This is a genomic window from Streptomyces sp. NPDC018026, assembly GCF_044327745.1.
In the GTDB taxonomy this organism is placed as follows: domain Bacteria; phylum Actinomycetota; class Actinomycetes; order Streptomycetales; family Streptomycetaceae; genus Streptomyces; species Streptomyces rubrogriseus.
This window is the reverse complement of the sequence record NZ_JBIRFY010000001.1, coordinates 1209639-1267309: the sequence shown is the minus strand read 5'-3', so window position 1 is coordinate 1267309 and position 57671 is coordinate 1209639. Positions and strand designations below refer to the sequence as shown.

The following is a 57671-nucleotide window of genomic DNA, read 5'->3' as shown; positions in this document are numbered from 1 at the left end:
GCCGAGGGGGTGCCCGACACGGCGGCGCCGACCGTCCCCGCCGGGGTGAGCGCCCGGGCCGACGGCGTGTCCGTCGTGCTGACCTGGGAGCCGTCCACCGACGACACGGGGGTCGCCAAGTACCAGGTGACCCGCAGCGGCGGCACCGGGGGCGAGGTCGTGAGCGACGTCGGCTCCACCGTCTTCTCCGACACCGGCCTGGAGGAGCGGACCACCTACACCTACACCGTCAGGGCGACGGACGCCGCGGGCAACGTCTCCGCCGCCTCGGCCGCCGCGATCGCCACCACCGGCACGAAACCGCCGTCGCCCGCGACGGGCAAGCCGCTGGCCACCGATCCCCGCAAGGACCCGATCTACTTCGTCCTCACCGCCCGCTTCAACGACGGCGACAGCTCCAACAACCGCGGCGGCAGCCAGCACGAGAGGTCCGGCAACGCGGCGAACGACGACCCCATGTTCCGGGGCGACTTCAAGGGCCTGGTGAACAAGCTCGACTACATCAAGGGCCTCGGCTTCTCCGCCGTGTGGATCACGCCCGTGGTCCTCAACCGCTCGGACTACGACTACCACGGCTACCACGGCTACGACTTCTACGAGGTCGACCCGCGCCTGGAGTCCGCCGGTGCCTCCTACCAGGACCTCATCGACGCCGCCCACGCCAAGGGCATGAAGATCTACCAGGACGTCGTCTACAACCACTCCTCGCGCTGGGGCGCCAAGGGCCTGTTCACCCCGACCGTCTACGGGGTGCGCGACTCCCAGTGGAGCTGGTACTACGACGAGGAGCAGCCCGGCTTCGAGTACGACGGCCTGACCGTCGAACCCAAGAGCGGCAAGTCGTACTACAACGGCGACCTGTGGTCCACCGCCGAGCCGACCGGCAACACCTGCGTGAACTGGGGCACACCCACCGGCGCCAAGAGCCCCGAGGGCTACACCATCCACAACTGCCAGTGGCCCAGCCCGACGTCCGGCATGTTCCCGGGGGCGCTCTACCACAACTGCTGGATCGGCAACTGGGAGGGTGAGGACTCCCGTTCCTGCTGGCTGCACGAGGACCTCGCCGACTTCAACACCGAGAACCCGCAGGTGCAGAACTACCTCATCGGCGCCTACGACAAGTACATCGACATGGGCGTCGACGGATTCCGCGTCGACACGGCCGTGCACATCCCGCGCACCACCTGGAACCGGCGCTTCCTGCCGGCGATCCAGGAGCGCGTCGCCCAGCAGCACGGCGCCGAGGCCGCGAAGAACTTCTTCGTCTTCGGCGAGGTCGCCGCCTTCGTCAACGACAAGTGGAACCGCGGCTCGGTGAACCACTCGGCGCAGTTCTACACGTGGAAGGAGCGCAGGGAGTACAGCGCCGACGACGCGAAGGCGGCCCTGGAGATGTACGAGTACGAACAGCAGCAGGGCACGGGCAACCAGCCCACGTCCACGAACGCCTTCCTGGACGGCAACAGCTACCACGCCCCGGACCACAGCCGGTTCTCCGGCATGAACGTCATCGACATGCGGATGCACATGAACTTCGGTGACGCGAGCAACGCCTTCCACAACGGCAAGGACTCCGACGACAGCTACAACGACGCCACGTACAACGTCGTCTACGTCGACAGCCACGACTACGGCCCGAACAAGAGCAGCGAGCGCTACACGGGCGGCACCGACGCCTGGGCCGAGAACATGTCCCTGATGTGGACCTTCCGCGGCATCCCCACCCTCTACTACGGCTCGGAGATCGAGTTCCAGAAGGGCAAGAAGATCGACTGCGGCCCCACCTGCCCCCTCGCCACGACGGGCCGCGCCTACTACGGCGACCATCTCGCCGGTGACGTGACGGCCTCCGACTTCTCCCGGGTCGACTCGGCCACCGGCGCCGTCGCCACGACACTGGCACAGCCCCTGGTCAAGCACGTACAGCGGCTCAACCGGATCCGCCGGGCCGTCCCCGCCCTCCAGATGGGCCAGTACTCCACGGAAGGCATCACCGGCGACATGGCCTTCAAACGGCGCTACACCGACGGCGGCACGGACAGCTTCGCCCTCGTCACCGTCTCGGGCGGCGCCACCTACGGCGGCATCCCCAACGGCACGTACCGGGACGCGGTCACCGGAGACACCCGCTCCGTCACCGACGGCCGGCTCACCGTCGCCGCACCCGGCAAGGGCAATCTGCGGGTGTACGTCCTGAACGGTCCCGGGAAGATCGGAGCGGACGGCCCGTACCTGAAGTAGGCGGCCGGAACTCGCACCGCCCCTCCCTCGTCCTGACTGGTGAAACCGCCGGTGAGGACGAGGGAACGGGTGCGATGACGGACTGGACGGCCTGGACGCGCGGGCGTGGACGGCTGCTCGCCGGGGTGGCGGTGTGCACCGCTCTCCTGCTCTCGTTCCACCGTTCGGTGCCGAACGGCGTGGGCGGGCTGGGGAGTCTGCTGGAGTCCTTCCTGCCGTGGCTCGGCGTGGTCGTGGTGGTGCTGCTCGTCCTGGCACTGGTGCGCCGCTCGGCGCTCGCCCTGGTGGCGCTGCTGCTGCCGGTGGCCGCCTGGACGCACCTTTTCGGCGGGCTGCTCCTGCCCGCGCCGGAGCCGGGCGCCGACGACCTGGTGGTGGTGCAGCACAACGTCAGCGACGAGAACACCGACCCCGAGGGGACGGCGCGTGCTCTGGTCCGTGCCGAGCCCGACCTCGTCGCGCTCGAGGAACTGGTGCCGCCGGCGCTGGAGGTCTACGCGAGGACGCTGGCCCCCGACTATCCGTACCGGACGGTCCGGGGCACCGTCGGGCTCTGGTCGAAGTACCCGCTCTCCGGTTCGCGTCCCCTCGACATCAAGCCGCGGGGCATCGACGAGGAGTGGGAGCGCGGGCTGCGGACCGTGGCGCACACGCCGCGCGGCGAAGTCGCCCTCTATGTCGCGCACCTGCCGTCGGTCCGGGTGGGCGCGGGCGGCCTCGCGTCGTCCTGGCGGGACGAGAGCGCCGGTCTGCTGGGGGACGCCCTCGCCGCCGAGGGGCTGCGCAGGGTGGTACTGCTGGGCGACCTCAACGGCACGGTCGACGACCGGGCGCTGGATCCGTTGACGACCCGGCTGAACACGGCCGGGCGGGGCCTCGCCTTCAGCTTTCCCGCGGGTCTGCCGCTGGCCCGGATCGACCAGGTGATGGCCCGCGCCGGGACCGTCGGCGCCCTGCGCACCCTGCCCGCCACCGGCAGCGATCACCTTCCCGTCGTCGCCCACGTCTCCTGGGACTGAAGCAAGCCGCTTGCGGTGTTTGCGTTAGCCTTGCGTGTGTGACGCGACGACTTGCTCAGGTGGCGAAGAAGGTTGGGGTCAGCGAGGCCACGGTCAGCCGGGTGCTCAACGGCAAACCGGGGGTGTCCGAGACGACCCGGCAGTCCGTACTGAGCGCGCTGGACGTCCTGGGCTACGAGCGGCCCACCCAGCTGCGGGGCGAGCGCGCCCGCCTGGTCGGCCTGGTCCTGCCCGAGCTGCAGAACCCGATCTTCCCCGCGTTCGCCGAGGTCATCGGCGGCGCCCTCGCCCAGCAGGGGCTGACCCCGGTGCTGTGCACCCAGACCAAGGGCGGCGTCTCCGAGGCCGACTACGTCGAGCTGCTGCTGCAACAGCAGGTCTCCGGGGTGGTGTTCGCGGGCGGTCTGTTCGCGCAGGCGGACGCCCCGCACGACCACTACCGGCTGCTCGCCGAGCGCAACATCCCCGTGGTGCTCATCAACGCGTCGATCGAGAACCTCGACTTTCCGTGCATCGCCTGCGACGACGCCGTCGCCGTCGAGCAGTCCTGGCGGCACCTGGCGTCGCTGGGTCATGAGCGCATCGGCCTGGTGCTGGGTCCCTCCGACCACATCCCCTCCCGCCGGAAGCTGGCCGCCGCCCGTGAGGCGGCCCGGGCCGCCGGCGGGGAACTGCCCGAGGAGTTCGTCGAGCGGGCCATGTTCTCCCTGGAAGGCGGTCAGGCCGCCGCCACCCGCCTCCTGGACCGCGGCGTCACCGGCATCATCTGCGCCAGCGACCCCCTCGCCCTCGGCGCCGTCCGCGCCGCCCGCCGCCGCGGACACCACGTACCCCACGACGTCTCCGTCGTCGGCTACGACGACTCCGCCTTCATGACCTGCACCGAACCACCCCTCACCACCGTCCGCCAACCCATCGAAGCCATGGGACGCGCCGCCGTCGACCTCCTCTGCGCACAGATCCAAGGCACCGAAGTCCCCCACGGCGAGCTGCTCTTCGAACCGGAACTCGTGGTCCGCGGCTCCACCGCCCAGCCGGCCGCCCGCTGACGGCTCCCCGTTCTCCTTCTTGACCGCAAGTTCCTTGCGGGAACTGGCAGTGGCTTGCGGCTACCCGACGTAGCTCGTGAAAGCCGCTGATCCGAGGCATGCCCCGACGCCTCTGCGGCCCTCACCGACACCACCGGGCGCTGCCGCACGGCCACTTCAGGCTGCTCATCCTGTAGACGACTCAACATTTCTCTGCAACTCTGCGAGCGCTCCGCGTAAATGTCAGAGAACATTGAGTGTCTACCTGATGTGGGGACAGATGAGAAACCGGAACTGGAGATCGCGGGCCCTGTGCACCGTGGTCGCGACCAGTCTCCTGGCGCTGGGAGGACCGCTGCTGTCGGCCACGGCAGCCGGTGGCCCCAACATCGCCGTGGGGGACGCCACCGCGGCGAGCAGCTCGCTCGGTGAGTACGGCGCCGCCAACATCACCGACGGCAACCAGGGCACGTACTGGCAGAGCGGCGGCGGCAGCCTGCCCCAGTGGGTCCAGACCGACCTCGGTGCCACCGAGCGGATCGACGAGGTCGTCCTGAGACTGCCCGCCGGCTGGGAGAGCCGTGACCAGACGCTCTCCGTCCAGGGCAGCGCCGACGGCACAAGCTTCAGCACGCTCAAGACGTCCGCCACCTACGCCTTCGACCCGGGGTCGGGCAACACGGTCACCATCGCCTTCCCCGCCGCTCAGACCCGGTTCGTGCGGGTGAACATCACGGCGAACACCGGGTGGCAGGCGGCCCAGCTCTCCGAGCTGGAGGTGCACGCGGCCGGGGAGTCGTCCGTGAACCTGGCCGCCGGCCGACGGCTGACGGCGAGCAGTTCCACGGGCGCGTACACCCCGGGCAACGGCAACGACGGCAACAGGGCCACCTACTGGGAGAGCGCCAACAACGCCCTGCCGCAGTGGCTCCAGGCCGACCTCGGGTCCTCGCGCCGGGTGAACCGCGTAGTCCTGCGGCTGCCGGACGGCTGGCCGGACCGCAGCCAGACCCTGAAGATCCAGGCCAGTGAGAACGGTTCGGACTTCACCGACCTGACGGCGGACAAGGCGTACACCTTCGACGCGGCGGGCGGTCAGTCGGCCACGATCGGCTTCGACGCGGCCACCGCGCGCTACGTGCGGGTCCTGGTGAGCGCCAACACCGGTCAGCCCGCCGCCCAGGTGTCCGAGCTGGAGGTCTACGGTCCGGAGACGGGCGACACCCAGGCCCCGACCACCCCCGCGAACCTGGCGTTCACCGAGCCGGCCACCGGGCAGATCAGGCTGACCTGGAACGAGTCCTCGGACGACACCGCCGTCACGGGGTACGACATCTACGCCAACGGCGACCTGCTGACCTCCGTCGCCGGTGACGTCACCACGTACACCGACACCAGGCCGGCCGGCACGACGGTCACCTACTACGTGCGCGCCAAGGACGCGGCCGGCAACCAGTCGGGCGACAGCAACTCGGTCACCCGTCGCGCCGACACCGGCGACACGCAGGCACCCACCGCGCCCTCGAACCTCGCCCTCACCGAACCGGCCGCCGGGCAGGTCAAGCTGACGTGGACCGCCTCCACCGACGACAAGGGCGTCACCGGGTACGACGTCTACGCCAACAACCAGCTCCGCAAGAGCGTCGCCGGTGACGTCACCACCTACACCGACACACAGCCGGCCTCGGCGAACGTGACCTACTTCGTGCGGGCGAAGGACGCGGCGGGCAACGAGTCGGGCGACAGCAACTCCGTGATCCGGGGCGGAACCAAGGACGGCTCGAACCTGGCCGTCGGCAAGCCGATCGGCGCCTCGTCCCACATCCACACCTACGTCGCCGAGAACGCCAACGACAACAGCACCTCGACCTACTGGGAGGGGGCGGCGGGCAGCTACCCGAACACGCTGACCCTGAAGCTGGGCGCGAACGCGGACGTCGACAGCGTCGTCCTCAAGCTCAATCCCGACGCCGGCTGGTCCAGGCGCACCCAGAACATCCAGGTGCTCGGCCGCGCGCAGGACGCGTCCGGCTTCACCTCGCTGGTGGCCGCGAAGGACTACGTCTTCGACCCGGCGAGCGGCGGCAACAGCGTGTCCATACCCGTCGGTGAGCGGGCCGCCGACGTCCAGCTGAAGTTCACCGCCAACAGCGGGGCGACGGCCGGGCAGGTCGCCGAGTTCCAGGTGATCGGCACCCCGGCACCCAACCCGGACCTCGAGGTGACCGGGCTGACCACGTCGCCCGACTCCCCCGTCGAGTCGGACGAGATCACCGTGTCCGCCACCGTCCGCAACAGCGGCGCCGCGGACGCGCCGGCCGGCAAGGTCGCCCTGCGGCTGGGCGACACCAAGGTCGCCACCGCCGACGTCCCCGCCCTGAAGGCGGGTGCGCAGAGCACGGTCAGCGCGTCGCTCGGGGCCCGCGAGGCCGGTTCGTACGAACTGAGCGCGGTCGCCGACGAGGCGAACGAGATCATCGAGCAGAACGAGACCAACAACACCTACACCCGGCCCGACCCGCTGGTCGTCAAGCCGGTGCAGAGCTCCGACCTGGTCGCCGCCGCCGTCACCACCTCGCCGTCCAGTCCGGCCGCCGGTGACGACGTGACCTTCAAGGTCGCCCTGAAGAACCAGGGCACCCAGGACTCGGCGGACGGCAGCCACGCGGTGACGCTCGCCCTGCTCGACGCCAAGGGCGACACGGTCAAGACCCTGACCGGCGCGCACTCCGGCGTCATCGCCGCGGGCAAGACCGCCCCCGCCGTGAACCTCGGCACCTGGAAGGCGGCCAACGGCTCGTACTCCCTCAAGGTCACGGTCGCCGACGACGCCAACGAACTGCCGGTCAAGCGGGAGAACAACACCTCCACGCAGCCGCTGTTCGTGGGGCGCGGCGCGAACATGCCCTACGACATGTACGAGGCGGAGGACGGCACGGTCGGCGGCGGTGCCACCGTGGTCGGGCCCAACCGCACCATCGGCGACATCGCGGGCGAGGCGTCCGGCCGCAGGGCCGTCCACCTCGACAAGACCGGCGAGTACGTCGAGTTCACCACCAAGGCGGACACCAACACCCTGGTGACCCGCTTCTCCATCCCGGACGCGCCGGGCGGCGGCGGCATCGACGCCACGCTGAACGTGTACGTCGACGGCGTCATGAGGAAGGCGCTGCCGCTGACGTCGAAGTACGCCTGGCTGTACGGCGCCGAGGCGTCGCCGGGCAACTCCCCCGGTGCGGGCGCCCCGCGGCACATCTACGACGAGGCGCACATCATGCTGGGCGAGACCGTCCCGGCGGGCAGCACGATCCGGCTGCAGAAGGACGCGGCGAACACGTCCGACTACGCGATCGACTTCGTCAACCTGGAGCAGGTCTCGGCGGTGCCGAACCCCGACCCGGCGGCGTACGCGGTACCGGCCGGGTTCACGCACCAGGACGTGCAGAACGCGCTCGACAAGGTCCGCATGGACACCTCCGGCAAGCTGGTCGGTGTGTACCTGCCGGCCGGCGACTACCAGACGTCGAGCAAGTTCCAGGTGTACGGCAAGGCGGTGAAGGTGGTCGGCGCCGGTCCCTGGTTCACGAGGTTCCACGCGCCGACGACGCAGGACAACACCGACATCGGGTTCCGTGCCGAGGCGAGTTCGAAGGGCTCGACGTTCGCGAACTTCGCCTACTTCGGCAACTACACGACCCGCATCGACGGGCCGGGCAAGGTGTTCGACTTCTCCAACACCTCGGACATCGTGATCGACAACATCTGGAACGAGCACATGGTGTGCCTGTACTGGGGCGCCAACACCGACCGGATGACGATCAAGAACTCCCGGATCCGGAACATGTTCGCCGACGGCATCAACATGACCAACGGCTCGACCGACAACCTGGTGTCCAACAACGACGCCCGGGCGACCGGTGACGACAGCTTCGCGCTCTTCTCGGCGATCGACGCGGGCGGCGCGGACATGAAGAACAACCTGTACGAGAACCTCACGACGACGCTGACCTGGCGTGCGGCGGGTCTGGCCGTCTACGGCGGCTACGACAACACCTTCCGGAACATCCACATCGCGGACACCCTGGTCTACTCGGGCATCACCATCAGCTCGCTGGACTTCGGCTACCCGATGAACGGGTTCGGCACCGATCCGACCACTTTCGAGAACGTCTCGATCGTCCGGGCCGGCGGGCACTTCTGGGGCGGGCAGACCTTCCCGGGCATCTGGGTGTTCTCGGCGTCCAAGGTGTTCCAGGGGATCAGGGTCGACAACGTCGACATCGTCGACCCGACCTACAGCGGCATCATGTTCCAGACGAACTACGTGGGAGGCCAGCCGCAGTACCCGATCAAGGACACGGTCTTCACCGACGTCTCCGTCACGGGCGCCCACAAGAGCGGCGACGAGTTCGACGCCAAGTCCGGTTTCGGCCTGTGGGCCAACGAGATGCCCGAGGCCGGGCAGGGGCCCGCGGTCGGTGAGGTCACCTTCAACGGGCTGAAGCTCAGCGACAACGCCGTGGACATCCGCAACACGACGTCCACCTTCAAGATCATTCGCAATCCGTAGTCTCGTAGGGCACTGACTGGCGCAAGTCTCTTGCGGAGACTTGCGCTAGTCTTGCGTTTGTGACGCGACGACTTGCTCAGGTGGCGAAAAAGGTTGGGGTCAGCGAGGCCACGGTCAGCCGGGTGCTCAACGGCAAGCCGGGGGTCTCGGCGGCGACCCGGCAGTCCGTGCTCAGCGCGCTGGACGTGCTCGGTTACGAGCGGCCCACCCAGCTGCGGGGCGAGCGCGCCCGCCTGGTCGGCCTGGTCCTGCCCGAGCTGCAGAACCCCATCTTCCCCGCGTTCGCCGAGGTCATCGGCGGCGCCCTCGCCCAGCAGGGGCTGACCCCGGTGCTGTGCACCCAGACCAAGGGCGGCGTCTCCGAGGCCGACTACGTCGAGCTGCTGCTCCAACAGCAGGTCTCCGGGGTCGTCTTCGCCGGCGGCGGCCTGTTCGCGCAGGCGGACGCCCCGCACGACCACTACCGGCTGCTCGCCGAGCGCAACATCCCCGTGGTGCTCGTCAACGCCTCCATCCCCGACCTCGGCTTTCCCTGCGTCGCCTGCGACGACGCCGTGGCCGTAGGGCAGTCCTGGCGGCACCTGACGTCACTGGGGCACGAGCGGATCGGTCTCGTCCTCGGCCCCTCCGACCACATCCCGTCCCGGCGGAAGCTGACGGCCGCCCGCGAGGCCGCACAGGCCTCCAACGGCACCCTGCCCGACGTCCACGTGGAACGGGCCATGTTCTCCCTGGAAGGCGGTCAGGCCGCCGCCACCCGCCTCCTGGACCGCGGCGTCACCGGCATCATCTGCGCCAGCGACCCCCTCGCCCTCGGCGCCGTCCGCGCCGCCCGCCGCCGCGGACACCACGTACCCCACGACGTCTCCGTCGTCGGCTACGACGACTCCGCCTTCATGACCTGCACCGAACCACCCCTCACCACCGTCCGCCAACCCATCGAAGCCATGGGACGCGCCGCCGTCGACCTCCTCTGCGCACAGATCCAAGGCACCGAAGTCCCCCACAGGGAGCTGCTCTTCGAACCGGAACTGGTCGTCCGCGGCTCCACCGCCCAGGTTTCCACCCGGTAGCGGGAACCCGGCATCTTCAACGCCCTGTCAAACATTTACGAAATCAGCGCGAGATATTGCGTTCACTTGTTCACGGTGGTTGAGTGAGCGGCGCCCCACAACGCATCGGCGGTGGGGCGCCTTCCACGTTCATGCCCGAAGGGGACCACCCATGAGAAGTGCTCGGTTCCGCCGTACTCGCCGTGCCGGCGCCATCACGCTCGTCTCCGCCCTCACCCTGACCGCTCTCGCCGCCTGCGGCACGAGCAGCAGTGACGACGGCGGCGGTTCCGAAGGCGGCAGCGGGTCCTCCGACCCGGCCGCTCCGCTGGACCCGAAGACCAAGGTGACGATCACCATCGACTGCATGCCGCCGAAGGCGAAGGCGGCCGAGCTGAAGGAATGGCAGGAGGACGTCAAGGAGTTCAACAAGACCTACCCCAACGTCACCATCGAGGGGCGCTCCACCCCGGGCCAGTGTCTGGAGCCGCCGCGCTTCACCGCGATGCTCAAGGCCAAGTCCCAGCCCGACGTCTTCTACACGTACTTCACCGACCTGCCCCAGGTGCTGGACAACGACGGCGCCGAGGACATCACGGCCTACGTCAACGACAAGACCGTCCCGGCCCTGGGGGACATCGACCCGAACGTCCTCGGCTCGCTCAAGCACGAGAACAAGCTCTACGGCCTGCCCACGAGCAACTACACCATGGGCCTGCTGATCAACCGCAAGCTCTTCGAGAAGGCCGGACTCGACCCGGACACCCCGCCGCGCACCTGGGACGAGGTCCGCACCGCCGCCAAGAAGATCGCAGACCTGGGCGTCGGCATCGCCGGCTTCGGCGAGTACAGCGCGGGCAACACCGGCGGCTGGCACTTCACCGCCCAGATGTACAGCCGCGGCGCCGACGTCGTGGACGAGAGCGGCAAGAAGGCGACCTTCAACAACGAGGTGGGCAAGGAGGTCGCCGAGAACCTCCACGCCATGCGCTGGGAGGACGAGAGCATGGGCAAGACCCAGCTGCTCAAGTGGGGCGACCTGCAGAAGCAGATCGCCACCGACAAGCTCGGCATGTTCCTGGCCGCGCCCGACGACATCACCTACATGGTGCAGCAACTCGGCGCCGACTACGAGAACTTCGGCATGGGCCCGATCCCGGGCGCGAAGAACACCCTGGCCGGCGGCAACAACTACATGATCAAGAAGGGCATCTCCCCCGACAAGATCAAGGCCGGCGTCGCCTGGCTGAACTTCCAGAACCTCACCGTCGGCGAGGGGCAGTTCAACTGGGCCCGCAAGAAGACCGACAAGCTGCCAGTGGGCCTCCCGCAGCCCAACTTCTGGCTGAACGAGTCGAAGAAGAAGGACGACGCGGCCCGCCTCGAACACGCCACCATGCCGGTGGAGAACTTCAAGGCGTTCATGGACAACCCGGTCCCGGGCATGGCCGAGCCGCCGAAGGCCCAGGAGGTCTACAAGGTCCTGGACAACGTGATGTCCGGCCTCCTCACCAACGAGGACGCCGACATCGACAAGCTGCTCTCCACCGCGGAGCAGCAGGTCAACCAGGTTCTGGCCACGCAGTGACCGGCTCCCTCGGGGGGCGGGCCGCACCGCCCCCCGGGGCCCATGAGACCAGCCCCAAGGAGCGACGATGTCGGCCCCCAGCCTGACCCCGAGCAAGGCGGCCAGAGCCCGCCACGCCCAGCCGCCGGTGGACGGCCCGCCCCGGCGCGGCGGGGCGTTCGGCAGGAGCCTGAAGCGCAACCTCACCGCGCACGGCTTCCTGATCGGAGCGGTTCTCTGCTTCGCGTTCTTCTCCTGGTACCCGATGGTCCGGGAGTTCTTCCTCGCCTTCCAGAAGACGGACCAGGGCGAGGTCTCCTGGGTCGGTCTGGAGAACCTGGAGACGGTCTTCAACGACCCGGCCTTCTGGCAGGCGTGGCGCAACACCGCGCTGTTCACCGTGCTGGCCCTGGTACTCGGCTTCGCGGTGCCGTTCGTCGTCGCGATCGTCATCAACGAACTGAGGCACGGCAAGGGCTACCTCCGGCTGCTCGTCTACCTGCCGGTGATGCTGCCCCCGGTCGCCTCGGTGCTGCTGTTCAAGTACCTGTACGACCCCGGCTACGGCCTGCTCAACGAGGTGTTCGGGTTCTTCGGACTGCCCGAGCAGCAGTGGCTGCAGGACCCCGACCTCTCCATGCTCTCGGTGGTCATCGCGTCGACGTGGATGAACATGGGCGGCGCCGCCCTCATCTACCTGGCCGCGCTCCAGGGCATCCCGGGCGAGCTGTACGAGGCGGCTGAGCTGGACGGAGCCGGGCTGCTGCGCAAGATCTGGCACGTCACCATTCCGCAGACGCGGCTCATCCTGTCGCTGATGCTGCTGATGCAGATCATCGCCACGATGCAGGTCTTCGTGGAGCCCTTCCTGCTCACCGGCGGCGCCGGCCCCGAGGGTTCGACGACCACGGTCGTCTACCTCATCTACCAGTACGCCTTCAACTTCAACAACTACGGTGCCGCGGCGGCCCTCGGCCTGCTGCTCCTCGTACTGCTGGCCGGCTTCTCGGCGGCGTACGTGAAGCTCAGCCGCGCCGAGGACGAGTAGGGCCGGGGGAATCCACAGATGTCCACACGCACACTCATCTCACCGGCCCAGCTCGCCCGCCCGCGCGGCAAGGCGCTGTACTGGGTGGTCTTCGGCCTCGTCGTCGCCCTGTTCACCGTGGTCTTCCTGGGCCCGATGTACTGGATGGTCTCCAGCGGCTTCAAGGACACCCAGGAGGTCGTGCAGACCCCGCCGACGCTGGTGCCCGAGTCCTTCGAGCCCGACAACTACTCGCAGGCCTGGAACGTCATGGACCTGGCGAGCCTGCTGGGGAACACGCTGTTCTACGCGTTCGGCGCGCTCGCCTTCCAGCTGGTGTTCGACGTGGCGGCGGCCTACTCGCTGTCCAAGCTCCGGCCGGTCCTCGGCAAGGCCATCCTCGGTCTGATGCTGGCGACGCTGATGATCCCGGCGACCGTGCTGGTGGTGCCCCAGTACCTGACGGTGCTGGACGTGCCGATCTTCGAGCGCAACCTGCTGAACACGCCGTGGGCGATCTGGCTGCCCTCGGTGACCAACGCCTTCAACATCTTCCTGCTGAAGCGGTTCTTCGACTCGATCCCCCGGGAGCTGCTCGACGCCGCCTCCATCGACGGTGCCTCGCCGATGCGCACCCTCTGGTCGATCGTGCTGCCGATCTCGCGGCCGATCCTCGGCGTGGTGTCGATCTTCGCGATCGTGGGCGTCTGGAAGGACTTCCTCTGGCCCATGCTGACCCTGCCGGACCCCGCGAAGCAGACCCTGAACGTCGGGATCTACTCCCTGTCGAACGGGGTGCCCGTGAACGTGCTGATCGCGGCTCTCACCATGGCCTCACTGCCGACGCTCATCATCTTCCTGATCTTCCAGCGCAACATCATGAGCGGACTCACCGCCGGAGGGCTCAAGGGCTGAGGGGCCCGGGGCCGGGGCGCCTGCCGCCCGTCCTGCCTCCCCTTCCTCCCCTCCCTCCCGGCTCGTCCCGTCAACCTTCGCCGCCGGCCTGTCCGACGCCCCGCTCTGTCCGGGCCGGCGGCGAAGATCCACCCTGCCCGAAAGGACCGTCACGTGGCAGCCCCCAACTCGCACCGCACCGAAGACTGGTGGCGCGACGCCGTCATCTACCAGGTGTACCCCCGCAGTTTCGCCGACGGCGACGGCGACGGCACCGGTGACCTCGCGGGCGTGAGGGCGAGACTGCCCTACCTCGCCGAACTCGGCGTGGACGCCGTCTGGTTCACCCCCTGGTACGTCTCCCCGCTCGTGGACGGCGGCTACGACGTCGCCGACTACCGCACCATCGACCCCGCCTTCGGCACCCTGGGCGAGGCCGAGAAGCTGATCGCCGAGGCCCGGGAGCTGGGCATCCGCACCATCGTCGACATCGTGCCCAACCACGTCTCCGACCGGCACGCCTGGTTCCGGGCGGCGCTGGAGGCCGGGCCGGGCAGCGCGGAGCGGGAGCGGTTCCACTTCCGCCCCGGCCGCGGTGCCGACGGCGAACTGCCGCCCAACGACTGGCCCTCCCAGTTCTCCGGCCGCACCTGGACCCGGGTCCCGGACGGCGAGTGGTACCTGCACCTGTTCACCCCGGAGCAGCCCGACCTCAACTGGGCCCACCCCGAGGTGCGCCGGGAGCACGAGGACGTGCTGCGCTTCTGGTTCGAGCGCGGGGTGGCGGGCGTACGCATCGACTCCGCCGCGCTGCTCGCCAAGGACCCGGCGCTGGCGGACTTCGTGGAGGGCGTCGACCCGCACCCGTACATCGACCAGGACGAGCTGCACGACATCTACCGCTCCTGGCGCAAGGTCGCCGACGCGTACGGGGGTGTCTTCGTCGGTGAGGTGTGGCTGCCCGACGCCGAGCGCTTCGCGCGCTATCTGCGGCCCGACGAACTGCACACCGCTTTCAACTTCAACTTCCTGTCCTGCCCGTGGGAGGCGGACCGGCTGCGCCGCACCATCGACGACACCCTGGCCGAGCACGCCCCGGTCGGCGCCCCGGCCACCTGGGTGCTCTGCAACCACGACGTGACCCGCACGGTGACCCGGTACGGCCGTGCGGACACCGGCTTCGACTTCGCGAAGAAGGCCTTCGGCACCCCGACCGACCTCGCCCTGGGCACCCGGCGCGCACGGGCCGCCGCGCTGCTGACGCTGGCGCTGCCCGGCTCCGTCTACCTCTACCAGGGAGAGGAACTCGGCCTGCCCGAGGCGGACATCCCGCGCGAGCGGATACAGGACCCGATGCACTTCCGCTCCGGAGGCGTCGATCCGGGCCGGGACGGCTGCCGGGTACCGCTTCCGTGGGCCGCCGACGCGCCGTACTGCGGGTTCGGCTCGGAGACAGAGCCCTGGCTGCCGCAGCCGGAGGGCTGGTCGGCGTACGCGGCGGACCGCCAGGCCGCCGACCCGGAGTCGATGCTCTCGCTCTACCGCCGGGCCCTCGGCCTGCGACGGTCCACGCCGGGGTTCGGCGACGGCGGCCTGGACTGGCTGCCCGCGCCGGACGGTGTCCTCGCGTTCCGGCGCGCGGGCGGCCCGGTGTGCGTCGTCAACCTGTCCGCGGCGCCGGTCGAGCTGCCCGCGCACAGCGCCGTCCTGCTCGTCAGCGGGCCGCTGGACGAGGCTGGCCGGCTGCCCACGGACACGGCGGTGTGGCTGCGCGCCTGAGCCGTCGCCGGGCGGACCCCCTGCCGGCTCGGACGCCGAAGGGGGGTCCGCCGTCGCCGGTCGCCCCGTGGCAGGGCAGAATCAGGACAGGAGGCCGTGGGAGGAGGCGACGCGTGCGGGAACGAGCGTGGCTGGGCGGGCTGCGCCGCCCCCCGAATCCCCTGGTGAGCGGGCACCGGGCGGCACGGGGCGCGCTGCGGTCGATGTCGGAGGCGCTCGGCGCCCGCCGCCGCCTGGCCTGGCTGAACGCCGCGGACCTGAGCATCGGCACCACGCTGGACGTGCGGCGCACGGCGGAGGAGCTGGCCGACTTCACCGTGCCCGGGCTGGCCGACGGTGCCGCCGTGGACCTGCTGGACTCGGTGCTGCGGTTCCAGGAGGGCGACCGGGTCACGGGAGGCGAGGCACCGCGGCTCAGGGCGATGGCGGTGTCGGAGGTCGAGGGCCTGAACCTGGCGCCCGATCCCGTCGGCGAGCTGTCGGTGCACACCGCCGACCGGCTGGGGCAGCGGTGCCTCACCACCCGCAGGCCGGTGCTGGTGTCCCGGATGACGCGCGCCGACTTCGCCGTGATCGCCCCCTCGCGCGAGTCGTCGGACATCATGCGCCGGGCGGGCGTCCACTCCTACCTGGCGGTGCCGCTGATCGCCCGCGGGGTGCTGCTGGGGCTCGCCGACTTCGTCCGGGCCGGGCATCGGGCGCCGTTCAACCGGACCGACGTGGCCCTGGCCATGGAGCTGGCGTCCAAGGCCGCCGTCTGCATCGACAACGCCCGCCTCTACGGGCGCGAGCGCGACCACGTGGTGACTCTCCAGCGGGCGCTGCTCCCCCGGTCCAGTCCGAGCACCCCGGGTCTGGACGTGACCTCGTGCTACGACCCGGCCGCCGATCCGGCCGCGGTGGGCGGCGACTGGTTCGACGTGGTCGCGCTGCCCAGCGGCCGCACCGCGCTGATGGTGGGCGACGTGATGGGGCGCGGGCTGGCCGCCGCCGCGACCATGGGGCGGCTGCGCACGGTGGCCCGGACCCTGATGGCGCTGGACATCGCGCCCGAGCGGCTGCTGGCCCGGCTCGACCTGGCCGCCCGCGACCTGGAGGAGGACCAGGTCGCCACCTGTCTGTGCGCGGTCTACGACCCGTACGGCAGCACCTACCGCATCGCCAGCGCCGGGCACCCGCCGCCGCTGCTGACCGGGCCGGACGGCGCGGTGTCGTTCCTGGACGTGCCCGCGGGGGCGCCGCTGGGGACGGGGGTGATCCCGTACGACCCGGTCGAGCGCCCGGTGCCCGAACGGAGCCGGCTGACGCTGTACACGGACGGGCTGATCAGGTCGCGCACGGCCGACCTGGGCACCCAGCTGGAGCGGCTGCGCGAGGCGGTGGGCGGCGGCGTGCCCGAGGACGGCACCGAGTGCCGGGCGGTGGCCGAGCGGGTCGGCGGCGACCGGTCGGACGACGCGATCGTCCTGGCCGCGTTCGCCCGGCCGCTCGGTCCGGACTGCGACGTGTACGTGCGGGCGCTGCCGCCGGACGGCAAGGCCGCCGGGCAGGCCCGTACGGCGGTGCGCGAGCAGTTGGAGCGGTGGGGCCTGGACGAACTGGTCGACACCACGGAGCTGGTGGTCAGCGAGCTGGTCGGCAACGCCCTGCGGTACGGGAACGCCCCCGGGGAGCTGCGGCTGCTGCGGCACGAGCGGCTGTCCGTGGAGGTCTCCGACTCCGGCCCCGACCTGCCGCAGATCCAGCACGCGGACGTGAGCGACGAGAGCGGGCGCGGTCTCCAGCTGATCAACATGATGTGCCGGCGCTGGGGGTCGTGCCGCACGCCCGACGGGAAGGTGGTCTGGGCGGAGCAGGACCTGCCGGTGCGGGCCGGGGCGCCCGGCCCGCAGTAGCGTCCCCGCGGCCGGCCTAGGCGGCCTTGTCGAGGGCCGGGCGCTCGAACTGGGTGCGGTGCAGTTGGGCGTAGCGGCCGTCGACCGCGAGGAGTTCCTCGTGGGTGCCGCTCTCGACGATGCGGCCGGCTTCGACGACCAGGATGCGGTCGGCGGCCCGGACCGTGGACAGCCGGTGCGCGATCACCACGGCCGTCCGGCCCTGGAGGGCTTCGGTGAGGGCTTCCTGGACGGCCGCCTCGGAGGTGTTGTCGAGGTGGGCGGTGGCCTCGTCGAGGATGACGACGCGCTGGCGGGCCAGCAGCAGCCGGGCGATGGTCATGCGCTGGCGTTCGCCGCCGGAGAGCCGGTAGCCGCGCTCGCCGACCACGGTGTCGAGCCCGTCCGGCAGGGACCGTACGAGGTCGGCCAGGCGGGCCCGGCGCAGCGCCTCCCACAGCTCGCCCTCGGTGGCGTCCGGCCGGGCGAGGAGCAGGTTGGCCCGGACGGTGTCGTGGAAGAGGTGGCCGTCCTGGGTGACCATGCCGACGGTGTCGCGCAGCGACCGCGCGCTCAGCTCGCGCACGTCGACGCCGCCGACGCGGACGGTGCCGCCGTCGGTGTCGTACAGGCGCGGCAGCAGCTGGGCGATGGTGGACTTGCCGGCGCCGGACGAGCCGACGAGGGCGATCGTCTGGCCCGGTTCGGCGCGGAAGGAGAGGCCGTGCAGGACCTCTTCGCCGCCGCGGGTGTCCAGGGAGGCCACCTCTTCGAGGGAGGCCAGGGAGACCTTGTCGGCGGACGGGTAGCCGAAGCGGACGTCGTCGAACTCGACGGCTACCGGGCCGTCGGGGACCGGGCGGGCGTCGGTCTTCTCGTCGATGAGCGGGGTCAGGTCGAGGACCTCGAAGACCCGCTCGAAGCTGACGAGGGCGCTCATGACCTCGACGCGGGCCCCGGCGAGCGCGGTGAGCGGGGCGTACAGGCGGGTCAGCAGCAGGGCCAGCGCCACGACGGCTCCCGCGTCCAGGGTGCCGCGCAGGGCGAAGTAGCCGCCGAGGCCGTAGACGAGGGCGAGGGCGAGTGCGGAGACCAGGGTGAGCGCGGTGATGAAGGCGGCCTGGGCGGTGGCGGTGCGCACGCCGATGTCGGCGACGCGGCGGGCCCGGTCGGCGAACTCGGCGGACTCCTCCTCGGGGCGGCCGAACAGCTTGATCAGGGTGGCGCCGGGGGCCGAGAAGCGCTCGGTCATGCGGGTGCCCATGGCGGCGTTGAGGGCGGCGGCCTCGCGCTGCATGCGGGCCATGCGGCGGCCCATCCGGCGCGCCGGGAGCACGAACACCGGGAGCAGCACCAGGGCGAGCAGGGTGATCTGCCAGGACAGGGTCAGCATCACCGCGAGGGTGAGCAGCAGGGTGACCACGTTGCTGACCACGCCGGAGAGGGTGTTGCTGAAGGCGCGCTGGGCGCCGATGACGTCGTTGTTGAGACGGGAGACGAGTGCTCCCGTACGAGTACGTGTGAAGAACGCGACCGGCATGCGCTGCACATGATCGAACACGGCCGTCCGCAGATCGAGGATGAGTCCCTCCCCGAGCGTCGCAGAGAGCCTGCGGGAGAGGATGCCGAGCACCGCCTCCGCGACGGCGATGAGCGCGATGAGCAGGGCGAGGCGCACGACCGTGCCCTCGTCGCCGTCCGACACGATCGCGTCGACGACCTTTCCGGCCAGAACGGGGGTGGCGACGGCGAGCAGTGCGGTCGCCACCCCGAGCAGCACGAAGCGGACGATGCGGTGGCGGTGCGGGCGGGCGAACGCGCCGATGCGGCGCAGCGTGGCGCGGGCGAAGGGACGGCGCTCGTCTTTGGCGTTCATGACGCTGTACAGCTGCGTCCACGCCGTGGTCTCCATACTCATGCCGATGACCGTAGAACCTCGACCAACGTTGAGGTCAAGGCGGCACGGTCCGCGGTCCGTAAGCCGGAATCCGCGCGTCGGCCACCCGTAGTTGACGCGCCCGGGGGAATGTTCTGTGCTGTGACGACCGCGGTTCGAGTCTCCGAGAAGCCACTTCTGCACCGTGTCCCGGTGCGAAGGGTCCTGTGTGTGCTCCCGCTGCTCCTGGTGGGCGTGGTCGCGGTGCGGCACCGGTCCGTGCTGGCCGACGGCTTCGGCCAGCTCGCCACGGCCCGGTGGCCCTGGCTGCTGGCCGCGGCCGGCGCGACCTGTCTGACCTGGGTCGCCGCCGCCTGCACCCGGCAGGGCGCGGTGGTGGAGCGGCTGCCCGCGGGGCGGCTGCTGGCCACCCAGTTCGCGGCCGGCGCGGCCAACCACCTGCTGCCGACCGGGCTGGGTGCGAGCGCGGTGAACCTGCGGTTCATGACGGTGTGCGGGCTGCCGCTGGCCCGTTCCTCGGCCGCCCTCGCGCTCTACCTGCTGGCGGAGAGCGTCGGCCGCCTCGCCGTACTGGGCGCCCTGCTGATCGCGTTCCCCGGCGCACTGCGGCTGGGCGGCCTGCTGCCCGCGGGGGCCGTGGGGCCGCTGCTGGTGGTCGCCTGCGCGGTCCCGGTCGTGGCGGCGGTGGTGCTGGCGCTGCTGCCGCGGCTGCGCGGGGCGCTGCTCTCCTTCCTGCGGACGGCACTGGGCGAGGCCCGGTCGGTGCACGCCCGGCCGGCTCGCGCGCTGGCGCTGTGGGGCGGCGCGCTGGCGTTCCCCGCGTTGCAGGCCTCGGCACTGGTGCTGGTGGGCCGGTCGCTGGGACTGACGCTGCCCGCCGGGCACATGGCCGTGGCGTACCTCGCGGCGACGGTCGCGGTGGCGCTGGTGCCCACGCCGGGCGGCCTCGGTTCGGTCGAGGCGGCGCTGGTCGTGGCGCTGGTGGCGGCGGGCGGGCCGGCGGCCGTGGCCACGGCGGTGGTCCTGGCGTTCAGGCTGCTGACGGTGTGGCTGCCGCTGCTGCCGGGGGCGCTGACGCTGGCGGCGCTGGTGCGGATGCGGGTCATCTGAGCGGCGGTCCGGCGGGTCGTCCCGGGTGCGGTCGGGCGACGGTGACGTGGACCGGCCCGCCCCGGGGGTCGACCCGGTGCGTCCAGCGTGCCGTCAGCTTCAGCGGGCGGTGCGGGACGGCGGTGGTGAGGGGGAACCGCTCGCGGTGCAGGGGGCGGCCGTCCTGGGTGACGTACAGGGTGGGGCGGGGCAGCGGGACCGCGGTGCGCAGGAGGTAGGGGAGGCGGTCGTCGGGGGTGACGCGGTTGGGGGTGATGCGGAGCAGGGGCGGGCCGGCGAGGAGGGGGACGCCGCCGGGCCAGTTCGGGTCCGCCGGGCCCGTGCCGTCCTGGAGCCACTCGCGTACGGCGGTCGCGGCGTGCGCGCCCTCGCGGGCCGCCGTGGCCGCGCTCTCGACGGCGTGCAGCACGCTGCCGACCGCGAAGACGCCGGGCCGTGAGGTGCGCAGGGCACCGTCCACGGCGGGGCCGCGGGTGCCGGGGTCCAGGGTCAGCGCGGCGCGCCGGGCGAGTTCGTGGTCAGGGACGAAGTCGCCGGTGAACACGACGGTGTCGCAGGGCAGCACGGTGGTACGGCCGTCGCGGTGGCGTACCCGCACGCCCGACAGGCGCCCGCGGCCGAGGAGTTCGGTGACCGTGGTGCCGGTGAGCACGGGGGTGCGGTGCCGCAGCCGGGCCGGCCGGGCCCACCAGGGGGCGGCGGGGGCCCGGGGCAGCTCCGTGACCAGCGCGAGGACCTCCGCTCCGGCGGTCCGTACGGTGTCGGCGGCGGCGTGGGAGACGCCCTCGGCGCCGACGATCACCGCGCGGGTGCCGATGTGCTGCCCGTACAGGTGGACCGCCTGCTGGAGTTCGCCGGTGGTGTACACGCCGGCCGGGCGGGTGCCGGGGACGAGGCGGGCGGCGCGGGGGCGTTCGCGGGCGCCGGTGGCCAGGACCACCGCGCGGGCGGCGAGGGTTTCGGCGCCCTGGGGTCCCACGGTGGTCAGCGCGCGCGGGCCCGCCCAGTCGAGGGCGGTGACGCCGGTGCGCAGCTCGGCTCCGGCGCGGGCGGCCGCATCGGCGAGGAGGCGGGCGTGGGCCGGGCCGGTCAGCGCGTGCGGCAGGTCGCCGAAGCCCCGGTGGGCGCAGTGTCTGGGCACTCCCCCGGGCGACTGCTCGCACTCCAGGACCACGACGCGGGCGCCGGTCCGCGCGAGCCGGGCGGCGGCGGTGAGCCCGGCGGGCCCGGCTCCCACCACCAGGACGTCGACCTGTCGGCTCGTCACCCCTGCGCCTCCTCGAACAGTGCCCGTACCGCCGCCCCGCAGTAGAAGCCCTGGCAGCGGCCCGCCCGGGCCCGGGTGCGGCGGCGCAGTCCGTCCAGGGAGCGGGGCGGGACCGGCCCGGCGAGGGCGTCGCGGATCTCGCCGCGGGAGACGCGTTCGCAGTGGCAGACCAGGGTGCCGTACTCCGGGTCGGCGGCGACCAGGTCGGGCCGCTGGTGGGGGCGGGGGAAGGCCTCGCCGAGGTTCGGCATCCGGACCGGTTCGAGCGGGCGCCGGGCGCCGAGGTGGAGGCCGGTGTCCGCGAGGAGGCCTGTGACGTGCGCGGCGATGGCCAGGGAGGCGGTGAGGCCGGTGGAGCGGATGCCGCCGACGGTGACGTAGCCCTGGTGGGGGTGGGCGGCGATCCGGTAGTCGTCGTGCTCGGTGGCGGCGCGCAGGCCCGCGTAGACGGCGGTGACCTCCTCCTCCAGCAGGGCGGGGAGGATGCGGCGGCCCTGTTCGCGCAGGCGCCGCAGCCCCTCGGCCGTCGAGCCGGTGTCGCCCTTGTCGTCCAGGTCCTCGGCGGTGGGGCCGAGCAGGACGTTGCCGTAGACGGTGGGGGCGACCAGGACGCCCTTGCCGAGGGCGGTGGGGACGGGCAGCAGGATGTGCCGGACCAGGGCGCGGGCGAACTTGTCGTGGACGACCAGCTGGCCCCGGCGCGGGGTGACGGTGAAGTCGTCGTGGCCGAGGCTGCGGTCGAGGGTGTCGGCGTGCAGTCCGGCGGCGTTGACGAGCCGCCGGGCGTGCAGGGGGCCGCGCGGGGTGTCCAGCCGGTGGACGCCGTCCGCGTGACCGGCGTGCGTGACGGGCGCGTCGAGGTGCAGGTCGACCCCGGCGCGGACCGCCTGGGTGGCGTACGCCAGGGTCGTCGTCCACGGGCAGATGATGCTCTCGCCGGGTACGTGCAGCGCGCCGAGCGCGCCGGGGCCGAGGCGGGGCTCGCGGGCGTAGAGGTCGGCGGCGCCGAGGACGCGGGTGTCGTGGCAGTCGTTGCGGCGGGCCTTCTCGGCGAGGCGGGGCAGCGCCGCGAGCTGCTCCTCGTCCCAGGCGACGAGCAGGGCGCCGACGCGTTCGACGGGGATGCCCGACTCGGCGGCGTACGCGGCGAGTTCGCGGGAGCCCTCGCGCACGAGCCGGGCCTCCAGCGAGCCGGGCACGGCGTCGAACCCGGTGTGCAGGATGGCGGTGTTCGCCTTGGAGGTGCCCTGCCCCACGTCGTCCCGCGCCTCGACCAGGGCGACGCGCAGCCCCGGGTGGTGTGCGAGCCGCCGGGCGATGGCGCACCCCACGACCCCGGCCCCGACGATCGCCACGTCGTACGGCTCGACGGGCGGCGCTCCCGACCCCGACCCGGTGACGGTCACGCGGGGCCCCCGGCGAGCAGCGCGGTGACCGCCTCGCGGAAGCGGGTGCGGCGCTCGGTGGCCTCGTCGGTGGTGATGCGGGGCTCGTACACGGAGGTGGGTCCGGCGACGGGGAGCGCCTCGGCCAGGGTGCGGGACGGGTCCGCGCCGAGCCGGGCGAGGGTGCCGACGCCGAGCGCGGTGGCGTCCGGCAGCGCGGACACCTCGACGGGGCGTTGCAGCAGGTCGGCCTGGGTCTGCATGAGGAGCGCGGAGCGGGTGAGGCCGCCGTCGACGCGCAGCACCGTCAGCGGGGTGCCGAGGTCGGCCGCGGCGGCGTCGGCGAGTTCGGCGACCTGGGCGGCGAGGCCCTCGCACAGGGCGCGCACCAGGTGCCCGGGGGCGGTGTCCAGGCCGAGGCCGGTGAGCGAGCCGCGCAGGTCGCCGCGCCACCAGGGGGCGGCCAGCCCGGCCAGTGCCGGGACGAAGGTGACGCCGCCGGTGTCGGGAACCGTGGCGCCGACGGGGTCGAGGTCGGCCGCGCCGGTGATGACGCCGAGGCCGGTGAGCCACCGTACGGCGGAGGCGGCCGTGTACACCTGGCCGTCCAGGCAGTGGTCGGTGCGGCCGCCGAGCCGCCAGGCGACGCAGGCGGCCAGGCCAGAGGCGCCCCGGCGCGGTGTGCCGCCGGTGTGGGCGAGCAGGAAGGCGCCGGTGCCGTAGGTGCACTTGGCGGTGCCGGGTTCGGTGACGCGCTGGGCGAGCAGCGCGGCCTGCTGGTCGACGGCGAGTCCGGTGAGCGGGAGTTCGGGTCCGAAGGCCCGCGTGGTGCCGACGTGGGCGGCGTTGTCCACGACGGCCGGGAGCCGTTCGCCGGTCAGGCCGTACAGCTCCAGGGCGCGCGGCGACCACTCGGCGCGGTCGAGGTCGAGGAGCTGGGTGCGGGAGGCGGTCGCGGCGTCCGTGACGTGGGCGCCGGTGAGTCGGTGGACCAGCCAGCTGTCGGAGGTGGTGACCCGTCCCTCGCGGGTGAGGTGCCGTCGTATCCAGGCCATTTTCGGCGCGGCGAAGTACGGGTCCAGGGGCAGTCCGGTGAGGTGGCGCAGTTCGTCCGCGTGGTCGTCGAGTTCGGCGCAGAGGGCGGCCGCCCGGCGGTCCTGCCAGACCAGTGCGCCGGTGAGCGGGCGGCCGGTGTCCGGGTCCCAGGCGAGCACCGTCTCGCCCTGGTTGGCCAGGCCCAGCGCGGTGACCGGCTCGCCGGCGTCGGCGAGCGCCCGGCGCCCGGCGTCGACCACCGAGCCGTACAGCTCCTCCGGGTCCGCCTCGACCAGGCCGCCGGGCAGGTACCGGGGCCGGACCTCGGCGAATCCGGTGCCGACGACGCCCCGTTCGGGGCAGATCACCAGCGCCTTGGTGCCGGAGGTGCCCTGGTCGACGGCGAGTACCGCGTCCGGCATCCGCACCTCCCGGCTCCCGCGCCGACGGCCTCGGCGATCACTGCGTGCCAGCCTGCCCGCCCGGACACACCGCGTCAAGGGTGACTGACTGTCAGTCAGTTCCCCCTGGTGACAACGGTTTTGCGCCGCTGTGGCAAAAGCGAACAGAGGCGGAACCTCCGCCTCTATAGTGTGCGCCGACCGCTCGACCACCGCACCGCCGCCCCCGGGGAGGGCTGTTTGTCACGCCATGCTGCCGTAGGGTCCGTTCCGCTCCTCGCAGCGGACGTGTGATGGCCAGAGACGGAGCACAGCCCGCCTACGACCCCGCCGGCCACGACACCGCGCTGCGCTCCGCCCTCCAGGAGGTGCGGGCCGGTCGCTGGATGTCGATGCGCATCCTGCTGGAGCAGACCGGCTCCTGGTCGCAGTGGACGCGCCGCACCCAGGTGCTGGCCGCCTCGGCGGCCGGTACGGACGTGGTGCGCGCCTGGCTCGCGGAGGAGCCGCACAGTGCGGCGGCCGCGGTGATGCACGCCCGGGTGGTCGTGGAGCGGGCGCTGCGGGCCTACCGCGAGGACCACGCCCGCACGCGCGAGCTGTGGCTCCAGGCCTGGCACGCCTGCGACGCGGCGACCCGGGCCGCGCCCCACGACCCGGTGCCGTGGGTGTGTCTGCTGGCGCTGGCCCGGCTGGACGAGGGGCAGCGCTGGGAGGAGCACCGGATGGCGCCGCCGGAGCCGATGCTGCCGCCGGGGCCGTGGGGGCTGCTCGCCGAGGCCGGCAGGCGCGACCCCTACAACCGGGAGGCCCACCACCGCATGCTGCAGTTCCTGTATCCGCACGGCGGCTCCGAACGCCTGGCCCGGGCGGCCGGGTTCGCGCACTGGGCGGCCGGATCGGCACCACCCGGATCGGCGCTGCACGTGCTGCCGCTGTACGTGCGGGTGGAGCGCTACCGGCGCTCGGGCGCGCGGGAGGCGGCACTGGATCTGCACTGGGTGGCGGAGGACGCCGCCCGTGAGGCCCGGCAGGCGTTCGACTCCTGGTTCACGCTCTCCGCGCCGGACGAGCGGTCCCTGCCGGACCTGAACCACCTGGCCCACGCGCTGTGGGGCGCCCTCCGGTTCCGGGAGGCGAACCAGGTGTTCGACGCGCTCGGCCCCTACTGGACGCCGCTGCCCTGGGCCTGCCGGGCCCCGGGCGACGGTTCGGCCGGGCGGGCGGTGGAGGTGTTCCTCCAGGCCCGCACGCGCAGCCGTTCGGCCGCCCGTGGCCGCGGCCACGGCCGACGGCGCCCCTGACCCCCCACCCTTCAGTCCCCGGAGGTTTGCCATGTCCCGCCCCTCTGAACCGTCGGCCACCGATGAGGAACAGCGTCTGCGCGAACTCGGCTACCGGCCGGTGCTGGCCCGCCGCATGGGCGGCTTCGGCAACTTCGCGATCAGCTTCTCGGTGATCTCGATCCTCTCCGGCTGCATGACCCTGTACGGCTTCGGCATGGGCACCGGCGGCCCCGCCGTGATGCTGTGGGGGTGGGCGGGCGTCGGCCTGTTCGTGCTGTGCGTCGGGATGGCGCTGGCCGAGGTCACCAGCGCGTATCCGACGTCGGGCGCGCTGTACTACATGGCCGACCGGCTCGGCGGCCGGCGCTGGGGCTGGTACACCGGCTGGCTGAACCTGCTGGGGCTGCTCGGCGCGATCGCCGGCATCGACTACGGGGCGGCACTGTTCACGGGCGCGTTCCTGAACCTCCAGTGGGGTTTCGAGCCGACGCCGGAGAAGACGATGCTGATCTTCGTCGTGATCCTGCTGCTGCACGCCACCCTCAACCTCTTCGGCGTACGGCTGGTCAGCGTGCTCAACTCGGTCAGCGTGTGGTGGCACCTGGCCGGTGTGGCGCTGATCGTCGGCGCCCTGGTGATCGTCCCCGACCACCACCAGTCGCCGTCCTTCGTCTTCACCGAGTTCGTCAACGACACCGGCTGGGAGAACCCGCTGTACGTGGCCGCGATCGGCCTGCTGCTCGCGCAGTACACCTTCTCCGGCTACGACGCCTCCGCCCACCTGTCCGAGGAGACCTCGAACGCCTCGGTGTCGGCGGCGCGCGGCATCGTGCGGGCCATCTGGGTGTCGTGGCTGGCGGGCTTCGTACTGCTGGCCGGACTGACCTTCGCCATCCAGGACTACGACGCGACGCGGGACACCGCGACCGGGGTGCCGCCCGCGCAGATCCTCCTCGACGGCCTCGGCACGGACGGCGCGAGCGCGCTGCTCCTCGTGGTGATCGTGGCGCAGTTGTTCTGCGGCAACGCCGAGGTGGCCGCCGCCAGCCGGATGGTGTTCGCGTTCAGCCGGGACGGCGCCCTGCCCGGCTCGTCGCTGTGGCGCAAGGTCTCCGCCCGCACCCAGACCCCGGTCGCCGCGGTGTGGCTGTCGGTGACGGTGGCCTGCCTGCTGGCGCTGCCGTCCCTGTACTCCGCGACCGCGTACGGCGCGGTGACCGCCATCAACGTCATCGGCATCACCCCGGCGTACGCCATCCCGGTGCTGCTGCGGCTGCGGGCCGGCGACCGGTTCACGCCGGGGCCCTGGAACCTGGGCCGGTGGAGCAGGCCCATCGGGTGGGTCGCGGTGGTGTGGGTGGCGTTGGTCACCGTGCTGTTCTGCCTCCCCCAGTCGTCCCCGGTGACGGTCGACACGATGAACTACGCCGCCGTCGCCCTGGTCGTCGTACTGGTTTTGGCCACGGTGTGGTGGTTCGTCGCCCGCCGTTCGTACGGCACGCCGACGACCGCGGCCTACGGCGACGACCGTGAGCAGGCGGAACTCGCCGAGGGCATCGTCTGAAACGCCCCGATCCGCCCTCCGGCACGGGTACGGAACACCGCCCGGGATACGGCAGGATGATCCCTCGCGCCGGTCGAACTGCCTTGCGGTTCGGCCTGATCGCGCATCCCCGACATCCCGTAGTCATTCCGTTGGAGGCGGCCGGTGACCGAGGACCTGACGATGGATCATCTGCTGCCCGCCGGCATCGCGCTGGGGGCGGGTCTGCTGGGCGCGTTCCTGCTGCGCGTGCTGCTGCGCTGGCTGGCCGGCCATGCCGGGCGCACCCGCTGGGGCGGCGACGACGTGATCGTGGCCGCGCTGCGCACGATGGCACCGTGGGCGGCGGTCGCGGCCGGGGTGGCCGGTGCGGCGGCGGCGCTGCCGCTGACGCGCACGGTGCAGCACAGCGTCAACCAAGTGCTGCAAGTGCTGCTGATCTTCGTGGCGACGGTGACGGCGGCCCGGGTGGTCGCCGGTCTGGTGCGGACGGTGACCGTGTCCCGCTCCGGGGTCGCCGGGTCGGCCACGATCTTCGTCAACATCACCCGGATCCTCGTGCTGGCCATCGGCTTCCTGGTGATGCTGCAGACGCTGGGCGTCTCCATCGCGCCCATGCTCACCGCCCTGGGCGTGGGCGGTCTGGCGGTCGCGCTGGCCCTCCAGGACACGCTGGCCAACCTCTTCGCGGGCATCCACATCCTCGCCTCCAAGACCGTGCAGCCGGGCGACTACATCCAGCTCAGCAGCGGCGAGGAGGGCTACGTCGAGGACATCAACTGGCGCCAGACCACCGTGCGCGAGCTGTCCAACAACCTGGTGGTGATCCCGAACGGGCAGCTCGCGAAGTCGAACATGACCAACTTCATGCGGCCCGAGCAGCGGCTGACGGTCCTGGTCCAGGTCGGGGTGTCCTACGACAGTGACCTGGACCACGTGGAGCGGGTGACGACCGAGGTGATCTCCGAGGTGATGACGGAGGTCGGCGGCGCGGTGCCGGAGCACGAGCCGGCGATCCGCTTCCACACCTTCGGCGACTCGCGGATCGGTTTCACGGTGATCCTGGGCGTGGGCGAGTTCAGCGACCAGTACCGGATCAAGCACGAGTTCATCAAGCGGCTGCACCGGCGCTACCGCGCGGAGGGCATCCGGATCCCGTCGCCCGCGCGGACGGTCGCGCTCCAGCAGGGGACCGTGGTCCTGCCGCAGCAGCGGGCGGGCGAGGACGTCGTCCCGCTCGCCTGAGCGCGGCGTGGCCGGAATCTCCCCGCGACCCCTGTCGAGCCGAGGTCGATCACGAGATATCTTGATGTCGAGCAATGTTGCAGACGTGGAGCGGAGCACCCGGTGACTGACTCGACCATCATCTATACACACACTGACGAGGCCCCGGCCCTGGCGACGTATTCGTTCCTGCCGGTGGTCCGGGCGTATGCCTCGCAGGCGGGTGTCGCGGTCGAGACCCGCGACATCTCGCTGGCCGGCCGCATCATCGCCCTGTTCCCGGAGTACCTCGCCGAGGACCAGCGCATCCCGGACGCCCTCACGGAGCTGGGCGAGCTCGCCAAGACGCCCGCCGCCAACATCATCAAGCTGCCGAACATCTCGGCGTCCATCCCGCAGCTCAAGGCCGCGATCGCCGAGCTGCAGGGCCAGGGCTACGCGCTGCCGGCCTACCCGGACGACCCGAAGACCGACGAGGAGCGCGACGTCCGCGCCCGCTACGACAAGGTCAAGGGCTCCGCGGTCAACCCGGTCCTGCGCGAGGGCAACTCCGACCGCCGCGCCCCGGCGTCGGTGAAGAACTACGCCAAGACGCACCCGCACCGCATGGGCGCCTGGACCGGCGAGTCCAAGACCAACGTGGCGACCATGGGCGAGAACGACTTCCGGTCCACCGAGAAGTCCGCGGTGATCGCCGAGGACGGCACCCTGCGCATCGAGCTGGTCGGCGACGACGGCACCACCACGGTGCTGCGCGAGTCGGTACCGGTGAAGAAGGACGAGGTCGTCGACGCCTCCGTGCTGCGCGTCGCCGCGCTGCGCGAGTTCCTCACCGCGCAGATCGCCCGCGCCAAGGCCGAGGGCGTCCTGTTCTCGGTGCACCTGAAGGCCACGATGATGAAGGTCTCCGACCCGATCATCTTCGGCCACGTGGTCCGCGCCTTCTTCCCGAAGACCTTCGCCCAGTACGGCGACGTGCTGGCCAAGGCCGGCCTCACCCCGAACGACGGCCTCGGCGGCATCTACAAGGGCCTGGAGTCCCTGCCCGAGGGCGCCGAGATCAAGGCGTCCTTCGACGCCGAGCTGGCCGAGGGCCCGGAGCTGGCCATGGTCGACTCCGACAAGGGCATCACCAACCTGCACGTGCCCTCGGACGTCATCGTCGACGCCTCGATGCCGGCCATGATCCGCACCTCCGGCCACATGTGGGGCCCCGACGGCCAGGAGGCCGACACCCTCGCGGTCCTGCCGGACAGCAGCTACGCCGGGGTCTACCAGGTCGTCATCGACGACTGCCGCGCCAACGGCGCCTTCGACCCGTCGACGATGGGCACCGTCCCGAACGTCGGCCTCATGGCGCAGAAGGCCGAGGAGTACGGCAGCCACGACAAGACCTTCGAGATCCCGGCCACGGGCACGGTCCGCCTGGTCGACCAGCACGGCAACGCCGTCCTGGAGCAGACTGTCTCCGCCGGTGACATCTTCCGCGCCTGCCAGGCCAAGGACGCCCCGATCCGCGACTGGGTCAAGCTCGCCGTGACCCGCGCCCGCGCGACCGGCGACCCGGCCGTGTTCTGGCTGGACGAGGACCGCGCCCACGACGCGCAGCTCATCGCCAAGGTCGAGCAGTACCTGGCCGAGCACGACACCGAGGGCCTGGACATCCGGATCATGTCCCCCGTCGAGGCGACCAAGCTGTCGGTGGAGCGCATCCGCCGCGGCGAGAACACCATCTCGGTGACCGGCAACGTGCTGCGCGACTACCTCACCGACCTGTTCCCGATCCTGGAGCTGGGCACCAGCGCCAAGATGCTCTCGGTCGTCCCGCTGATGGCGGGCGGTGGCCTCTTCGAGACCGGCGCCGGCGGCTCCGCCCCCAAGCACGTGCAGCAGCTGGTCAGGGAGGACTACCTGCGCTGGGACTCGCTCGGCGAGTTCTTCGCCCTGGTGCCGTCCCTGGAGCAGTACGCCGAGGCCACCGGCAACACCCGGGCCAAGGTCCTCGCGGACGCCCTCGACCGCGCCACGGCGACCTTCCTCAACGAGGACAAGTCCCCGACCCGCCGCGTCGGCGGCATCGACAACCGCGGCAGCCACTTCTACCTGTCCCTGTACTGGGCGCAGGAGCTGGCGAAGCAGACCGACGACGCGGACCTGGCCAAGGCCTTCGCCCCGCTCGCCGAGACGCTCACCGCGAGCGAGCAGAAGATCGTCGAGGAGCTGAACGCCGTACAGGGCAAGCCCGCCGAGATCGGCGGCTACTACCAGCCCGACCCGGCGAAGGCCGCCGCGGTCATGCGCCCGTCGGCCACCTGGAACGAGGCGCTGGCGTCCCTCGCCTGATCCTCCCCAGGCCCGCACGGACCCCCGGCACCCCGTCTCCGCCCCGCGGAGGCGGGGTGCCGCCTCGTCACCACTCCCGTGGGGCGATCAGCTCCTCCGGGTCCGCGTCCGGGAAGCCGTAGGCCACGGCGACGAACCAGAAGGCCTCGCCGATCTCCTCCCGGGCCGTGGTCTCGATCTCGCTGCCCGCCTCCTCGAAGGCCGCCTCCAGCTCGTTGAACTCCTCGGTGGCCGCGTGGGTCAGCGCGTAGAGCTCCGCCGGGCCGGCCGGCCGGTCCGCCTCGACGCGGGCACACAGCCGGAGCAGGATCTCGCGGCCCCGGTCCACCACGTGGTCGGGGAAGTAGTCGTCCTCGTACAGACCCCCCAGAAACCGATGTGCGGTCACCCGCTGATTGGTGATCGGCATGACGCCCCCTGTCCTCGCTGCCCGGCACCGTCCCCGCGATCCTGCCGCACCCCACTGACAACGCCCCGGGAGCCGCCCCGTGACCGACGCCCCGCCCGCCTTCGAGCTGCTGCCGGGCGCCCCGCGCTCCCCCGTGCTGCTGCACGTGCCCCACTCCTCCCGCGAGGTTCCGGCCGACGTCCGGGCCGGCCTCGTCCTGTCCGACGCCGGGCTGGAGCGGGAGCTGGACCACATGACCGACTCGCACACCGCGGAGATCGCCGGGCGGGCCGCCGGGCTGGCCGGTCTCACGCCCTGGCGGTTCGTGAACCGGGTGTCGCGGCTGGTGGTCGACCCGGAGCGGTTCCCCGACGAGCGGGAGGAGATGGCGGCCGTCGGGATGGGCGCCGTGTACACGCGGACGTCGCACCGCGAGGAGCTGCGCCGTGCCGGCACGGCCCCCGCGCCGCTGATCGAGCGGTACTTCCGGCCGTACGCGCGGGCGATGACCGAGGCCGTCGCCGACCGGCTCGCGGCCACCGGCCGGGCCGTGATCGTCGACGTGCACTCCTACCCGGCCGAGCCGCTCCCCTACGAACTGCACGGCGACGGCCCGCGCCCGCCCGTCTGCCTGGGTACCGACGCCTTCCACACGCCGCCCGAGCTGCTCGCCGCGGCCCGGGAGGCGTTCGCCCCCTGCGGGGAGACCGGCCTGGACAGCCCGTTCAGCGGGACGTACGTACCGCTGGACTTCTACGGCACCCGGGGCGAGGTCGGTGCGCTGATGGTGGAGATCCGCCGGGACACCTACATGACGGAGCCGGGCGGTCCGGCCGGTCCGGGGCTGTCCCGGCTCGCCGGGGCGCTGGCGGCGCTCGTCGACGCAGTGTCGGGCTGAGGACGACGGGCCGGTCCGGTCCCACCGGCTGGAGCACTCCCGCGCGACAGCCGGGCGGGTGCGCGGCGAGGGTGGGGGGATGACGCAGGAGACCAGCACGCTCACCGGCCAGTCGCCGCCCCCGGTACGGGACTGGCCCGCCCTCGACCTGGACGGCCCGGAGTTCGACCCGGTCCTCGCCGACCTCATGCGCGAGGGCCCGCTGACCCGCGTCCGGCTCCCGCACGGCGAGGGCTGGGCCTGGCTGGCGACGCGGTACGACGACGTGAAGGCGATCACGAACGACCCGCGCTTCGGACGGGCCGAGGTGACCCGACGTCAGATCACCCGTCTCGCACCGCACTTCAAGCCGCGCCCCGGCTCGCTCGCCTTCGCCGACCAGCCCGACCACAACCGGCTGCGGCGCGCGGTCGCGGGCGCGTTCACCGTCGGCGCCACGAAGCGGCTGCGGCCCCGGGCGCAGGAGATCCTCGACGGGCTGGTGGACGGGATCCTCGCCGAGGGCCCGCCGGCCGACCTGGTCGAGCGGGTCCTGGAGCCCTTCCCGATCGCCGTCGTCAGCGAGGTGATGGGCGTGCCGGCCGCCGACCGGGAGCGGGTGCACTCCTGGACCCGGCAGATCATCTCGACCTCCGGCGGTGCCGAGGCCGCCGAGCGGGCGAAGCAGGGCCTGTACGGGTGGATCACGCAGACCGTCCGGGCCCGGGCCGGCAGCGACGGCACCGACGTGTACGCGATGCTCGGCGCCGCCGTGGGCCGCGGCCAGGTCGGCGAGACGGAGGCCGTCGGGCTCGCGGGGCCGCTGCAGATCGGCGGCGAGGCCGTCACGCACAACGTCGGCCAGATGCTGTACCTGCTGCTCACCCGCCCCGAGCTGATGGCACGGATGCGCGAGCGGCCCGGGGCGCGCGGCTCGGCGCTGGACGAGCTGCTGCGCTGGATCTCGCACCGCACGTCGGTGGGCCTGGCCCGCATCGCCCTGGAGGACGTCGAGGTGCACGGGACGCGCGTCGCCGCCGGTGAGCCGGTGTACGTCTCGTACCTGGCCGCCAACCGCGACCCGGACGTCTTCCCCGACCCGGACCGCATCGGCCTGGACCGCGACCCCAACCCGCACCTGGCGTACGGCAACGGGCACCACTTCTGCACCGGCGCCGTGCTCGCCCGGATGCAGACCGAGCTGCTCGTCGACACGCTCCTCGACCGGCTGCCGGGGCTGCGGCTCGCGGTCCCGGCCGAGCAGGTGGCCTGGCGCCGCAAGACCATGATCAGGGGTCCGCGCACGCTGCCCTGCGCCTGGTAGCCCCGCACACCCGCGTCCGGCGGGCGGCACCCGTCAGGCGCGCAGCCACTCCGTCACGACCACCTCCCGGCCGGTCCGCAGCCGCAGTGCGAACGGACCGGCGGGCGGGGCCTCGCCGGTGAAGCGGCCCATGTCGTCCGCGGTCAGCCGCGCGTGGGCCCGCGGGCCGCTCAGCACCTCGATCCCGGCGGGACCCGGCGGCAGCAGCTGGCCGATCAGGCCGTCCGCGGTCACCTCGACGTCGACGGTCACCGCGTCCGTGCGGAAGGTCAGCATCCGCGGCGGGTCCGTCTCCCCCCTGACCGGGATGCCGTCCACCAGCGAGTCGAAGGTCAGCTCGGCGACGCGGGCGTCCAGGTCGTGCAGCACGAAGGCGTCGACGGCCGTCCGCCGCAGCTCGGCCGGGACCGGGTCCAGGATCGCGGCGGCCTGCCGCAGCTCCTCCTCCAGCAGATCGTCGTGCAGTTCCGCGTCACGCTCGTCGTGCTCGTCGTGCTCGTCGTGCTCGTCGTTGAGATCGCTCATTTGGTCCCCCGTGCCTCCAGCCGGGCCCGCAGCCGGCGCAGACAGCGCTGGCGCATCGGCCCGATGCTGCCCACCGCGATACCCAGCGCGGCGGACACCTCCTGATAACTGGGCGGTGGCGAGGAGATCAGCACCCGCAGCAACTGGCGGCACCGCTCGCCCAGTTCCTCGAACTCCTGCCACAGCAGCCGTACGCGCTCGGTCTGCGCGGCGGCCTCCTCGGAGTCGAGCACCGACTCCTCCGGCGTACGGTCCTCGCTCGGCCGGTCGAGCAGCTGTGGATCGTCGGTCGGCGTCCACCGCTTGGAGGCCTTGAGCAGCTTCAGGCACTCGTGCCGTGCCGTGCTCGCCAGCCAGGAGCCGGTCTTCTCCGGTTCCCTGATCCGCCCCAGATGCTGGGCGAAGCGGAACCAGGCGGTCTGGTACACCTCGTGCGCGTCGGCGTCGGACAGCCCGTGCGACCTGGCCACGGACCACACGAGCGGGCCGAGTCCGTCCACCAGTGACTTCCAGGCCGCCGCGTCCCCGTCGGCCGCCGACTGGACGAGCGCCCCGACATCTGCACGGTCCACGGTCCCACCCCTCGTGTACGACCTGACATCGTACGCCGTGGAGTGGATGGTTCCGACCGCCAGCAGGCCGTTCACGACCCGCCGTCCGACGGATCGACCGGGACCGGGCGCCAGGTGGGCGGCAGCAGCGCGGGCACGTGCGCCCCGCGCACCTCCGCGTACTCGGTGTTGGCCGCGAGCAGTTGCCGGCCGGCCGCGCGCGGGTCGGCCTCCTTGTGCGCCGTCATGCGGGCGGCGACCAGCCCCGCGACCACGGGGGTGGCGAAGGAGGTGCCGCTCCACTGCGCGTGCCCCTCGAACATCACCTGGTCCGGCTTGGCGGGCGCCTCGCCCGGCTCGCTCAGCACCCCGTTGTGCCGGGGGTACTGGCAGGTGCAGGCGTAGGTGAAGCCGAACCGGCAGGCGTCGTAGGTGGAGTGCTGGTAGACGTACGGCACGGGTGTCCCGAAGCCGGTGAGGGCGCTGGTGAGGCGCTCGCCCGGGGCGTAGGCCCGCACCCAGCCGCCGTGGTTGCTGAAGCAGGCGCCGAACTCGCCGTCGGAGCGCAGCGCCCCGATCGACAGCACCGAGTCCTCCCAGCCGGGCAGGGTGGCGTAGGCGGCGGGCCAGAAGGGCGTGGCGCTGGCGTTGTTGCCCGCGGCGGCGACCAGCAGGGTGCGCTGGTCGCGGAGTTCCTCCATGAAGGCGTGGACGCCCAGCAGGCCGTCGGTGCGGCCGTTGGAGGTGCCTGCGGAGAGGCTGAGGACCTCGGGCCAGCCGCCGCGGTCGACGGCCTCGAAGAGCTTCTCGCCCAGCTCCGACTCGAGGATGGCGCCCGCGTCGTTGAGGGTGTTGCTGACGGTCACGTCGGTGTTGGGCGCGACGGCGGCGACCAGCCCGGCGATGAAGGTGCCGTGCCCGACGTACTGGCACAGGACGCCGTCGTCGTCGCACTCCCTGATCTGTGCGTCGCCCTCGGTGTGGGCCAGCAGCGGGTAGGACCGGTAGTCGTGCATGAGGCCGGTGTCGACGACGAGTACGCCGACGGCGGTCCCGGCGTCGTACGGCGCCGTGTCGGCGGCCGGGTTGGGCGGCTCGCTCAGCGGGACGGGCACGGGCTCGTCGCCGGGGCAGGCGTTGACGGCGATGGAGACGACGTGGTTGCGGCTGATCAGCCGGCGGCCCGCGCGGCCCTCCACCGTCCTGAGGGAGCGCAGGGCGTGGGCGACGGTGGGGTCGCCGTCGCGGGCGCCCTCGCCGGGGTCGGCGACCTGGATGCGGGTGATGCCGGTGCGGTTGGACTCCGGGCTCGCCCGGCGCACGTGGTCCGGTGTGAGTCCGGCCATCGTGGTGAAGTGGTCGCGCACGGTGTCCTCGACGAGCCGGGCCTCCTCGCCGTCGCGGGCGAGGACGACGCCCTTCTCGTAGAAGAACTCGGCCGAGTCGTCCGGGCCCATCGCCAGCGGGACGTCCGGCATCGAGCGCTGGATCTGGTCGAACTGCTCGCGGAATCGCTGTGGTGCCATTCTTGTCCTCCACTGTGGCGGTGGCGGTGACGACGGCCGGGGCCCCGGGCCGGACCGCGGGTGTGACCCCTGATGTGACCACGGTGGTGGCAGCGGTCGTCAATCAGAGTCCCGGGGCGGCCGATTGATACAGACTCGAACCTGTGTGGCGTGGTTCCGGAGCACTACCATCCGTGGGGTGACAGCGCGAAACGACTCGGTTCTCGATCTGCTGCCGATGGTGTTCGCCGCCCCGGGCGAAGCGCTGACGCGGGCGGAGGAGTTGCTCGGTGCCGATCCCTCGCCGCTGCACGCCTCGGTCGCCCATCAGGTGATCGGCATCTGGCAGCGGGACTTCGGCGACACCCGGCAGGCCCTGGCCCATCTGCGGCGCGCCCGCGACCTCGCCGCGCGCGCGGACTCGGCCGAGCGGGAGGCGGACGTCCTGGCCACGCTCGGGGTCGCGCTGGTGCACGCCGGGCGTACGCGGGCGGGGCTGGAGGCGTTCGAGCGGGGCGTGGCGCGCGGAAGCGGCCACACGCGCGCGCGGGTGCTGTTCCGGCGGGCCTACGTGTGGTGGGTCCTCGGCCGGCACGGAGAGGCGCTGGAGGACGTACGGCGGGCGATTCCGGTGCTGCGGCAGGCGGACGACGTGATCTGGACGGCGCGGGCGCTGACGCTGCGGGCGACCGTGCACCTGGCGCTGGGCTCGGTGGAGCGGGCGGACGCCGACTTCACCGCGGCGGAGGCGCTGTGGGACACCACGGGCCAGGAGCACGACAAGGCCGACGCGGTGGAGAGCCGGGGTCTGGCCGCCTTCCGGTCGGGTGACGTACCGGCGGCGCTGCGGCTCCTCGACGAGGCGGAGGAGCGGTACGGGAAGCTGGGCACGCCGACGTTCATGCTCACCATCCGGCGCTGCGAGGTGCTGATGGCGGCGGGGCTCGCCACCGAGGCGCTGGCGGAGGCGGACGGGGCCGTGGCGGCGCTGGACGGGATCGGCGGGCAGTCCACCCGCAAGGCGGAGTTGCTGCTGGTGGCCGCGCGGGCCGCCCGGCTGGCGGACGAGCCGCAGACCGCGCTGGCGCGGGCGGCCGTCGCGGTGCGGCTGTTCGCCGGGCAGCGGCGCACCTGGTACGAGACGCACGCCCGGCTGGTGCTGATCGAGGCCCGGGTCGCCACGGGGCGCGGATCGGGCCGGCTGGTCGCGGACGCGGCGGCCGTGGCGGAGCGGCTGGCGGCCTTCGGGGCTCCGGCCGCGCCGGAGGCTTCGCTGCTGGCGGGCCGGATCGCGCTGGACCTCGGCTGGACCGCGGACGCGGAACGGCATCTGACGGTGGCCGCGCGCAGCCGGCACAGCGGGCCGCCGCTGGCCCGGATGACGGGCTGGGCGGCGCAGGCGCTGCGGGCGCGGGCCGCGGGGTCGGCGCGGGGCGTCCTGGAGGCCTGCCGGCGCGGTCTGGACGTCCTCGACGACCACCGGATGACGCTGGGCGCCTCGGAGTTGCGGGCCCGGGCCACCGCACAGGGCGCGGAGCTGGCGGCGCTGGCGCAGCGGGCGTCGCTGGACTCGGGCGGGCCGCGGCGGCTCCTTGGCTGGAGCGAGCGCTGGCGGGCGACGGTGCTGTCGGCGCCGCCGACCCGGCCGCCGGCCGATCCGGTGCTGCTGACCGCCATGACGGCGTTCCGGGAACTGGCCGCCCGCGCGGAGGAGGCCCGCACGGACGGCGGCCGGCCCGCTCCCGCGCTGGAGCGCGAGCAGCGGCGCCTGGAGCGGGAGATCCGCTCCCGCACCCTGCACATGCGGGGCGAGGCACCCGGCGACGGCGACCGGTTCGACGTGGGGCGGCTGCTGCGGCGGCTGGGCGACGAGGTGCGGCTGGTGGAGCTGGCGGTGCTCGACGGGCGCGTGCACGTGCTGCTGTGCGGGCAGGGCCGGGTACGGCGCTTCGAGGCCGGGCTGCTGGCCGAGGCGGAACGGGAGGCCGAGCACGTTCAGGCCGGTCTGCGGCGGCTGGCCCATCCGGGTGCCGAGGCACGGCTGCCCCTGGTGGAGGCGGCCGGTGCCCGTCTGCAGCACCTGCTGCTGGGGCCGGCCGCGGCCCACCTCGGTTCGGGCCCGGTCGTCGTGGTCCCGCCGGGCCGGCTGCACCGGGTGCCGTGGGCGCTGCTGCCCGTACTGCGGGAGCGCGTCCTCAGCGTGTCGCCGTCGGCGGGCAGCTGGCTGCGCGCGAGGGACACCGCTTCCCCGCCCGGCGGCCGCCAGGTCCTGGTCCGCGGCCCCGGCCTGGCGAGCGGCGGCGCCGAGGTGCCGGAACTCGCCGAGCGGTACGCGGGGGCGCGGCCACCGGGGGGCGGACGGGAGCGCGGTGGCCCCGCGGAACCTGCCGGAACGCCTTCAGTGCCGCCCCAAGGCGGGCGGCGCCCGGGGAACCACGGCGAACCGACCGGGCCGCACCAAGTACCACCGCAGGCCGCGCCGGACCGCGGCGACCACGCGCCGTCGGCCGGAACACGCCGAGTGCCCTCGCAGGGCGGTCCCTACCGCGGCGACCGCGGGCGGCCCGCGGGGGCGCTCGCGGTACCGCCACGAGGTGGGTGGGAGCGTGGGGGACGGGGAGAGCCGACCGCGGACGGCGGCGGGAGTCGGGCTTCGCTGCTCGTCGACAGCGCCGGCGGGGCGGTCGTCGGCGAGGAGGCCGTCGGCGGGGCGGCCGACGCCGCTCCGCGGACGCGTCCCGGTGCCCCCGGCGCCGGCGCCGCCGCGCGGGGCAAAACCGTCGTGCTGGAGGGCGACGAGGCACGGGTGCCCGGCGTGTTGCGGGAACTGGACGGGGCCGCGTTGGCGCACATCGCGGCGCACGGGACCTTCCGAGCCGACAGTCCGCTGTTCTCGTCGCTGCGGATGGCCGACGGGCCGCTCATCGTGCACGACTTCGAGCGGCTCGACCGCAGCCCGTACCGGATCATCCTGCCCTGCTGCGACACCGCGCGCTTCGCCTCGGTCGGCGCCGACGAGTTGCTCGGCCTGGTCACCGCGCTGCTGCCGCTGGGCACGGCCGGGGTGGTGGCGTGCACCGCGCCGGTCAACGACGCCGCGGTGGTGCCCCTGATGCTCGCGCTGCACAAGGGGCTGGACACGGGCCTGTCCCTGGCGGAGGCGCTGCGCGACGCGCGGGCCGCGCTGCCGGGCGACGCGGTGCACCAGGCGACGGGGTGGGCCTTCACGGCGTTCGGGGCGGCCTGAGCCCGCCCCGGTACCCGGCCGCCGGGTCAGGCGGGTTGGGGCTCGGGCAGTTCCATGAGCCACGGCAGGGCGCCGCGGTCGCCCGCCCCGAGGCGGGTGTAGGCGCCGTAGAGGTGGTTGCCGACGGTGCGGACGGAGAGGGTCAGCCGCTCCGCGATCTGCCGATTGCTCAGGCCCGCGGCGGCGAGCGTGACGATCTGCCGCTGCCGGGCGGTGAGTTCGCCGAGCACCAGACCGGACAGCGCGGGGGTACGGGCGCCCTGGCAGCGCCGGGCGAGGGCGGCGGCCCGGGTCCGGGAGGTGCGGGCGGCCCTGGGGTCGCGGTGGACGGGGACCGCCTGGGCGCTCGCCTCGGCCGCGAACAGCAGGAATCCGCGCCGCTCCAGCTCCTCGGCGACCCGGTCGAGGGCGGGGCCGTCCTCGCGCGCGAGGGCGTCGGCGTGCGCGGCGAAGACTCCGGTCAGACGGCCCGCCGCCCGCTCGGGCGCGCCCAGCCGGACGGCGTCGTACGGGTCGCCCCGGCCGGCCGTCCGGACCGCCTCGTCGAGGTCGCCGCGTGCGGCTGCCGCCCAGGTGACGGCGGCGGCCTCCGCGCCGACCCGGGCGCCGTCGCCCGACTGCGCGGTGGTCAGGGCGAGTTCGGTGCGGCAGTCCGGGTCGCCGTGGTGGGTCCGCAGGCCCTCGCGGGCCCAGGCCGCGGCCTCGCGCAGCCGTCCGCGCAGCCGCGCGAACCGGGCCCGCAGCGCCGCGTACGAGGTCGGCAGCGGCACTCCCTCGGCGACCAGCCACTCCCCCACGGGGGTCTCCAGCGCCCGTACGTCGGCCTGTTCGATGCGCCGGGCGAGCGCGGCCCGCTCCGCCTCCAGGGCGGGTCCGGTCCGGTCCGGGGTGCGGGCGGCCAGGCGCCGGGTCCGCAGTCGGCCCGCGGCGGCGCGCAGCACCGGGCCGTGCAGGGGGTGCGCGAGACGGGTGGCGCCGTGCTCGTCGACGGTGACCAGGCCCTCGGCCTCCAGGTTCTCCAGGATCCGTACGTCGAGGAGGTCCAAGTCGAGGGACGGGGACGGGGACGGGGGCAGAGGCGGGGACAGGGGCAGCGACAGTGCCAGGGGCTCGGCGAAGGCGAGGCGTTCGAGGGTCTCCCGCTCCCCGGCGCCGGTGCGGTCGAGGACGTGGGCGGTGCGCTCCCGGACCGCCGGGGTGATCGGCACCGGTCCGCGCCACGCCCACTGGTCCGTGTCCGGCACCGGCACGAGCAGGCCGTCCTCGCGGACGGCGGTCAGCAGTTCGCGCAGCAGCCGCAGGTCTCCCCGGCACAGGCGGTGCAGCCGGTCGACGGTGAGCGGCTCCAGGACGGTGTCCGCGCCGGCCGCGAGCAGTTCGGCGGTCTCCTCGCGGGGCAGCGGTTCCAGGGCGAGGCGCGGCAGCAGCTCACCGGACCACAGCCGGGACACCGCGTCCGGTACGCAGGTGCCGTCGGTGGCGACGACCAGGAGCCGGGTGCGGCCGTGCACGGCGAGCTGGTGCACGAGGGCGGCGGAGGCGGCGTCGAGCAGGTGCGCGTCGTCGACCAGCAGCAGCCGTACGCCGGACAGGAGGTGTACCGCGCGGTGCAGGGTGACCTTCTCGGGCAGCAGGTGAGCGAAGGCGGCGAAGGGGATGTCCCGGGTCTCGGGCGTCCCGGCGGCGCGGGCGCATTCGGTGCCGCGCACGGCCTCCGTCACCAGCCTGGTCTTGCCCGCGCCCGCCGGGCCCGTCACCACGAGGCCGCCCCGTCCGCCCGCCACGGACCTGCGCACCAGCTCCAGTGCGTCCGCCCGCCCGGTGAACGGCCAGGGGGTCTCCAGCCTCTTCGCGTCCCGCAGAGAAGTCGTCACGGCAACATGAGTCGGCATACTCATCCCTGATACAGGGTGACTTGAGTACCCCCCGACTCAGGCGCCGGGGCCGGGCCGGACGGCACCCTGATGACCATGACCGCACGCTACTGCTCGCTCGCGCGGCAGCCTGCCCCGGTGCTTCCGCCGGGGCTGGCCGTCGAGCGCGTCGCCGCGCTCGTCGGCGGGCAGCGGATGTGGGTCAACGCCACCGTGCTGCACTACTGCTTCCTCGGCGGCGACACCGACGCCTCGGTGGTCCAGATGCCCGGCACCGGGCGGCCGCGGCGGGGTTCGTGGGCGGGGACCGAGGAGCAGCGGGACGTGGTGCGCGACTGCTTCCGGGAGTGGCGCGACCTCGGCATCGGGCTCGGTCTCGAAGAGGTCCGCGACCGGTCCGAGGCGGAGCTGCGCATCGGCTTCCAGCCCGGCGACGGGTCCTGGTCGGCGGTCGGCAAGGACGCGCTCGGGGTCGGTCTGAACGACCGTACGATGAACTTCGGCTGGGATCTGACCGCACCGGGCGAGCGGGCGACGGCCCTGCACCAGATCGGGCACGCGCTCGGCATGCTGCACGAGCACCAGAGCCCGTTCGCGGGCATCCTGTGGGACGACGAGGCCGTCTACGCCGAGCTGGCGGGCCCGCCCAACCACTGGAGCCGGGAGCGGACCTTCCACAACATCCTGCGCAAGCTCGACGGCGACGAGGCCAACGGCCCGGTCTGGGACCCGCAGTCGATCATGGAGTACCCGTTCTCCTCGGGCCTGATACTGGAGCCCGAGCACTACCGTTCCGGCCTGCGCCCGCCCGGTACGCTCTCCGCCGCAGACAAGGAGTTCGCCCTGCGCTGGTACCCGCCCACCGGACGGCCCGGTCCGCTGGTGCCGTTCCGCTCGGTGCCGCTGGGTCTCGGGCCCGGCGAGCAGGCCGACTTCCGCGTGGATCCGCCGGAGACCCGCGAATACACCGTGGGCACCTTCGGTGACAGCGACGCCGTCGTCGTCGTCTTCGAGGAGCGGGACGGTGTGCCCCGCTACTTCGCCGGACAGGACGACGGGGGGACCTCCCGCAACGCCACGATCAGGGCCCGTTTCGTCAAGGGCCGCCGCTACGTCGTCCGGGTGCGCCTGTACTCCTCGTGGGGTGCGGGCGAGACGGCGGTCATGTACTGGTGACCGCGCGGCTCACAAGCACCCGTGCGCCGTGGCCACAGACCGGCGCCGGGGGCCGGCCGCGGCGCGCCGCCTTCGGGGGAGGGCGACGCGCCGCGGCACACGCCGTGTCCGCCGCTGGGGGGCGGCGGGCACGGCACTGGTGCGGTTCCTGTCGCGTCAGGCGCAACGGCCCGTGAGGGGGCTGAAGGCCGGGTGGGCGGACAGCCGCCGGACGTGGGACCACAGGGCGGGGTGATCGTCCGCGAGCCGCGGGGTGTCGCGTCGGACGAGCGCCGCCCACACCTCTACGTCGGCGGCGGACAGCCGGTCGCCGACGACGTGGGAGTGCGCGGTCAGGCGCCGCTCCAGGAGATCCAGCACAGCGGGCAGCGCCGCGGGGTCGGCGGCCCGGGCGCACAGTTCCTCGACGGCGGCGACGGCCGGCTCCGCGCCGCACGGATACAGCACCGGTCCTGCGGCCGGGGTGAAGGACCGGGCGAGGTCGCGCATGATGTCGCGCGCGTGCGTGCTCACGATCCGGCCCGACCAGCCGTCGCTGAGCACCGGTGCCACGGCCGGTCCCCGGTAGTGGTGCGCGCTCGCCTCGTACAGCGGCCGCAGGGCGGAGTACCCGCCGTCGGGACAGTCGGGGTGCGGGTCCAGGAGGGTCACCGGACAGATCTCGTCCAGGCCGAGGAGTCGGTGCACGACGGCGATGCCCAGACAGTCGTCGTGGCCGGTCGAGAGGTGGAGGCGGTAGCGGCGCGGCACGGCGTAGTGGCCGCTGCGCGGGTCGCGGCCGATCCGGCCGCGGAAGGCGGGGGCAGGGACGAGCGGTGCGACGGTCATGGTTCTCCCCGGGTGTTTCCCTACCTAATCACTAGGATTACTGGGGAAGTGTCGACCGGGCGCCGAAGAGGCGTCAAGAGGGTGTCCGCCTGCCGGTCAGGGCCGTGGCGACGCCCCCGCGCCCGCGCGCAGCCCGGGGGCGCTCAGGACGAGGCGTGGGCGGCGGCGGTGCCGGTGACGCGGATCAGGTCGAGCTTTCCGGCGTCGCTGCTTCCGGCAGCCGCCGTGTAGGTGACCATGCGCAGGTCGGCGCCCGGGACGACGAGGACGTCGCAGTCGAGCACGATGTCACCGACCTGCGGGTGTCGCATGGTCTTGCGGTCCGTCGTGTGCTGGGCGGCGGCCGTCTGTGCGGACCAGTACCGGGCGAACTTCGGCGACTCGGCCCGCAGGTCCCGTACCAGGCGCTGGAGACGGGCGTCCGCGGGATAGCGGCCGGCGGCGTCCTTCAGGTCGGCCACGATCGACACCTCGAAGGCGTCCTGCCCGCGTTCGGACCGTACGGGAAGCATCGACGCGCGGGCCGGGCCGTCGCCGAACAGCGCGCGGACGAGGCTGCGTTCGCCGGCCGGCAGCAGCGCGGGGTCTCCGTGCAGGGCGCACCAGGTGGTGTTCCACCACACCAGGGTCCAGTCGGCGGTGAACACGCCGATCGGGACGTCGCCCAGGCGTGCGGCGAGCCGTTGGACACTCGCGGGCACATGGGTGCTGACCTGGCCGTCCTGCGGGGGCAGCAGCCCCGCGCTGCGGTAGAGCAGGTCGCGTTCCGTGCGGCTGAGCTGGAGGGTGCGGGCGAGGGCGGCGACGACCTGTTCCGACGGGTTCTTGGCGCGTGACCGTTCCAGACGCAGCACGTAGTCGACCGATATCCCGGACAACTGGGCGAGTTCCTCGCGGCGCAGGCCGGGGGCGCGGCGGCCGGCCGTCACGGTGATCCCGGCGTCGGCCGGGGACAGCCGGTCGCGCCAGGCGCGCAGCAGCGCACCGAAGGAGGAGTGGGAGGGCGTCATGGGTCCATTGTCGCCCTTGGCGGGTCGATCAGCCTGGGTACTGCCAGTCCCCGGGACGGAGCATGCCCTGGTTGTCCCCGGCGCGGCCGGAGACATTGGTGGTGCGTCCAGTAGGGCGCACACCGGCTGACCGGCCAAGGAGGCCCCCATGAAGCACACCGTCGTCATGACCGGCGCGAGCCGCGGTATCGGCCGTATCGCGGCCCAGGACATCCTGCGCCGCTCCCCGGACACGCACCTGGTCGTCGTCGCCCGCGGCGGCGCCGACGCGCTGGCCGCCGAACTGGGAGCGCGGGGGCAGGCCGTCACCCCGGTCGAGGCAGACCTCGGTTCGCTGGACAGTGTGCGCTCGGCCGCCGCCGGGATCAGCGGCCGGCTCGCTCGCGGTGAACTGCCGCCCCTGCGCGGTTTCGTGGGAAACGCGGGCATGCAGTACACGAACGCGCTGACTGAGGGGCCCGACGGCTTCGAGGCCACCTTCGCGATCAACGTGCTGGCCAACCACGTACTCGTCCGAGCACTCGAAGACAGCTTCGTCTCTCCCGCCCGAATCGTGATCACCGTCAGTGACACGCACTTCGGGGATCTCAGGCACAACATGGGTATGGTGCCGGGACCCGTCTGGACCGACCCGGACCGGCTCGCCCGCACCGGCGCGTTTCCCAGGCCGGACACCACCACCGCCGGACGCACCGCCTACTCGACCAGTAAGCTGGCCGCGATCCACCTGGTTCACGAGTACGCGCGCAGACTGCCGGCCGGAGTCGACGCCGTGGGCTACAACCCCGGATTCGTCCCAGGCACCGGCCTTGCCCGCAACGCCGGTCCGGTCGCCCGGTTCGCGATGCGGCGTGTCATGCCGGCGTTGACCCTCACGCCGTTCGCCACCAGCCGCACCGCGGCCGGGCGTCACCTCGCCGATCTCGTCCTCGGCGTCACGGAGGCGCCCAGCGGCTCCTATGTGGACCGGGACCGCACCGCCCCGTCCTCGGCGGAGTCCTACGACCGGCGGCGCGAGCAGGAACTGTGGGAAACCGTCGAGCGGCTCACGACCATGCGCCGAAAGGAAGGTCCGGTTTCGGACACCTCCGAAACCGGACCTGATCTGCGACTGTCTCCAGTCGGGACGACAGGATTTGAACCTGCGACCCCTTGACCCCCAGTCAAGTGCGCTACCAAGCTGCGCCACGTCCCGGTGTGCGATCCGGGTTCGCCGTGATCGCGCTGGTCAAGCCTACCCCATGCGTGCGGTGGGGCGGAGTCGCCTCGTGCTTCTCGGCGGCGCACCGGATGGGACGATCACATCGCGAGACGTCTTTGCGTCAGGCCGCCCACCAGGCGTTGTCTCGCACGGTGCGAACCGAAAGTACTGCGAACAACGAACGCGAAGAACACCTCGGTGACGACGTCGGCGGCGACCGCTCCGCGCGGCGTGCCGTGACCGTCTTCCCGGTCCTCGTCCTCCTGGCCGGTGCCCTCGGGCTGCTGCTCCCCGGCGGCTTCACCGGGTGGAGCGAGGCGGTGCCGTACCTGCTGGGCGTCGTGATGTTCTGCATGGGCATCACGATGACCCCGGAGGACTTCCGCGGAGTCGTGAAGCGCCCCTGGGCGGTGGCGCTCGGGCTCGTCGCGCACTACGTCATCATGCCGGGGCTCGGCTGGGCGATCGCCCACCTGCTCGACCTGCCGCCGCAGCTCGCCGCGGGCGTCATCCTGGTGGGCTGTGCGCCCAGCGGCACAGCCTCCAACGTGGTGACCTACCTGGCCCGCGGCGACGTCGCGCTGTCCGTCTCCGTCGCGACCGTCTCCACGCTGGTCGCGCCGCTGGTCACCCCGCCGCTGACGCTGCTGCTGGCCGGCGAGTACCTGCCGGTGGACGCCGGGTCCATGGTCACGGACATCCTCAAGACGGTGCTGCTGCCGGTCGTCGCGGGCGTCGTCGTACGGCTGCTCGCGGGGCGGTACGTGCAGCGGGCGCTGCCTGCGCTGCCCTGGCTGTCCGCGCTGACGATCTCCGTGATCGTGGCGGTCGTCGTGGCGGGCAGCGCCGACGCCATCAAGTCGGCCGCGGGGCTGGTGTTCGTCGCCGTCCTCCTGCACAACGGGCTCGGTCTGGCCCTCGGTTACGGCGCTGGGCGCCTCGGGCGGCTGGGCGAGCCCGGCAGTCGTGCCATGGCCTTCGAGGTCGGCATGCAGAACTCCGGCCTCGCCGCGTCGCTGGCCACCGCGCACTTCAGTCCGCTGGCGGCGCTGCCCGCGGCGGTCTTCTCCGTGTGGCACAACGTCTCCGGCGCGGTGGTGGCCGCGTGGCTGTCGCGGCGGGGGCGGTGACCTGCGGCCGGCCAGGGTGCGGTCCTCCTCGGTACGGCCCTGGGCGACGAGACGATTTCAGCGATGATCATGCGACCGGTGGAGTGCCGTGGGTGTGGAACGACTCGATCGTCTTCAGCCCCCAGGCCTGGCCCTTCGCCCGCTCCTCCTCGGTCCAGGTGATCAGCGGCCAGTCCGGGGCCAGCACCAGGCGGGTGAGCGGGTTGCACAGTTCGATGCGGTTGCCGCCCGGCTCGTAGACGTAGAGGAAGAACGTCTGCTGGATGGCGTGCTTGTGCGGGCCGGTCTCGATGAACACGCCGGTGTCGATGGCGAGGTCGGCGGCGCGCAGGATGTCCTCGCGGGTGTCGGCGGCGAAGGCGACGTGGTGCAGCCGCCCGGAGGAAGCGGTCCAGTCCTCCGTGTAGACGACGTCGTACGACTTGTTCGTGAAGGTCAGCCAACGGGCCGCGATCTTCCCCGAGTCGAGCCGGATCTGCTCGGTGGGCCGGGCCCCCAGGAGGTGCTCCTGGAACTCGGCGCAGGCCAGTACGTCGGCGGCGAGGAAGTTGACGTGGTCCAGGCGGCGCACGCCCACGCCCCGGTTGGGTCTGGCCTGCGGCTGGTTCTTGAGGGCGGGCCGGAGGTCCTCGGGTGCCCGGTAGTGCTCGCTCTCCCAGTACAGGGCGTGTTCGTGCCCGTCGGGGTCGGTGGTGACGTACAGCTTGCCGAGGCCCGGTTCGTCCTCGACCCAGGTGCCGGGCCGCCCCGCCGCCTCCAGGGCCGCGACCCTGCGCCGGAGCGCTTCCTCGCCGGAGGTGCGCAGGGCGAGGCGGCCGAGGCCGGGCTGCTCGCGGGCGGTGAGGACGAGGCTGTGGTGCTCGTAGTCGTCGAAGGTGCGCAGGTAGACGGTGTCGCCGTGCTGCCCGTTGACGGTCAGGCCCAGGAAGTCCGTGCAGAAGGCGACGCTCGCGTCGAGGTCGGGCGTGAAGAGCTGGGCGTGGCCGACGTGGGCGATGTCACCGAGCGGCGGAGTCATGGTGGCCTCCAGGACGTTGTGCGGGGAACGGTGCCATCGCGGCGGACCGGGGGAACACAGTGCCGTCGAAGATCTTGCGCGCGGTGCGTACGACGGCGGTACGCCGGACCACGAGCGGGCCCGGGTCGAGCCGGACGTCCACCTCCAGGAAGCCGGTGGGGTGTTCCACCCGGACCCGGTCGCCGGACGGGGCGAGGCGGGCGATGCCCTCCCCCACGCCGCCGGGGACCCGCAGCCCGGCCGCGACGCTCGCGGCGCCCAGGACGCCGATGGAGGTGTGGCAGCGCACCGGGATGAACGTGCGGGTGGTGACCGCGCCGCCGTCCCGGGGCGGGGCGAAGAGGGTCAGCTTGGGCACGGTGACGCCCTCGACGTCACCGAGGCCCATCAGGTGCCCGGCGGCCGGCCGGATCTCGCGCAGGCGTGCGGCGAGTGCCGCGTCCGCCTCCAGCTCCGCCGGTGTCTCCTGCCCGGTGACCCCGAGCGCGGCGGCCGGGATCAGGACGACCGGCATGCCGTTGTCGACGCAGGTCACCTCGGTTCCGGCGACGGTGTCGCGGACGTTGCCGGTGGGCAGCAGGGGGCCGGTGCCCTGCGGGAACTCGATGACGACCGCGGCGGCGGTGCCGGGCACGCCGGATATCGCCGTGTCCCCGTCGTACTCGACGCGCCCGCCCGGGGTCGGGAAGGTCGCGACGGCCGGTTCGCCGGTGTTGAGCATGCGGATGCGTACGGAGGTCTCGGCGTCACCGGCGGGCACGAGCCCGCGTTCGACGGCGAACGGGCCCACCCCGGCGAGGATGTTGCCGCAGTTCTGCCGGTCGGTGACCTCGGGGGTGTCCACGGCGACCTGGAGGAACAGGTAGTCGACGTCGGCGTCCGGGTCGGCCGAGCCGGAGACCACGGCGACCTTGCTGGTCAGCGGGTGCCCGCCGCCCAGGCCGTCGATCTGCCCCGGGTCGGGGCTGCCCATGCTCCGCAGGAGCAGGTCGTCGCGGGCGGCGGGGTCGGCGGGCAGGTCGTCGGCGAGGAAGTAGGCGCCCTTTGAGGTGCCGCCGCGCATCAGCGTGCAGCGCACGCACTCGGGCCCGGTCACGGCTGTTCCCCGGCGGTGTACTCCTCGTACGACCGGTAGGTGACCCCGAGTTCCTTCAGCTTCTCGCGCAACCCGTAGCGGTCCAGGCCCAGTTGGCCCTCCAGGAAGGCAGCGCGGGCGCCGGCCTCCTTCACCTCGCGGGCCTCGGACGCCTCGGCGGCCTGCCGGGCCTTCTCGCGGGGGACGACCACGACGCCGTCATCGTCGGCGACGATCACGTCACCGGGGCGGATCACCTGGCCGTCGACGGCGACCGGCACGTTGACCGAGCCCCCGGTGGCCTTGACCGTGCCCTGTGCGGAGACGGCCCGGGACCAGGCCGCGAAGCCCATGTCGCGAAGCTCCTGGGTGTCGCGGATACCGGCGTTGATGACCAGCCCGCGCACGCCGCGCCGCTGGAGCGCGGTGGCGAACAGCTCGCCGAACATGCCGTCGGTGGAGGGGGAAGTGGTGGTGACGACCAGGATGTCGCCCTCACCGCACTGCTCCACGGCGGCGTGGATCATCAGGTTGTCGCCGGGCCAGCTGAGCACGGTGACGGCGGTGCCCGCGACCCGTACGCCCTGCTGGACGGGGCGGATCCCGGGCCCGAGCAGTCCGGTGCGGCCCATGGCCTCGCTGACGGTGGCCACACCGTGGGCGGCGAGTGCCTCGACGTCCTCGGCGGCGGCCCTGGGCGGGTTGGTGACGACGACGCCGCTCATGCCAGCTCCTTCGCGATCTGGGGGTAGGGGCGCATGAAGGCCTCGGCCATGGTCCGGTGCGCCAGGCCCAGGTTGGGACCGGCGTTGCGCTTGAGCTGGACGCCCCGGCGGACGGCCAGGTCGGTGTAGTAGTCCCACAGGTGCCGCTGGGCGGCGAGGCACTCCATCGCCTTGCGCTTGGTCTCCCACACCTCGGTGATGTCGAGCAGCACCTCGGGGCGGAAGCCGCTCATCTCGGGCTGGTGCGGCTCGAAGTAGAAGACCGGCGGGGCGCCGATGATCTCGCCCTCGGCCGGGTACCCGATGGCCTGTGCGAGGACGCGCGCCTGAAGTGCCATGCGGTTGGCGGCCGGGTGGTCGCCGTTGTAGGGGTCCTCGACCGGGTGGGTGAGCACGACGTCGGGCTGGGTGGCCCGGTACACCTCGACGAGCCGGTCGGTCAGCTCCGGGGTGACGGTCAGCGGGTAGTCACCGGCGTCGAAGAAGCGGACCTCGGCGCCCAGGGTGGCGGCGGCCTTCTCGGCCTCGTCCCGGCGCAGCGCCTTGATCTCCGCCAGCTTCTTGCCCTCCCGCCAGGCCTTGGCGGACTCGCCGCGCTCGCCGAAGGTGAGGCACGCGATGGTGACCTTCTCCCCGCGCGAGGCGGCCAGGGCGACGGCGCCGCCCGCCCGCCACACGAAGTCCCCCGCGTGCGCGGTGACGACGAGGGTCGAGCGGGGGACGGTGGCGGGCGCGTTGCCGTGCGTCATGGGTGACTTCTCCTTGGTGGACAGGGGCGCCCGCCTCGGTGCCGTGCCCTCCGGCGCGTGTCTCCGGCGCGTGTCTCCGGCGCGTGTCTCCGGCGTGCGTGTCAGTCGCGCAGCGCCTCGATCACGCTGGTGAGGTGGGCCCGGACGGCCGCCTCGGCGGCCTGCGGGTCCCTGGCCTCGATCGTCTCGATCATGGCCAGGTGCTCGTTCAGGGATTGCTGCGGGCGTCCCGGGCGCAGCGCCAGCTGGAAGCGGTGCCTGACCAGTTGGGCGTTGAGCCGTTCTAGCAGTTCCACGGCCGTCAGCTGGCCGGAGAACTCCCGGATCCGGGCGTGGAGTTCGTGGTTGAGGTCCGAGTAGGTCAGCGGCTCGCCGTCGGCCACGGCCTTGCGCATCGCCGAGCCCAGTTCCTTCAACCGGGCGATCTGCCCGTCGTCGACGGCGGCGGCGGCCTTGGCCGCGCACAGCCCTTCGAGCACCAGGCGGCACTCGGTGATGGCCACGGCCTCCTCCACGGTCACCACCCGCACCCGTGAACCGCGGTTGCGGATGCGCTCGACGAGCCCCTGGGACTCCAGGTCGATCAGCGCGGCCCGGATGCTGGCCCGGGTCACGCCGAACCGCTCCGCGAGTTCGTTCTCCACCAGCCGCTGGGCGGGTGCCATGTCGCCGCGCAGGATCGCCTGCCGCAGCTGGCCGAGCGCAAGCTGTTTGGCCTGCTCCCCGGTGCCCGGACGGGCTTGGTTCGGCATGGTTGCCCTCCCTGGGTGAGTGCCTGTCGAACGTAAATCCAGTCAAACAGGATTGTCAACAATTTTGTTGGCGTTATTCGATTCGGCGGAGCCGAGTTTGTCCTGTCAAAAGGTTGACATGATGGCGAAGCCCGCCGAGGGTGGCCTGGACAGATCACGGACAGGTCCGAAGAGGGGCTCGCATGGTCCAGGCACTCGGTGTCGCCGTCGTCGGTTTCGGCTGGATGGGCCGGGTGCACACCCAGGCGTACGCCCGGGTCCGCCACCACTATCCGCACCTCGCACTGCGCCCCGAACTGGTGACGGTCGCCGAGGAGGTGCCGGGGCGGGCCGAGGAGGCCGCCGCGCAGTTCGGGTTCGCCTCGACGACCCGCGACTGGCGCGAGGTGGCGGCGGATCCGCGGGTCCACGCCGTCAGCATCACGGCCCCCAACTTCCTGCACCGCGAGATCGCCGTCGCGATGGCCGGGGCGGGCAAGCACATCTGGGTGGAGAAGCCGGTCGGCCTGTCCGCCGACGACGCGCGGGCGGTGGCCGACGCGGTGGCCGAGGCGGGTGTGCAGGGCGCGGTGGGCTTCAACTACCGCAACGCCCCCGCCGTGGAGGCCGCCCGTGACCTGATCGCCGCCGGGGAGATCGGCACCGTCACGCATGCCCGCATCCGGCTCTTCAGCGACTACGCCGCCCACCCGGAGGGCGCGCTGACCTGGCGCTACGAGCGGGAGCGCGGTGGCAGCGGGGTGCTCGGCGACCTGGCCTCGCACGGCGCGGACCTGGCCCGTTTCCTGCTCGGCGACATCGCGTCGCTGGCCGCCGACACGGCGGTCTTCCTGCCGGAGCGGGCCCGCCCGGCCGCCGCCACCGCCGGTCACGCGCGGGCCGCGGGCGGCGAGTTGGGCCCGGTCGAGAACGAGGACTACGTCAGCTGCCTGCTGCGCTTCGCCTCCGGCGCCCGCGGAGTCCTGGAGGCCTGCCGGGTCTCCGTCGGCGAGCAGAACAACTACGGCTTCGAGGTGCACGGCACCAGGGGCGCGGTGTTCTGGGACTTCCGCCGCATGAACGAACTGCGCGTCAGCCGCGGCACGGAGTACCAGGACCAGCCCGTGAGCACCGTGTACGTCGGCCCAGGGCACGGCGAGTTCGCCGCCTTCCAGCCGGGCGCCGCGAACGCCATGGGCTACGACGACCTGAAGGTGGTGGAGGCGCACCGCTTCCTGCGCTCGATCGCGGAGGGCACCCCGTACGGCGCCACCCTGCCGGACGCCCTGTACAGCGCGGCCGTACTGGACGCGATGGCCCGGTCCGCGGAGCACGGCGTCTGGGTCGGCCCCGAGACGTCCGGGTGACGGCGCCGGGCGTCACCCGGTCGCGGTGCCGAAGGGCGTGTCGGACGGCATGTTGTAGGGCGTGACGACCTGGATCGCCGACGGCCGCGCCGGACCGGCGGGCGGCAGGGCGCCGTGGGCGCGCATCACATGGCGGCAGGCCTCGCGCAGGTCCTCGCGCAGGTCGTGGTGGAGGACGACGGACAGGCGCCGCTCGCGCAGCAGCCGGGTGTTGTCCTGGTCGAGGTCGTGGGCGACGAACACGTCGCAGGTGCGGCCGAGGTCCTCGAAGGCGCGCAGGGTGGCGATGTTGCCGCCGCCCATCGAGTAGACCGCCCGGATGTCCGGGTCCCGTTCGAGCGCGGCCCGCACCAGGTCGTACTGGGTGGCGTCCAGGCCCTGCCCCTCGGCGATCTCGACGAGGGCCCGGCCGGGGTGCCGGGCCCGCATGGCGCCGCGGAAGCCCATCTCGCGTTCCTCCTCGTTGCGGAAGAAGCCGCTGCTGAGGCTGGTGAGGACGTTGCCGGGGCGGTCGCCGAGCCACTCGCCCATGAGGTAGGCGGCGGTCGCGCCCGCGGCCCGGTCGTCGATGCCGACGTAGGCCACCCGGAGGCCGGCCGGCAGGTCCGTCGCCAGGGTGACGACGGGGACGCCCGCAGCGGTCAGCCGGCCGACGGCTGCGGTCACCTCGGGGACGTCCGGGGCCTTGAGGATCACTCCCTGGGAGCCCCGCCGGGCGATCCGGTCCAGGGTCGCCGCCAGTTCCCGGGCCGGGCCCGTCTCGCGGAAGTGGAACCGGCAGCGCACCACCGCCGGGTGCAGCGCGGGCAGTTCGGCCTCCAGCGCCGCACGCACGGCGGTGGAGAAGCGCTCCGGCGCCTGCATCACGATGTCGCACATGAACGTGCGGCCGACCAGCCGGACCTGGGTGCGCTGGCGGTCCAGGTCGGCGATGGCCCGTCGGACCTCGTACGCGGTGCTCTCGCGCACGCCGCCGCGGCCGTTGAGCACCCGGTCGACGGTGGCCTCGCTCAGGCCCGCCTGCCGGGCGATCTCCCGGATCGGGAAGGGGTGCCCCATGACCGGCTCCTCTGCTTCCTCGCGGCACGCGCTGAGGGGTTTTTGATGGCTGCCTGCTGGTTGTTCGACGCGTTTGTCAGGACAAGAATGACAGCACCGCGTCGCCCCTGTCAGCGAAAGGACGACGATGTCCGCAGCGCCCGTCCCCGCCCACCGCTCCCGGCTGTCCGCAGGCGACTGCGACCTCGACGCCTTCCGCGAACTGGTCGAGCGGCCGACCGACCCGGCCGCCCACCCGCGGGCCGCCGCCGTGGAGCAAAACGTCCCCGTGTACGACGCCGGAGTGCTGCGCGACGACGCGGGGACGGCGGCCGAACTCGTCCACGCCCTCGCCGACGGCCCCGGCATCGTCGTCCTCAAGGGCGCCTTTCCGGACCCGGCGGTGGTCGACCGGGCCACCGCGGTGTTCGACGCGCTGATCGACGTGCAGCGCGCCTCGGGCACCGCCGCCGGTGATCACTTCGCCGCGCCGGGCGCCAACGACCGGGTGTGGAACGCCCTGGAGAAGACGGCCCTGCGCGATGCGGAGGCGTTCGCCGACTACTACGCCAACGACGCCCTGGCCCTGGTCGCCCGCGCCTGGCTCGGCCCCGGCTACCAGGTCACCTCCCAGATCAACGTGGTCAACCCGGGCGGCGCCGCCCAGACCGTGCACCGCGACTACCACCTGGGCTTCCTCTCGGACGAGGCCGCCGCCGCGTACCCGGCGCACGTGCACCGCCTGTCCCCGGTGCTCACCCTCCAGGGCGCCGTCGCACACTGCGACATGCCCGTGGAGTCGGGGCCCACGATGTACCTGCCGCACTCCCAGAAGTACGAGAGCCCGGCTACCTGGCCTGGCGGCTGCCGGAGTTCCGGGCCTACTTCGAGGCGCGTCACGTGCAGTTGCCGCTGGCCAAGGGCGACGCGGTCTTCTTCAGCCCCGCGTTGTTCCACGCGGCGGGCACCAACCGCTCCGCGGGCATCCGCCGCATGGCCAACCTGCTGCAGATCTCCTCCGCGTTCGGCCGGGCCATGGAGACCGTGGACCGGGAGGCGGTGGTGGACGCCGTCTACCCGGTGCTGCTGAGGCGGAAGGCCGAGGGCGCGGGCGAGCGGTGGCTGGAGCACGTGGTCGCCGCGAGCGCGGAGGGGTACCCCTTCCCGACCAATCTCGACCGCGACCCGCCGGTCGACGGCCTGGCCCCGCCCTCCCAGGCGGACGTCGTACGGCGGGCGCTGCGCGAGGAGTGGACACCGCAGGCGCTGCGCGCACGGCTGCGGGCGGGCCACGCACGACGACAGAGCCGGTGACCGGGGGCGTGCGGGGCGCGGGCCGCGGCACGAGGACCCCACACCACGAGCAAGGAGCACAGAACCACATGCGTATCGGAATCCTCGGCCTCGGCCGCATCGGCGCCTTCCACGCCGAGACCCTCGCCGGACTCGACGCCGTCGGCTCGCTCGTCGTCGCCGACCCGTTCGCGGACGCCGCGAAGGCCGCCGCCGAGCGGTTCGGTGCCGAGGTCGCGGACTCGCCGCAGGCGGTGCTGGCCGCCGGTGTGGACGGTGTGGTGATCGCGGCGGCGACCGACGCCCACCCGGACCTGATCCTGGCCGCCGTCGAGGCCGGGGTGCCCGTCTTCTGCGAGAAGCCCGTCGCCCGCACCATGGCGGAGGGCGTCGAGGTGCTCAAGGCGCTCGCGGGCCACGACGTGCCGGTCCAGATCGGTTACCAGCGCCGCTTCGACGCCGGGTTCGCCGCGGCGCGGGCCGCCGTGCGCGGCGGTGAGCTGGGGCCGCTGCACACCGTACGGTCGACCACGCTGGACCCGGCGCCGCCGCCCGCCGCGTACGTCGCCGCCTCCGGGGGCATCTTCCGGGACTGCTCGGTGCACGACTTCGACTCGATCCGCTGGGTGACGGGCCGCGAGGTGAGCGAGGTCTACGCCGTAGGCGGCAACCGCGGCGCCGACTACATCCGGGAGGCGGGCGACGCGGACACCACCGGCGCGACCCTCACCCTGGACGACGGCACCATCGCGGTGGTCTCCAACAGCCGCCACAACGCCCGTGGTTACGACGTCCGGATGGAGGTCCACGGCTTCGACGACTCGATCGCCGTCGGCCTGGAGGACAGGCTGCCACTGCGCTCGGTCGAGCCGGGCACGACGTTCCCGGCCGGTACTCCGCACGACTTCTTCATGGACCGCTTCACGGCCGCCTACCGTGCGGAGCTGACCGCGTTCACCGAGGTCGTCGCCGGTGCCCGCACCTCGCCCTGCACGGTCGAGGACGCGCTGGAGGCGGGCTGGATCGCCGAGGCGTGCACGCTGTCGCTGCGCGAGCACCGGCCGGTGACGATCGCGGAGGTACGGCGCGGCTGAGCCGCAAGCGACGGGTCCACGGTCCGGCGGGCTGCCCGGTCAGCCCGCCGGCTCGCTGATGTTCACCATCCAGGTGACGCCGAACCGGTCCCGGCACATGCCGAAGACGTCGCCCCACATCTGCTTCTCCAGCGGTACGTCGACCGAGCCGTCGGCGGACAGCTTCTCCCAGTAGCCGCGCAGCTCGGCCGCGTCGTCGCCGCTGAGGCTGACCGAGAAGTTGTTGCCCGGACGGTGCTCCTGCCCGGGCGGCATGTCGGCGCCCATCAGGGTGAAGCCGCTGGGGGTCTCCAGCATCCCGTGCATGATCTGCTCGGCCTTCGGGCTGTCGGACATGCCGGCCGAGCCGAAGGTGTTCAGCGCCAGCGTGCCGCCGAACACCTGCTCGTAGAACTCCATCGCCTGACGGGCGTCGCCGTCGAAGCTGAGGTAGGGGTTGAGACGCGAGGACATGGGTGCCTCCCGGAACGGGACGAGGTGTCAGTGCTGGCACGCTAACGCGCGCCACTGACAACGGCCCGCCGAGCGGCGCACCGGCGGGACGCTCCCCGCCGGTGCGGCCCGTCTCAGGCGCCGCAGGAACGCAGGAACTTCCGGGTGCGCACCGCGATGGGCAGCGGCTTGTCCGGCTCGCAGGGGTACATGTCCTGCTCGACGATGGCGAACAGGTCGACGCCGAGTTCCTGGGCCGCCGTGAGTACCGGGCCCAGCTCCGGCACGCCGCCGGGCGGCTCGCACATCACGCCGCGCTGCACGGCCGGGCCGAACGGCACCCCGCCCTGGCGCACCCCAGCGAGGATGTCCGGGTCGACCTGCTTCAGGTGGAGGTAGCCGATGCGCTCGCCGTAGGTCTCGATCAGCTTGACGCTGTCGCCGCCGCAGTAGGCGTAGTGGCCGGTGTCCAGGCACAGGTTGACCAGGCCGGAGTCGGTGGCGTCGAGGAAGCGCTCGACGTGCTCCTCGGTGTCGATGTGGGTGTCGGCGTGCGGGTGGACGACGATGTCCAGGCCGTAGGTGTCCCGCACCTCGCGGCCCAGGCGTTCCATGCCGCGGGTGAGGTGGCCCCACTGCTCGCCGGTCAGCTCCGGCGGCTCCAGGATCTCGGCGGTCTTGTCGTCGCGCCAGAAGGACGGGATGACGACGAGGTGTTTCGCGTCCATGGCCTGGGTGAGGGCGGCGACGCGGCCGACCTGTTCCCAGGTGGCGTCCCACTCGGAGGGGCCGCGGTGCAGCCCGCAGAAGATGGTGCCCGCCGAGACCTTGAGGCCGCGCCGGGTCACCTCGTCGGTGAGCCGGGCCGGGTCGGTGGGGAGGTAGCCGTAGGGGCCCAGCTCGATCCAGTCGTAGCCGGCCTCGGTGACCTCGTCCAGGAACCGTTCCCACGGCACCTGCCGGGGGTCGTCGGGGAACCAGACGCCCCAGGAGTCGGGGGCCGAGCCGACGCGGATGCGGTCGAGGGCAGAGGGCATGCTCAGGCCTTCCCTTCGGCGGTGCCGGATGCGGTGCTGTCGGGTGCTGTGCTCTCGGTCTTGGCGGTCCTGTCGGCAGTATCGGGTGCGGCGGGCTTCGCCGCAGCGCCCGCGTCGTCGGGGAGCGCCTCCACGTCGACGCCGCCGACCTGCGCCAGCTCGTGCTTGAGGGCGGCCAGTTCGGCGCCGCCCGCCATGTGGTTGGTGAGCGCTTCGAGGGTGATGTCGGCGCGGGCCGCGCTCAGTTCGAGGGTGCCCAGGCGCAGCACGCTGAAGTGGTCGCCGACCATGTAGGCGTGGTGGGGGTTGTGGGTGATGAAGATGACGCCGAGTCCGCGCTCGCGGGCGGCGGCGATGTACTTGAGGACCACGCCGGACTGCTTGACGCCGAGGGCGGCGGTGGGTTCGTCCAGGATGAGGACGCGGGCGCCGAAGTAGACGGCGCGGGCGATGGCGACGCACTGGCGCTGGCCGCCGGAGAGGGTGCCGATGGGCTGTTCGAGGTCGTCCAGGACGATGCCCATGTTGCGCAGTTCCTCGTCGGCGGTCCGCTTCATGCGGGCGATGTCGAGGCGGCGCACGGGCCAGGGGCCCTTGGTCATCTCGGAGCCGAGGAAGAAGTTCCGCCACACCGGCATCAGCGGGATCGTGGCGAGGTCCTGGTAGACCGTGGCGATGCCGCGGGCCAGCGCGTCGCGCGGGGTGCCGAAGCGCACGGCGTCGCCGTCGACGAGGAACTCGCCCTCGGTGTGCTGGTGCAGCCCGGAGATGATCTTGATGAGGGTGGACTTGCCGGCACCGTTGTCACCGAGCACGCAGGTCACCCGGCCGGGATGCACGGTGAGGTCGACGCCGTGCAGGGCGCGGATGTTGCCGTAGGACTTGCCGGCCCGGCGCAGTTCGACGAGCGGGCGGTCCTGCTCGGGTGCGG

43 protein-coding genes, 1 tRNA gene and 1 pseudogene (2 of these 45 cut by a window edge) are annotated in these 57671 nt (G+C 72.7%); 24 read left to right on the top strand and 21 right to left on the bottom strand.

Features of this window, described 5'->3' with window-relative positions; all coding sequences use genetic code 11:
• The 10 genes from ACH4D3_RS05230 to ACH4D3_RS05185 form a co-directional block, all read left to right on the top strand.
• Nucleotides 1-2244, top strand: partial view of a carbohydrate binding domain-containing protein gene (locus tag ACH4D3_RS05230; RefSeq protein WP_398316453.1) — the 3' portion only. The gene continues 759 nt to the left of window position 1, outside the view; the window shows 2244 of its 3003 coding nt (coding positions 760-3003); the start codon falls outside the window, past its left edge; it ends in the stop codon at nucleotides 2242-2244.
• 74 nt (nucleotides 2245-2318) lie between these two features.
• Nucleotides 2319-3263: an endonuclease/exonuclease/phosphatase family protein gene (locus tag ACH4D3_RS05225; RefSeq protein ID WP_398316452.1), complete on the top strand. Its 945-nt coding sequence runs from the start codon at nucleotides 2319-2321 to the stop codon at nucleotides 3261-3263.
• Between the two features lie 38 nt (nucleotides 3264-3301).
• Nucleotides 3302-4312: a LacI family DNA-binding transcriptional regulator gene (locus ACH4D3_RS05220; RefSeq protein ID WP_398316450.1), complete on the top strand. Its 1011-nt coding sequence runs from the start codon at nucleotides 3302-3304 to the stop codon at nucleotides 4310-4312.
• Nucleotides 4313-4571: 259 nt separating this feature from the next.
• Entirely contained in the window at nucleotides 4572-8861 is a 4290-nt protein-coding gene (locus ACH4D3_RS05215; RefSeq protein ID WP_398316448.1) for a discoidin domain-containing protein, read from the top strand.
• 59 nt (nucleotides 8862-8920) lie between these two features.
• Nucleotides 8921-9934 carry a LacI family DNA-binding transcriptional regulator gene (locus tag ACH4D3_RS05210; protein WP_398316446.1) on the top strand — a complete coding sequence of 338 codons (1014 nt, stop codon included), beginning with the start codon at nucleotides 8921-8923 and terminating at the stop codon, nucleotides 9932-9934.
• A 151-nt stretch (nucleotides 9935-10085) separates the two neighbouring features.
• On the top strand, nucleotides 10086-11501 hold the full coding sequence (locus ACH4D3_RS05205; protein WP_398316444.1) for an extracellular solute-binding protein: 1416 nt from the start codon (nucleotides 10086-10088) through the stop codon (nucleotides 11499-11501).
• 67 nt (nucleotides 11502-11568) lie between these two features.
• Nucleotides 11569-12528, top strand: a complete 960-nt coding sequence (locus tag ACH4D3_RS05200; RefSeq protein ID WP_398316442.1) for a carbohydrate ABC transporter permease — start codon at nucleotides 11569-11571, stop codon at nucleotides 12526-12528.
• Between the two features lie 18 nt (nucleotides 12529-12546).
• The gene (locus ACH4D3_RS05195; protein ID WP_388525113.1) at nucleotides 12547-13422 is read left to right on the top strand and encodes a carbohydrate ABC transporter permease; all 876 of its coding nucleotides are present in this window, start codon (nucleotides 12547-12549) and stop codon (nucleotides 13420-13422) included.
• Nucleotides 13423-13575: 153 nt separating this feature from the next.
• A complete protein-coding gene (locus ACH4D3_RS05190; RefSeq protein WP_398316440.1) occupies nucleotides 13576-15180 on the top strand; it encodes a glycoside hydrolase family 13 protein in 1605 nt (534 codons plus the stop codon).
• Nucleotides 15181-15293: 113 nt separating this feature from the next.
• Nucleotides 15294-17075: a SpoIIE family protein phosphatase gene (locus ACH4D3_RS05185; protein WP_398316438.1), complete on the top strand. Its 1782-nt coding sequence runs from the start codon at nucleotides 15294-15296 to the stop codon at nucleotides 17073-17075.
• A 16-nt stretch (nucleotides 17076-17091) separates the two neighbouring features.
• On the opposite strand, the gene ACH4D3_RS05180 is transcribed toward ACH4D3_RS05185, so the two are convergent.
• Entirely contained in the window at nucleotides 17092-18966 is a 1875-nt protein-coding gene (locus tag ACH4D3_RS05180; protein WP_398316667.1) for an ABC transporter ATP-binding protein, read from the bottom strand.
• A gap of 195 nt (nucleotides 18967-19161) precedes the next feature.
• On the opposite strand from ACH4D3_RS05180, the gene ACH4D3_RS05175 reads away from it, so the two are divergent.
• Nucleotides 19162-20061 carry a YbhN family protein gene (locus tag ACH4D3_RS05175; protein WP_398316665.1) on the top strand — a complete coding sequence of 300 codons (900 nt, stop codon included), beginning with the start codon at nucleotides 19162-19164 and terminating at the stop codon, nucleotides 20059-20061.
• Here ACH4D3_RS05175 and ACH4D3_RS05170 read toward each other — a convergent pair.
• From ACH4D3_RS05170 to ACH4D3_RS05160, 3 genes are read right to left on the bottom strand one after another with little or no spacing between them, the layout of a single operon-like run.
• Nucleotides 20054-21328, bottom strand: coding sequence for an NAD(P)/FAD-dependent oxidoreductase (locus ACH4D3_RS05170; protein ID WP_398316436.1), 1275 nt, complete (start codon nucleotides 21326-21328; stop codon nucleotides 20054-20056). The two genes, ACH4D3_RS05175 and ACH4D3_RS05170, sit on opposite strands and share 8 nt — an antisense overlap.
• Nucleotides 21325-22734 carry an FAD-dependent oxidoreductase gene (locus ACH4D3_RS05165; RefSeq protein ID WP_398316434.1) on the bottom strand — a complete coding sequence of 470 codons (1410 nt, stop codon included), beginning with the start codon at nucleotides 22732-22734 and terminating at the stop codon, nucleotides 21325-21327. The genes ACH4D3_RS05170 and ACH4D3_RS05165 overlap by 4 nt, the downstream gene beginning before the upstream one ends.
• A complete protein-coding gene (locus tag ACH4D3_RS05160; RefSeq protein ID WP_398316432.1) occupies nucleotides 22731-24170 on the bottom strand; it encodes an FGGY family carbohydrate kinase in 1440 nt (479 codons plus the stop codon). Before ACH4D3_RS05160 ends, ACH4D3_RS05165 begins: the two co-directional genes overlap by 4 nt.
• Nucleotides 24171-24442: 272 nt before the next feature.
• Between ACH4D3_RS05160 and ACH4D3_RS05155 the strand changes: the two genes are divergently transcribed.
• The 4 genes from ACH4D3_RS05155 to ACH4D3_RS05140 all read left to right on the top strand — a co-directional run bounded on the left by ACH4D3_RS05155 (nucleotide 24443) and on the right by ACH4D3_RS05140 (nucleotide 30545).
• The gene (locus ACH4D3_RS05155; RefSeq protein WP_398316430.1) at nucleotides 24443-25453 is read left to right on the top strand and encodes a hypothetical protein; all 1011 of its coding nucleotides are present in this window, start codon (nucleotides 24443-24445) and stop codon (nucleotides 25451-25453) included.
• 31 nt (nucleotides 25454-25484) lie between these two features.
• Nucleotides 25485-26999, top strand: a complete 1515-nt coding sequence (locus ACH4D3_RS05150) for an amino acid permease (protein ID WP_398316428.1) — start codon at nucleotides 25485-25487, stop codon at nucleotides 26997-26999.
• A gap of 162 nt (nucleotides 27000-27161) precedes the next feature.
• Nucleotides 27162-28223, top strand: a complete 1062-nt coding sequence (locus ACH4D3_RS05145) for a mechanosensitive ion channel family protein (RefSeq protein WP_398316663.1) — start codon at nucleotides 27162-27164, stop codon at nucleotides 28221-28223.
• A 102-nt stretch (nucleotides 28224-28325) separates the two neighbouring features.
• Entirely contained in the window at nucleotides 28326-30545 is a 2220-nt protein-coding gene (locus tag ACH4D3_RS05140) for an NADP-dependent isocitrate dehydrogenase (RefSeq protein WP_398316426.1), read from the top strand.
• 67 nt (nucleotides 30546-30612) lie between these two features.
• Here the strand turns inward: ACH4D3_RS05140 and ACH4D3_RS05135 are convergent, their stop codons facing one another.
• The gene (locus ACH4D3_RS05135) at nucleotides 30613-30954 is read right to left on the bottom strand and encodes a DUF5713 family protein (RefSeq protein WP_398316424.1); all 342 of its coding nucleotides are present in this window, start codon (nucleotides 30952-30954) and stop codon (nucleotides 30613-30615) included.
• Nucleotides 30955-31033: 79 nt separating this feature from the next.
• Here ACH4D3_RS05135 and ACH4D3_RS05130 point away from each other — a divergent pair, with 79 nt between their 5' ends.
• Entirely contained in the window at nucleotides 31034-31831 is a 798-nt protein-coding gene (locus ACH4D3_RS05130; RefSeq protein ID WP_398316422.1) for an N-formylglutamate amidohydrolase, read from the top strand.
• Nucleotides 31832-31910: 79 nt separating this feature from the next.
• Complete coding sequence (locus tag ACH4D3_RS05125) at nucleotides 31911-33134, top strand: cytochrome P450 (RefSeq protein WP_398316420.1); 1224 nt, start codon at nucleotides 31911-31913, stop codon at nucleotides 33132-33134.
• A gap of 33 nt (nucleotides 33135-33167) precedes the next feature.
• On the opposite strand, the gene ACH4D3_RS05120 is transcribed toward ACH4D3_RS05125, so the two are convergent.
• The 3 genes from ACH4D3_RS05120 to ACH4D3_RS05110 all read right to left on the bottom strand — a co-directional run bounded on the left by ACH4D3_RS05120 (nucleotide 33168) and on the right by ACH4D3_RS05110 (nucleotide 35736).
• Nucleotides 33168-33659, bottom strand: coding sequence for a hypothetical protein (locus ACH4D3_RS05120; RefSeq protein WP_398316418.1), 492 nt, complete (start codon nucleotides 33657-33659; stop codon nucleotides 33168-33170).
• Nucleotides 33656-34231, bottom strand: coding sequence for an RNA polymerase sigma factor (locus tag ACH4D3_RS05115; RefSeq protein ID WP_087811748.1), 576 nt, complete (start codon nucleotides 34229-34231; stop codon nucleotides 33656-33658). Before ACH4D3_RS05115 ends, ACH4D3_RS05120 begins: the two co-directional genes overlap by 4 nt.
• A gap of 71 nt (nucleotides 34232-34302) precedes the next feature.
• Nucleotides 34303-35736 carry a S8/S53 family peptidase gene (locus tag ACH4D3_RS05110; protein WP_398316415.1) on the bottom strand — a complete coding sequence of 478 codons (1434 nt, stop codon included), beginning with the start codon at nucleotides 35734-35736 and terminating at the stop codon, nucleotides 34303-34305.
• Nucleotides 35737-35953: 217 nt separating this feature from the next.
• On the opposite strand from ACH4D3_RS05110, the gene ACH4D3_RS05105 reads away from it, so the two are divergent.
• Nucleotides 35954-38962, top strand: coding sequence for a CHAT domain-containing protein (locus tag ACH4D3_RS05105; protein ID WP_398316661.1), 3009 nt, complete (start codon nucleotides 35954-35956; stop codon nucleotides 38960-38962).
• Nucleotides 38963-38988: 26 nt separating this feature from the next.
• On the opposite strand, the gene ACH4D3_RS05100 is transcribed toward ACH4D3_RS05105, so the two are convergent.
• Nucleotides 38989-40860, bottom strand: a complete 1872-nt coding sequence (locus tag ACH4D3_RS05100) for a LuxR C-terminal-related transcriptional regulator (RefSeq protein ID WP_398316413.1) — start codon at nucleotides 40858-40860, stop codon at nucleotides 38989-38991.
• 72 nt (nucleotides 40861-40932) lie between these two features.
• On the opposite strand from ACH4D3_RS05100, the gene ACH4D3_RS05095 reads away from it, so the two are divergent.
• Nucleotides 40933-42012: a hypothetical protein gene (locus tag ACH4D3_RS05095; protein ID WP_398316411.1), complete on the top strand. Its 1080-nt coding sequence runs from the start codon at nucleotides 40933-40935 to the stop codon at nucleotides 42010-42012.
• A gap of 156 nt (nucleotides 42013-42168) precedes the next feature.
• Here the strand turns inward: ACH4D3_RS05095 and ACH4D3_RS05090 are convergent, their stop codons facing one another.
• Nucleotides 42169-42840 (bottom strand): glutathione S-transferase C-terminal domain-containing protein, encoded by a 672-nt coding sequence (locus ACH4D3_RS05090; protein ID WP_398316409.1) that lies wholly within the window; start codon nucleotides 42838-42840, stop codon nucleotides 42169-42171.
• Nucleotides 42841-42983: 143 nt separating this feature from the next.
• Complete coding sequence (locus ACH4D3_RS05085; RefSeq protein ID WP_398316407.1) at nucleotides 42984-43850, bottom strand: helix-turn-helix transcriptional regulator; 867 nt, start codon at nucleotides 43848-43850, stop codon at nucleotides 42984-42986.
• 148 nt (nucleotides 43851-43998) lie between these two features.
• Between ACH4D3_RS05085 and ACH4D3_RS05080 the strand changes: the two genes are divergently transcribed.
• Nucleotides 43999-45006, top strand: a complete 1008-nt coding sequence (locus tag ACH4D3_RS05080) for an SDR family NAD(P)-dependent oxidoreductase (RefSeq protein ID WP_398316405.1) — start codon at nucleotides 43999-44001, stop codon at nucleotides 45004-45006.
• On the opposite strand, the gene ACH4D3_RS05075 is transcribed toward ACH4D3_RS05080, so the two are convergent.
• A tRNA-Pro gene (locus ACH4D3_RS05075) sits at nucleotides 44972-45045 on the bottom strand. The two genes, ACH4D3_RS05080 and ACH4D3_RS05075, sit on opposite strands and share 35 nt — an antisense overlap.
• A 158-nt stretch (nucleotides 45046-45203) precedes the next feature.
• Between ACH4D3_RS05075 and ACH4D3_RS05070 the strand changes: the two genes are divergently transcribed.
• Nucleotides 45204-46181: a bile acid:sodium symporter family protein gene (locus tag ACH4D3_RS05070; protein ID WP_398316403.1), complete on the top strand. Its 978-nt coding sequence runs from the start codon at nucleotides 45204-45206 to the stop codon at nucleotides 46179-46181.
• Between the two features lie 67 nt (nucleotides 46182-46248).
• On the opposite strand, the gene ACH4D3_RS05065 is transcribed toward ACH4D3_RS05070, so the two are convergent.
• From ACH4D3_RS05065 to ACH4D3_RS05045, 5 genes are all read right to left on the bottom strand, one after another.
• A complete protein-coding gene (locus ACH4D3_RS05065; protein WP_398316401.1) occupies nucleotides 46249-47199 on the bottom strand; it encodes a VOC family protein in 951 nt (316 codons plus the stop codon).
• Nucleotides 47180-48295 (bottom strand): 4-oxalomesaconate tautomerase, encoded by a 1116-nt coding sequence (locus tag ACH4D3_RS05060; protein WP_398316399.1) that lies wholly within the window; start codon nucleotides 48293-48295, stop codon nucleotides 47180-47182. Before ACH4D3_RS05060 ends, ACH4D3_RS05065 begins: the two co-directional genes overlap by 20 nt.
• Nucleotides 48292-48999 (bottom strand): 4-carboxy-4-hydroxy-2-oxoadipate aldolase/oxaloacetate decarboxylase, encoded by a 708-nt coding sequence (locus tag ACH4D3_RS05055; protein ID WP_398316397.1) that lies wholly within the window; start codon nucleotides 48997-48999, stop codon nucleotides 48292-48294. Before ACH4D3_RS05055 ends, ACH4D3_RS05060 begins: the two co-directional genes overlap by 4 nt.
• Nucleotides 48996-49748 (bottom strand): PIG-L deacetylase family protein, encoded by a 753-nt coding sequence (locus ACH4D3_RS05050; protein WP_398316395.1) that lies wholly within the window; start codon nucleotides 49746-49748, stop codon nucleotides 48996-48998. Before ACH4D3_RS05050 ends, ACH4D3_RS05055 begins: the two co-directional genes overlap by 4 nt.
• 101 nt (nucleotides 49749-49849) lie before the next feature.
• Complete coding sequence (locus ACH4D3_RS05045; protein WP_398316393.1) at nucleotides 49850-50500, bottom strand: GntR family transcriptional regulator; 651 nt, start codon at nucleotides 50498-50500, stop codon at nucleotides 49850-49852.
• A 182-nt stretch (nucleotides 50501-50682) separates the two neighbouring features.
• Between ACH4D3_RS05045 and ACH4D3_RS05040 the strand changes: the two genes are divergently transcribed.
• Nucleotides 50683-51846 (top strand): Gfo/Idh/MocA family protein, encoded by a 1164-nt coding sequence (locus ACH4D3_RS05040; protein ID WP_398316391.1) that lies wholly within the window; start codon nucleotides 50683-50685, stop codon nucleotides 51844-51846.
• 12 nt (nucleotides 51847-51858) lie between these two features.
• Here the strand turns inward: ACH4D3_RS05040 and ACH4D3_RS05035 are convergent, their stop codons facing one another.
• Nucleotides 51859-52905 carry a LacI family DNA-binding transcriptional regulator gene (locus ACH4D3_RS05035; RefSeq protein WP_398316389.1) on the bottom strand — a complete coding sequence of 349 codons (1047 nt, stop codon included), beginning with the start codon at nucleotides 52903-52905 and terminating at the stop codon, nucleotides 51859-51861.
• Between the two features lie 127 nt (nucleotides 52906-53032).
• Here ACH4D3_RS05035 and ACH4D3_RS05030 point away from each other — a divergent pair.
• Together ACH4D3_RS05030 and ACH4D3_RS05025 are read left to right on the top strand one after the other, a co-directional pair.
• Nucleotides 53033-54198: pseudogene (locus ACH4D3_RS05030) on the top strand (phytanoyl-CoA dioxygenase family protein).
• A 68-nt stretch (nucleotides 54199-54266) separates the two neighbouring features.
• The gene (locus ACH4D3_RS05025; protein WP_398316387.1) at nucleotides 54267-55271 is read left to right on the top strand and encodes a Gfo/Idh/MocA family oxidoreductase; all 1005 of its coding nucleotides are present in this window, start codon (nucleotides 54267-54269) and stop codon (nucleotides 55269-55271) included.
• Nucleotides 55272-55310: 39 nt separating this feature from the next.
• Here ACH4D3_RS05025 and ACH4D3_RS05020 read toward each other — a convergent pair whose 3' ends face one another.
• The 3 genes from ACH4D3_RS05020 to ACH4D3_RS05010 all read right to left on the bottom strand — a co-directional run.
• Nucleotides 55311-55724 (bottom strand): VOC family protein, encoded by a 414-nt coding sequence (locus ACH4D3_RS05020; protein WP_398316385.1) that lies wholly within the window; start codon nucleotides 55722-55724, stop codon nucleotides 55311-55313.
• 113 nt (nucleotides 55725-55837) lie between these two features.
• On the bottom strand, nucleotides 55838-56740 hold the full coding sequence (locus ACH4D3_RS05015; RefSeq protein WP_398316383.1) for a sugar phosphate isomerase/epimerase family protein: 903 nt from the start codon (nucleotides 56738-56740) through the stop codon (nucleotides 55838-55840).
• Between the two features lie 2 nt (nucleotides 56741-56742).
• Nucleotides 56743-57671: the 3' portion of an ATP-binding cassette domain-containing protein gene (locus tag ACH4D3_RS05010; RefSeq protein WP_398316381.1), read on the bottom strand. 55 nt of this gene lie beyond the right edge of the window; only the last 929 of its 984 coding nucleotides appear in the window; its start codon lies off the right edge, out of view — the gene reads right to left on this strand; it ends in the stop codon at nucleotides 56743-56745.

What these genes read in the sequence shown, in the direction of transcription:
- ACH4D3_RS05015 (WP_398316383.1), bottom strand. Translation starts at nt 56,740, where the DNA reads ATGCCCTCTGCCCTCGACCGCATCCGCGTCGGCTCGGCCCCCGACTCC.
- ACH4D3_RS05100 (WP_398316413.1), bottom strand. Translation starts at nt 40,860, where the DNA reads ATGAGTATGCCGACTCATGTTGCCGTGACGACTTCTCTGCGGGACGCG.
- ACH4D3_RS05160 (WP_398316432.1), bottom strand. Translation starts at nt 24,170, where the DNA reads ATGCCGGACGCGGTACTCGCCGTCGACCAGGGCACCTCCGGCACCAAG.
- ACH4D3_RS05205 (WP_398316444.1), top strand. Translation starts at nt 10,086, where the DNA reads ATGAGAAGTGCTCGGTTCCGCCGTACTCGCCGTGCCGGCGCCATCACG.
- ACH4D3_RS05040 (WP_398316391.1), top strand. Translation starts at nt 50,683, where the DNA reads ATGGTCCAGGCACTCGGTGTCGCCGTCGTCGGTTTCGGCTGGATGGGC.
- ACH4D3_RS05195 (WP_388525113.1), top strand. Translation starts at nt 12,547, where the DNA reads ATGTCCACACGCACACTCATCTCACCGGCCCAGCTCGCCCGCCCGCGC.
- ACH4D3_RS05035 (WP_398316389.1), bottom strand. Translation starts at nt 52,905, where the DNA reads ATGGGGCACCCCTTCCCGATCCGGGAGATCGCCCGGCAGGCGGGCCTG.
- ACH4D3_RS05025 (WP_398316387.1), top strand. Translation starts at nt 54,267, where the DNA reads ATGCGTATCGGAATCCTCGGCCTCGGCCGCATCGGCGCCTTCCACGCC.
- ACH4D3_RS05225 (WP_398316452.1), top strand. Translation starts at nt 2,319, where the DNA reads ATGACGGACTGGACGGCCTGGACGCGCGGGCGTGGACGGCTGCTCGCC.
- ACH4D3_RS05155 (WP_398316430.1), top strand. Translation starts at nt 24,443, where the DNA reads ATGGCCAGAGACGGAGCACAGCCCGCCTACGACCCCGCCGGCCACGAC.
- ACH4D3_RS05200 (WP_398316442.1), top strand. Translation starts at nt 11,569, where the DNA reads ATGTCGGCCCCCAGCCTGACCCCGAGCAAGGCGGCCAGAGCCCGCCAC.
- ACH4D3_RS05055 (WP_398316397.1), bottom strand. Translation starts at nt 48,999, where the DNA reads ATGAGCGGCGTCGTCGTCACCAACCCGCCCAGGGCCGCCGCCGAGGAC.
- ACH4D3_RS05050 (WP_398316395.1), bottom strand. Translation starts at nt 49,748, where the DNA reads ATGACGCACGGCAACGCGCCCGCCACCGTCCCCCGCTCGACCCTCGTC.
- ACH4D3_RS05125 (WP_398316420.1), top strand. Translation starts at nt 31,911, where the DNA reads ATGACGCAGGAGACCAGCACGCTCACCGGCCAGTCGCCGCCCCCGGTA.
- ACH4D3_RS05145 (WP_398316663.1), top strand. Translation starts at nt 27,162, where the DNA reads ATGGATCATCTGCTGCCCGCCGGCATCGCGCTGGGGGCGGGTCTGCTG.
- ACH4D3_RS05215 (WP_398316448.1), top strand. Translation starts at nt 4,572, where the DNA reads ATGAGAAACCGGAACTGGAGATCGCGGGCCCTGTGCACCGTGGTCGCG.
- ACH4D3_RS05045 (WP_398316393.1), bottom strand. Translation starts at nt 50,500, where the DNA reads ATGCCGAACCAAGCCCGTCCGGGCACCGGGGAGCAGGCCAAACAGCTT.
- ACH4D3_RS05080 (WP_398316405.1), top strand. Translation starts at nt 43,999, where the DNA reads ATGAAGCACACCGTCGTCATGACCGGCGCGAGCCGCGGTATCGGCCGT.
- ACH4D3_RS05065 (WP_398316401.1), bottom strand. Translation starts at nt 47,199, where the DNA reads ATGACTCCGCCGCTCGGTGACATCGCCCACGTCGGCCACGCCCAGCTC.
- ACH4D3_RS05105 (WP_398316661.1), top strand. Translation starts at nt 35,954, where the DNA reads ATGGTGTTCGCCGCCCCGGGCGAAGCGCTGACGCGGGCGGAGGAGTTG.
- ACH4D3_RS05095 (WP_398316411.1), top strand. Translation starts at nt 40,933, where the DNA reads ATGACCGCACGCTACTGCTCGCTCGCGCGGCAGCCTGCCCCGGTGCTT.
- ACH4D3_RS05085 (WP_398316407.1), bottom strand. Translation starts at nt 43,850, where the DNA reads ATGACGCCCTCCCACTCCTCCTTCGGTGCGCTGCTGCGCGCCTGGCGC.
- ACH4D3_RS05150 (WP_398316428.1), top strand. Translation starts at nt 25,485, where the DNA reads ATGTCCCGCCCCTCTGAACCGTCGGCCACCGATGAGGAACAGCGTCTG.
- ACH4D3_RS05110 (WP_398316415.1), bottom strand. Translation starts at nt 35,736, where the DNA reads ATGGCACCACAGCGATTCCGCGAGCAGTTCGACCAGATCCAGCGCTCG.
- ACH4D3_RS05135 (WP_398316424.1), bottom strand. Translation starts at nt 30,954, where the DNA reads ATGCCGATCACCAATCAGCGGGTGACCGCACATCGGTTTCTGGGGGGT.
- ACH4D3_RS05020 (WP_398316385.1), bottom strand. Translation starts at nt 55,724, where the DNA reads ATGTCCTCGCGTCTCAACCCCTACCTCAGCTTCGACGGCGACGCCCGT.
- ACH4D3_RS05090 (WP_398316409.1), bottom strand. Translation starts at nt 42,840, where the DNA reads ATGACCGTCGCACCGCTCGTCCCTGCCCCCGCCTTCCGCGGCCGGATC.
- ACH4D3_RS05180 (WP_398316667.1), bottom strand. Translation starts at nt 18,966, where the DNA reads ATGGAGACCACGGCGTGGACGCAGCTGTACAGCGTCATGAACGCCAAA.
- ACH4D3_RS05120 (WP_398316418.1), bottom strand. Translation starts at nt 33,659, where the DNA reads ATGAGCGATCTCAACGACGAGCACGACGAGCACGACGAGCACGACGAG.